Source organism: Actinoplanes sp. NPDC049599 (assembly GCF_044465625.1).
In the GTDB taxonomy this organism is placed as follows: domain Bacteria; phylum Actinomycetota; class Actinomycetes; order Mycobacteriales; family Micromonosporaceae; genus Actinoplanes.
Window position 1 is genome coordinate 218,191 of record NZ_JBITLX010000009.1, and the last position, 56,106, is coordinate 274,296.

Consider the following 56,106-nt stretch of genomic DNA (forward strand, 5'->3'; position numbering starts at 1 on the left):
GGGTGCGCGTCGGCTGCGCCGGAGGCTGGCTGCGCCGGGTGGGGGCCGGCCGTGTCGTGGTGGGCCGGCGGCTGCAGCGGGGCCGGGTCTGCGCCCGGCACGGGGTGCGCGTCGGCTGCGCCGGAGGCTGGCTGCGCCGGGTGGGGGCCGGCCGTGTCGTGGTGGGCCGGCGGCTGCAGCGGGGCCGGGTCTGCGCCGGCCGTGCCGTGGTGGGCCGGCGGCTGCAGTGGGCCCGGGCCGGCGCCGGGCGCTGGTGGTTGCGCCGGGTGGGTGGTGGCGGACTCCGGGCGTGGTCCGGGGTCCGGCTGGGGGTGGGTGGCAGTCACAGGCCCTCGGCCCGGTCCTCGCCGAGCGCCGTCAGCCTGTCCCGCAGCCGGGATGCCTCCTCCGGCGGGAGCCCGGGGATCTTGGCGTCGCTGGCCGCCGCGGCGGTGTGCAGCTGGACCGTGGCCAGGCGGAAGGCGCGTTCCAGCGGGCCCGCTGTCACGTCGACGAACTGCATGCGGGCGTACGGGACGATCGACAGGCGGCGGATCACCAGGCCGTGCCGGACCAGCAGGTCGTTGTCGCGTTCCGCGTACCCCCAGGCTTTGACGGCCCGGACCGTCACGAAGGAGCGCCAGATCGCCAGGAGCAGGACCGCCGCCATGCCGGCGCGCCAGCTCCAGTGGTCGGTCAGGACCGCGCCGACGGCGAGGCCGCCCAGCACGACCGCCACCCAGATCGTCCTGTTGATCAACTCCACTGTGATCAGGCTGCGGGAGACCGGCCGCCAGTCGACCGTGTCGGGCCACGGCTCGAGCGGGTCGGTCTGGGCGGGCGCCGGGGCGCTGGGCTCGGTCACGCTGAAAGCCTATGGGGTGCCGTCATGCTGCGGCGTCCGGAACGAGGTCACCTCGCGCAGGAATCCCCGGACCGTAAGAAATTCGGTGAGGTATTCACGGTGGTCGTCGCAGGCCAGCCAGGTCTTGCGGTACGCCGGCGCGTGCAGCTTGGGGTTGTTCCAGCGCAGTGACCATGCGCCGGGCGCACGACAGCCCTTGCGCGAACACTGCGGGGAAAGCATCTCAACCACGGCTGAACAGTAGCCGGTGGGAGGGGGTAGAGCGCCGGGCGACCACGGGGGAAGTCGCCCGGCGACGGGCTGAATGTTACACGCCCGGCCCCGTCCCTCGTCTACCCGCGGCGGGTGCCCGTTCGAGCGCATCGCGCAGAAAGATCGACATCTCCGGTGATCGTCACCGGCGCGTAATACGGCTCTGCCCGACAGCTCCGAGCACGGTCGTGTAAGTCTTGAGCGTCGGCACCCGTGCCGGCGCGACCCGGAAACGCAGAATCTCGATGGAGGACCGGTGGCCGAGCCGACCACGCCCGAGGGCACGACGAGCGCCGACCGCGTCAGCCCGGTGCCGCCCGCGCAGGACGCCACCCAGCTCGAACGCGCCATGTTCGAGGTGAAGCGGGTCATCGTCGGCCAGGACCGGATGGTCGAGCGGATGTTCGTCGCGCTGCTGGCCCGCGGCCACTGCCTGCTCGAGGGCGTGCCCGGTGTCGCCAAGACGCTGGCCGTCGAGACCCTGGCCCGGGTGGTCGGCGGCACCTTCTCGCGCATCCAGTTCACCCCCGACCTGGTGCCCGCCGACATCGTCGGCACCCGGATCTACCGCCAGTCCAGCGAGAAGTTCGACGTCGAGCTCGGCCCGGTCTTCGTCAACTTCCTGCTCGCCGACGAGATCAACCGGGCGCCGGCCAAGGTGCAGTCCGCGCTGCTCGAGGTCATGGCCGAGCACCAGGTGTCGATCGGCGGCGAGTCGCACCCGGTCCCCGACCCCTTCCTGGTCATGGCGACCCAGAACCCGATCGAGCAGGAGGGCGTCTACCCGCTGCCCGAGGCCCAGCGCGACCGGTTCCTGATGAAGATCCTGGTCGGCTATCCGACCGACGCCGAGGAGCGCGAGATCGTCTACCGGATGGGCGTCAGCCCGCCCGAGCCCAAGGCGATCTTCACCCCGGAGGATCTGCTCGCCCTGCAGCGCCGCGCCGACCAGGTGTTCGTGCACAACGCGCTGGTCGACTACACGGTCCGGCTGGTGCTGGCCACCCGCGCGCCGGCCCAGCACGGCATGCCGGACGTCGCCCAGCTGATCCAGTACGGCGCCAGCCCGCGCGCCTCGCTCGGCATCGTCCGCGCCACCCGGGCGCTGGCCCTGCTCCGCGGCCGCGACTACGCGCTGCCCCAGGACGTGCAGGACATCGCGCCGGACATCCTGCGGCACCGGCTGGTGCTCAGCTACGACGCACTGGCCGACGACATCCCGGCCGACCACATCGTGGCCCGGATCATGGCCAGCGTGCCGATGCCCTCGGTTGCGTCCCGCCAGGGCACTTCGCCGCACGGCCACCCGAACGGGCACCCGGTCTCCGGCGTGCCGGTCAGCGGGCCGGCCGTCGACCCGCTCCCGCACCAGCCGGCCTGGCCGGGACAGCAGTGACGGACCGCCCGTGACGACCGCCGATTCCCCGCCCACGGTGAGCGACGCGAGCACGGCCCGCGCGGAAGCCGTGCTGTCGCGGCTGCAACTGCTGGTCACCCGCAAGCTGGACGGCCTGTTGCAGGGCGACTACGTCGGGCTGCTGCCCGGCCCGGGCAGCGAGGCGGGGGAGAGCCGCGAATACCGGCCGGGCGACGACGTGCGCCGGATGGACTGGCCGGTCACCGCCCGGACCACCACCCCGCACGTGCGGCGCACGGTCGCCGACCGCGAGCTCGAGACGTGGATGGCGATCGACCTGTCCGCCAGCCTCGACTTCGGCACGGCGGCCATGCTCAAACGCGACCTGGTGCTGGCCGCCGCGACCGCGATGGCGCACCTGACCGTCCGCGGCGGCAACCGGATCGGCGCGGTCGTGGGCACCGGCTCCGGCCTGCCCGAACGGCAGCAGGGCGGGTTCAGCTGGCGCCGGCGGCGGGAGCCCGGGGCACCCGTGACGGCGGGGCCGCCGGTCGTCCGGATGCCGGCCCGCCCGGGGCGCAAGGAGGCGCAGGGGCTGTTGCGCGCGATCGCCCGTACCAGGATCAGGCCCGGCCGCGCCGACCTGGGTGAGCTGATCGACCTGCTGAACCGGCCACCCCGCCGCCGGGGTGTCGCCGTGGTCATCTCCGACTTCATGGCGCCGGTCGAGGGCTGGTCCCGGCCGATCCGCAAGCTCGGCGTGCGGCACGACGTGCTGGCGGTCGAGGTGGTCGATCCGCGCGAGCTGGAGCTGCCGGACGTCGGCGTGCTGACCCTGGCCGACCCGGAGACCGGCGTGCTGCACGAGGTGCAGACGGCCGACCCGGCGCTGCGGGCCCGTTACGCCGAGGCGGCCGGCAACCAGCGCGGCGAGATTGCCCGGGCGCTGCGGGCCGCCGGTGCCGCACACTTGAGGTTGCGCACCGATACCGACTGGCTGCTGGACGTCGTCCGTTTTGTGGCCGCTCAACGACACGCTCGCACCCGGGGGACCACGCGATGATCCGTTTCCTGCAGCCGTGGTGGCTGCTCGCCGTCCTGTCCGTCCTGCTGGTCGCGGGTGCCTACGTGTACCGGCAGTTCCGCCGCCGCACGTACGCGATGAAGTTCACCAACGTCGAGCTGTTGCGCAGCCTCGCGCCCAAGGGCCTGGGCTGGCGCCGGCACGTGGCCGCCGGCGCCTTCCTGCTGAGCCTGCTGTCGCTGGCGTTCGCGATGGCCCGCCCGTCGATCGACCGCGAGGAGCCGCTGGAACGGGCGACCGTGATGCTGGCCATCGACGTGTCGCTGTCGATGGAGGCCGACGACGTCCAGCCGAACCGGATCGAGGCGGCCCAGGAAGCGGCGAAGGCGTTCGTGCAGGAGCTGCCGCCGACGTACAACCTGGGGCTGGTCTCGTTCGCCAAGTCGGCGAACGTGCTGGTCTCGCCGACCAAGGACCGGGCCGCGGTGATCTCCGGCATCGACGGGCTGACCCTGGCCGAGGCGACGGCCACCGGCGAGGCGGTCTTCACGTCGCTGGACGCGATCCGCACGGTCCCGGCGGACGGCGCCGAGGGTGCGCCGCCGGCCCGCATCGTGCTGCTCTCGGACGGCTACCGCACCTCGGGCCGCTCGGTCGAGGACGCTGCCGCGGCCGCCGAGGCGGCCAACGTGCCGGTGTCGACGATCGCCTTCGGCACCGACACCGGCGTGGTCGACATCCGCGGGCAGCTGCAGCGGGTGCCGGTGGACCGGCTGTCGCTGCAGCAGCTGGCGGACAAGACCAAGGGCTACTTCTACGAGGCGGCCTCGGTCTCCGAGCTGAAGCAGGTCTACGAGGACATGGGCAGCTCGATCGGCCACCGCGTCGAGCCCCGCGAGGTCACCCAGTGGTATGCCGGGGTGGCCCTGCTGCTCGGACTCGTCGCCGGGGCGATGAGTCTGCTGTGGACGTCACGACTGCCCTGAGGCCGCCGGTCAGGGTGCGCTGTGCACCAGCACGAAGAGGACCACGACCCAGGCCGCGGCGATGGTGAAGGTGAGCGGGGCGACGAACTTGCTCATGGCAGTGACTTTCCGTGGGTGACCGACGGGGAAAGTTGCGCACGGGGTCGTCGCGGCCGGCATCCAGCTCCGTCGTGGCGCGGCACGACGCTGCCGGGCTCCGGCAGACAGCGGGAGCCGCGGAACGGCAGGTGGAGCGGGACTGGTGTGGGTCAGCGGGTCGTACTCGGGCACACGGCCGGGGGCACGTGGCGGTCGAGGTCAGAGCGGCTGACGAACGGCCCGGCCACGACTGGGAGGATCGCTATCTCGCACAGCGATCACCTCCATAAGTAGTCCGGGCTCAGGAACCGTCGAAGAGCGTACCTCTTAAGCGGCACCTAAGGTAATCGGGCTCGCCGTACGAACCGGGGTGGGCTTCGTGCTACCGGCAGGTAACGCCTAGTCTGCGAGCGATCTGTTTCCTAGCGAAGGAGTACGCGTGGCCCGCACCGTCTTGGTGACCGGAGGTAACCGCGGCATCGGCCTGGCCATCGCTCAGGCGTTCGCCAAGCAGGGGGACCGGGTCGCCGTCACGCACCGGGGCAGCGGCCCGCCCGCCGGCCTGTTCGGCGTCGAGTGCGACATCACCGACTCCGCCGCGGTCGACGCCGCGTTCACGACCGTGGAGCAGGAGCTGGGTCCGGTCGAGGTGCTCGTCGCCAACGCCGGCATCACCGACGACACGCTGCTGCTGCGCATGTCGGAGGAGCAGTTCACCCGGGTGCTGGACACCAACCTGACCGGCTCGTTCCGGGTCGCCAAGCGGGCCAGCGGCAAGATGCTGCGCGCCAAGTGGGGCCGGATCATCTTCATCTCCTCGGTGGTCGGCCTGTACGGCGGGCCGGGCCAGGTGAACTACGCGGCGAGCAAGGCCGGGCTGGTCGGCATGGCCCGCTCGATCACCCGTGAGCTGGGCAGCCGTAACATCACGGCGAACGTGGTCGCGCCGGGCTTCATCACCACCGAGATGACCGACGGGCTGCCGGAGGCCCGCAAGGCGGAGGTGCTCAAGGCGATCCCGGCCGGCCGGCTCGCCGCCCCGGACGAGGTCGCGCAGGCGGTGACGTTCCTGGCCGGGGACGGCGCGGCATACATCTCGGGTGCGGTCATCCCGGTCGACGGCGGCCTCGGCATGGGTCACTGACCCCGCTCTGCGAAACGGAGAAACCCAAAGTGTCTGGACTGCTCGCCGGTAAGCGGCTGCTCATCACCGGCATCATCACCGACGCGTCGATCGCGTTCTCGGTGGCCAAGCTCGCCCAGGAGAACGGCGCCACGGTGGTGCTGACCGGCTACGGCCGGATGTCGCTGGTCGAGCGGATCGCCAAGCGGCTGCCCACCCCGGCGCCGGTCATCGAGCTGGACGCCACCGACCCGGAGCATCTGGCGGCCCTCGCCGGCAACGTCCGCGAGCACGTCGACGGCCTCGACGGCGTGGTGCACTCGATCGCGTTCGGGCCGCAGAGCGTGCTCGGCGGGGAGTTCCTCAACGCGCAGTGGGACGACGTCGCCACGGCGCTGAAGGTGTCGACGTACTCGTACAAGTCGCTGGCGACCGCCTGCCTGCCGCTGATGGGCCAGGGCGGCAGCATCGTCGGCCTGACCTTCGACGCCACCAAGGCATGGCCGGTCTACGACTGGATGGGCGTCGCCAAGGCGGGCCTGGAGTCGGCGTCCCGCTATCTCGCGCTGCACCTGGGCAAGCAGGGCATCCGCAGCAACCTGGTCTCGGCCGGCCCGCTGCGCACGATGGCCGCCAAGTCGATCCCGGGCTTCGAGCAGTTCGAGCAGGCGTGGGCCACCCGGGCCCCGCTGGGCTGGGACCTGACCGACCAGGAGCCGGCCGCGCGGGCGGTCTGCGCCCTGCTCTCCGACTGGTTCCCGGCCACCACGGGCGAGATCGTGCACGTCGACGGCGGGTACCACGCGCTGGGCGCCTGACACCGGGCGGACGCGGGGCGGGGCGGGGTGCTTGTACGCCGCCCCGCCCGGCGAGGGAGGATGGCCAGGTGGCCCATGACGCTTTCCTGCTCCTGTCCTTCGGCGGCCCCGAGCACCGCGACGACGTGATGCCGTTCCTGCGCAACGTGACGCGCGGCCGGGGCATCCCCGAGGAGCGGCTGGCCGAGGTCGCCGAGCACTACTACCACTTCGACGGCGTCTCGCCGATCAACCAGCAGTGCCGGGACCTGCTCGCGGCGGTCACGGCCGAGCTCCGCGCGCACGGGAGCACGCTGCCGACGTACTGGGGCAACCGGAACTGGCAGCCGATGCTCGCCGACACCCTGGCGCAGATGCGCGACGACGGCGTCACCTCGGCGCTCGGCTTCGCCACCAGCGCGTACGGCGGCTACTCCTCCTGCAAGCAGTACTGGGAGGACATCGCCCAGGCCCGCGCCAAGGTCGGCCCCGGCGCGCCGGCCGTGGCCAAGCTGCGTCAGTTCCACGACCACCCGGGCTTCGTGCGCCCGCACGCCGACGCGGTCACGGCCGCGCTGGCCACGCTGGACCCGGCCCGCCGGGCGACCACCCGGCTCGTCTTCACCGCGCACTCGATCCCGGTGTCGATGGCCCGCACGGCCGGCCCGGACGGCGGCCGCTACGAGGCCCAGCTGCACGAGACCGCCGCGCTGGTGCACGCCGCCGCCGCGCCCGACCTGCCCTGGGACCTGGTCTGGCAGAGCCGGTCCGGCCCGCCGCAGGTCCCGTGGCTGGAGCCGGACATCAACGACCACCTGACCGCGCTGGCCGACAAGGACGTCACCGACGTGGTGGTGAGCCCGATCGGCTTCGTCTCCGACCACCTCGAGGTGCTCTGGGATCTGGACAACGAGGCCCTCGAGACGGCTGCCGGGCTCGGCCTGGGCTACGCCCGCGCGGCGACCCCCGGCACCGACCCGCGGTTCGTCACGATGGTGCGCGAGCTGGTCGAGGAGCGCACGAACGGCACGGCCCGCGAGCGGCTCGGTACGCTGCCGGTCTGGGACCAGTGCCCCGCCAACTGCTGCCCGCCCCCGCAACGCCGAGGAGCGTCATGACCGACTGCACCGAACCACGCCGAGCGGGCGTCATCGACGGCCGTGCCCGTGCGGGCCACAAGGGCATGACAAGGGGGAGCACGGCATGACCGAGCGCAAGGCTGTCGAGAGCTGGCTCACCGACATGGACGGGGTCCTCGTCCACGAGGGCGAACCGGTCCCCGGTGCCCCCGAGTTCGTCAACCGGATGAAGCAGTCCGGCAAGCCGTTCCTCATCCTGACCAACAACTCCATCTACACGCCGCGCGACCTTCAGGCCCGGCTCGCCCGGATGGGCTTCGACGTGCCGGAGCAGTCGATCTGGACGGCGGCCCTGGCGACCGCGCAGTTCCTGGCCGACCAGCGCCCCGGCGGCACGGCGTACGTGATCGGCGAGGCCGGCCTGACCACGGCGATGCACGCGGTCGGCTACGTGCTGACCGACTACGCGCCGGACTACGTGGTGCTCGGCGAGACCCGCACGTACAGCTTCGAGGCGATCACCAAGGCGGTCCGCCTGATCAACGACGGCGCCCGGTTCATCTGCACCAACCCGGACCCGACCGGCCCGTCCAACGAGGGCGCGCTGCCGGCGGCCGGCTCGGTGGCGGCGATGATCTCCAAGGCGACCGGCGTCGACCCGTACTTCGTGGGCAAGCCGAACCCGATGATGATGCGCTCGGCGCTCAACGTGATCGGCGGGCACAGCGAGAGCACGGCGATGATCGGGGACCGGATGGACACCGACGTGCTGTGCGGGCTGGAGGCGGGGCTGGAGACGATCCTGGTGCTGACCGGGATCAGCACGCGGGCGGAGAGCGAGCGGTACCCGTACCGGCCGTCACGCATCGTGGACAGCGTCGCGGATCTGATCAGGGAGATCTGACCGGACGCCGATGGATGGCCCGGCGCGACGGGTACCACGTGTCGCCGACGGGCTCGCCGGCCAGGTTCCAGCTCCACGAGACCTCCGGCGTGATCCGCAGGTAGACGCCGGGCCCCACCATGCCGGTCCGCTCGACGGGACCGTCGGCGTACCCGTAGACGCGGATGCCCCGCGCAACGAACGGGTCCAGCGAGACCAGGTCGTCGATCACCAGGGCGACCCGGCGGCGCCCGGCTTCGACGTTCCTGATCTTCCGGGTACGGCGGACCGACCCGCCCGAGCCGCCGACCCAGAAATGGGTCCCGTCGAACTCGAAGGCGAGCGGGACGACGTCGGGCTGCGCCTCGGCCCCGACGGAGGCAAGGCGGGCGAGCGGCTGGGACCGCAGATAGGCGATCTCCTCGTCGGTGAAGGACATGGCGACTCCTTACGCGATCGGCAGGTCCTCAGTCTCCCCCGCAGGCGCGCCTCAGGGGAGCACCGCGAAGGTCACCTGTTTGCGGCCCGGGCCGGAGCCCAGCGGATTCGCCTTGTCGATGGACGCCCGCAGGGTGTAGTCGCCGGCGTTCAGCGGGCTGAAGCTCAGCATCAGGAATGCGTGCAGATCCGGGTTGCCCAGCACCGGGCCGATCTCGGTCGATCGCTGCATCACCAGCTTGCCCAGCGGGTTCCCGTTGCCGGTGTGGACGAACCAGGTGATCCGGGCGTCGGGCGGGGAGTCCTGCTTGCCGGAGTTCTTGACGGTGAAGAGGATGTCGAACGGCTGCCCCGCCCGGACCGACTTGTCGCGGGTTTCGAAGATGACCGAGTCCACGGACAGGAGCCAATTCGCCTTGATGATCGCCTGCATGGCGGGCGTGGTCAGGTCTAGGCACGGCGGGTTGGGCGGGGTGAACGAGCCGCACCACGTCTGCTCCTGCTCGACGACGCCCAGGAACTCGCGGTTGTCGTAGGGCACGATCGTGAAGTCCGGCGGGCCGACGTATTTCCAGTGCCGGTTGATGGTCTGCGCCAGGCCGGCGACGTTCTCCGCCGTCGCGGTGACGTCCACCGTGAACAGCTTCAGGGTCTGCTCGGTGGTGCAGCCCGGGCCGACGGCATCGGCCGACACCGTCGAGTTGGCGACGAGCAGGCTGGTGTCGCCCGGCGCGGTCGCGGAAACCGGGCCGACGACCTTGGTCCCCGCGGTGCCGTTGACGCACTGCCACCGGACTGTGGCGGTTACCGAGACGACCGACATCCCGCCGCCGTCGGACGCGCTCGCCGACATGGTGAGGGTGGGGTTCACCGGCAGCGGGTCGGGGTGGTCCGGGCTGTTGCCGTCCTGCAGCGTCACCGCGCCGCTACCCGGGTTCGCGACCAGGCGCAGGTCGGGCGGGGTGGTGTCGGCCGCGTCCGGTGTGGTCTGACACGCGGTCAGCCCCGCGACCGACAGCACCGTGGCGAGCAGGAACCGTGCGGAACGGACGGACATGGTCGAGACTCCTCGATGTGAGGGTCTCCTCAGCATCGCGCCGGGGAGCCGCGCCGGGCCACCTCGGGTCACGTCGGATGCGCGACAGGGTCACCCCGGGGTCGGCGAGGTGAAGAAGTTGACCAGGTTGCCGTCCGGGTCGCGGAACAGCAGGGACCGGTTGCCCCACGGCATGGTCGTCGGCTCGGTCACGAAGTCCACCACCACGCTCCTCAGCTCCTGATAGCGCGCATCCACGTCGTCCACCCGGAACTCGATGATCGCGGTGTGGTTGTCGGCCGGCCGGGCCGAACCGGGCGCGAACAGCGGGACCGTCCGCGTGCTGCCGATCGCCAGCGTGCCGTGCGTCGTGCGCACCTCGGCGAAGTCCTGGTTGCCCCAGACCGCCGGCACCCCCGTGACCTTCTCGTAGAAGCCGACCAGCCGGTTGATGTCGGCGGTGATGATCCGGGTCGAAACGAAATCCGTCATTCCCCCACGCTACGAGGAATACTGGACAGAATTGGTCCAGTATTCTCGGGGCATGCCGCGACCCACCGCTCAGGTGCTCACGCTGCTGGAGCTGCTCCAGTCCGGCGGCATCCGGACGATGGCCGAGCTCGCCGACCGCCTTGATGTCGAGCCGCGCACAGTCCGGCGCTACGTGGGCCACCTGATCGACCTCGACGTGCCGGTCGAGTCGGTGCGGGGTCGCTACGGCGGCTACCGGCTCGCCGCCGGCTACCGCCTGCCGCCGCTCATGCTCACCGACGACGAAGCCCTGGCCGTCCTGCTCGGCCTGGTTGCCGCGCGGCGCGCCGGGTTCGCGACGACCACGGGTACGGCGAGCGAGACGGCCGCCGCGAAGATCCGTCGGGTCCTGCCCGTACGGATCGCGGACCGGCTGGCCGCCGTCCTGGCCTCGCTCACCTTCACCACCGAGCCTGCCGACCTCCCGGCGCCACAGACCGGCATCCTGCTCACCGTCGCCGACGCGGTACGCCAGCACCGGCCGCTGGCGATCCAGTACACCGCCGGCGACGCCCGCACGCTGCACCCGTCCGGGCTGATCAACCACGCGGGCCGGTGGTACGTCACCGGCATCGTCCCGGCGACGGGCGAGGAACGCACGTTCCGGCTCGACCGGATCACGGACGCGCGGACGCTGCCCGGCTCGTTCGTGCCACCCGCCGGGCCCGGGCCCGCGGAGCGCCTGCTCACCTCGATGGCCCGGGCGCCCTACCGGCACGCGGTGACGCTGCGGATCCGGGGGACGCCGGAGCAGATCCGTCAGCGGCTGCCGGCCAGCGTCGCCGAGGTGCGAGCGGGCGCGGACGAGGGCTGGCAGTCCGTGGAGCTCAGGGCAGAGAGTCTCGACTGGCTGCCCGGGGTGCTCGCCGCGCTCGACCTGCCGTTCGTGATCGAACGCCCGGACGAACTGCGCGACCGCGTGCTGGCGCTGGCAGACCGGCTGGCGGCCTCGGCCCGGTCGCCGCGATGATGCTGCCTTGACCGACGACGAGGACGGGCCGGCCGAACGGCGTCTCCAGGACGCCGTGGCCCGGCCTACCGAGCCGCAGGAACTCAGCGGCGCCACACATCGGCTCGGTCATCGGGCCGGGCCGTTCGCGAGGTCAGGTCTGCCAGCCGGTGGGCCAGGAAGTCGCGCTCCGCTTCGTTGCTCGTCAGTTCCAGGGCCGCCCGATAGGCGACCGCCGCCTCCGCGTACCGGTCGAGCCGCCGCAGCAGGTCGGCGCGGACCGCCGGCAGGTACTGATAGCCCGCCAGCCGGTCGTCCCGGTCCAGCGCCTCGAGCTCCGCCAGAGCCGCCTCCGGGCCGGCCACCTCGGCGAGCGCCACCGTACGGTTCAGCGCCACCACCGGCGACGGCCACACCGCCAGCAGGGCGTCGTACAGGGTCACGATCTGCGCCCAGTCCGTCTGCTCGTACGTGGGCGCCTGGGCGTACAGCCCGGCGATGGCGGCCTGGAGCACGTACCGTCCGGGGCGGCCGCCGCGCAGGCCGGCCACGATCAGATGGTGGGCCTCGCTGATCGCCTCCCGGTTCCAGCGGGAGCGGTCCTGGTCCGCCAGCCGCAGCAGCCTGCCGTCGGCGTCGGTGCGGGTGTCGCGCCGGGCGTCGGTGATCAGCAGCAGCGCCAGCAGCCCGCGCACCTCCGGCTCGTCGGGCATCAGCTCGCGCAGCATCCGGGCCAGGTGCAGCGCCTGGTCGGTGAGGTCGGTCCGGATCAGCGCCGGGCCGGACGGCGCGGTGTGCCCGGTGGTGAACAGCAGGTGGATCACGCCGAGCACCCCGTGCAGCCGGTCGGGCAGCTCGGCCGCCCCGGGCACCCGGAACGGGATCCGGGCCACCGAGATCTTCTTCTTGGCCCGGGTCAGCCGGGCGGCCATGGTCGGCTCCGGCACCAGGAACGCGCGCGCGATCTCGGCCGTCGAGACGCCGCACACCAGCCGCAGCGTCAGGGCCGGCTGGGTGTCCCGGGCCAGCGCCGGATGGCAGCACATGAAGACCAGCCGCAGCCGCTCGTCGGGTACGACCTCCACCGGCTCGTCGTCTGCCATCTCCTCGTCCACGGTCCCCTCGGGCTCGATGAGCAGCGGGAGCTTGGCGCGGAAGGTCTGCTCCCGCCGGATCGTGTCCACCGCCCGGCGGCGGGCGATGGTGGTCAGCCAGGCAGCCGGGTTGGCCGGGACCCCGGTCCGGGGCCACGCCGACAGCGCCGCCGCGTACGCCTCCTGCACGCTCTCCTCGGCCAGGTCGAGGTCGCGGGCGACGCGGGCGGTGGCGGCGAGCACCAGCGCCCACTCCCGCCGGTGGGCCTCCGCCACCGCCCGTTCGGCCTCCGTCATGCCCCGGCCGGTGGCCGGACGAAGCCGCCCGCGACGGGCCGCACCTCGACCCCGCCGCCCTGCTGGGTGGCCGGATTGCGCCGGGCGATCGCCAGGGCGGCGTCCAGGTCGGGCGCGTCGATCACGTAGAAGCCCGCGATGACCTCCTTGGCGTCCACGAACGGCCCGTCGGTCACCACGTCGCCGCGGATCGAGGTCGCCGTGACGATCGGCTGCAGGGCGTACGCCGCCGCCATGCAGCCGGACTCCGTCAGCTCCTGGGCGTACCGGTCGTGGACGGCCAGGTCTCCCGGGGTGGCGTCCGGGGTGTGCGCCGAGTCGTTCGCGTAGATCAGGACCGCGTACTGAGCCATGGTGGTGTTCTCCTCCGGGTGACGATGATCGTCCTACACCCCTGCGTCGAACGGCAGACCCGGATTCGACAACACCGGGCGGACGGCCTTGTCCTGGGACGGGTCCCTGACCGGCCTCGCGGCGTTCGAGACCGCGGGCACCTTCACCCTGGAGTGACAGCGGGTGTTCGCGCGGTTCGAGACAAAGGGCACATTTTCGCTGGATTGACCGGGCCGGCCGATAGGTAGGACAGCTGCCCACTGGAGGATCCATGTTCGCGCTGCTCGACCGGCTGCCGCCGAAGGCCCGTACCGGCATTGCCCTGCTCTGTTTTGTCGGCGGGATGATCGGCCTCGGCCTGTTCGCCCACTCGGTGGCGGGTTCCGCCGCCGCCGGGCTGCCGGCCGGCTCGGCCGCCCGCGCGGACCTCGAGCGGCTCGCCACCGTGGGGCTCTGGGCGCCGCTGCTCGTGGCGCCGATCGGCATGCTCATGCAGATGTCGGTCTGGAGCAGCATCGTCCGGGTGCTGCGGCTCGACGCCGGCGTGATCAAATCCGCCGCCGCGGGCGACCTCAGCCCGCGGATGCCGGTGGTCGGCAAGGACGAGCTGGGCCAGATGGCCGTGGCCTACAACACCATGATGGACCGTTTCCAGGAGACCGTGGCCGGCATCCGCCGCGCGGTCGACGAGGTCACCGCCTCGGCCGGCAGCCTCCAGCAGGCCAGCAGCACGATGACCACCGCGGCCGACGCCACCGCCGCGGAGCTGGAGACCGTGGCCCGCTCGGCGGCCCGGACCAGCGACGAGGTCGGCGCCATCGCCGAGGGCACCCAGCAGATGCGCCAGGCGATCGCGGAGATCAGCACGAACACCACCGACGTGTCCCGGATGACCGACGAGGCGGTGACCGGGGTGACCCGGGCCACCGGCAACGTGACCCGGCTCCAGGGCTCCAGCCAGGAGATCAACGACGTGCTGCGCACGATCAACGCGATCGCGGCGCAGACCAACCTGCTGGCGCTGAACGCGACGATCGAGGCGGCCCGGGCGGGCGAGGCCGGCCGCGGCTTCGCGATCGTGGCCGGCGAGGTCAAGGAGCTGGCCCAGGCGACCGCGGCGGCGACCGAGGAGATCGCCCGCCGGATCGAGGGCATCCAGCACGACACCGGCGAGGCGGTCGACGCGGTGAGCGGCTTCTCCGCCATCATCAGCGCGATCGCCGAGCACCAGGTGACGATCGCCGCGGCGGTGGAGGAGCAGACCGCCACCACCGGCACCATGGTCGAGGGCGCCGGCCTGGTCAGCGGCGGCGCGGAGCAGATCAGCGTGGCCATCGGCGCGGTCAGCTCGGCCGCGGCCGAGGTGCGCGGCGCGGCGGAGGAGACCCATCGCGCGGTCGGCGACCTCACCGGCACGGCCCAGCGCCTGCACAGCCTCGCGGCGGTCTTCCACTCTTGAGCGGCCAGGGGCTCAGTTCCACCCGGCGGTGGCCGAACTCACCTTTGTGATCTTTCGCCGTGCCGCTGCCTGCCTCGCCGTTGCTGTCGTGGTCGCCGCCACGCCCGTGCTCGTCACCGCCGCCCCGGCGGCGGCCGTGCCCGTGGCGTGCACGTCCGCGGGCCTGACCGTGACCGCCCTGCACGGGCCGAACTTCTACGTCGACACCTCGTCCTCCCCGGTGCTGCGGGGCGCCTACGCCGGGTACCGGGTCACCGACACGACCGGCAACCCCCGCACCGACCTCTGGGTGGAGCTGGGCGACTTCACCGGCGGCTCGGTGACCCTGGGTTCCGGGCAGCCGGCCGCCCAGCAGGTCGCCACGCTGGCCGGCTCGGCGTCGGCGTCCCGGTTCTTCTACCTGACCGCGCTGGCCGAGAGCGCCACCGCGCAGCGGCACAGCGTCGCCGTCTGGCGCGGCCGGCCGGATCTGCCCGGCTCGGCGCAGCTCTGCGCCGACAGCGGCGGCTTCACCGCGGTCGAGGGCACCATCAAGGCGGCGGCCAACAAGCTGACCAGCGTCACGGTCTCGACCGGCACCCCCAAGATCGGCGGTACGTTCACCGTGACCGTCGCCGGGGACACCGGCACCATCGGCGCCGGCTCCTCGAACGACCCGTCGTCGTTCTGGATGAGCCCGGCCGCCTCGGGCTCGTGGCCCGCGGGCGCGTACCGGCTGGTGGGCACGAGCCTGTCCTTCAGCGACGGTGCCGGCTACACCGACACCCTGCGGGTCAGCGGGCTCAGCTCGGCGTCGAAGGCGTACACCGCCGTCTACACGTTCCGCGCGGTCGGGTTCACCAGCTCGCCGACCAGCGTGCTGCCGGTGCAGCAGATCGCCTCGGGCACCCAGATCAAGCACACCGACCTGGGCAGCGTCGCCACGTTGCCGGCGATCGCCCCGTCCAGCAACGACATGACCGTCGCGCTGACCGCCGACGCGCAGCAGCTGCCGCACACCGGCGGTACGGTCACCTACCAGGCCACGATGAGCGGCTCGGCCGGCGCCGTGCTGGACGCCTTCGCCGCCACCGTCCCGGCCGGCGCGACGCTGGTGCCCGGCTCGGTCACGTGGCGCGGCGCCCCGGCCCCGGACGGCGTCGGCAGCGGCACGATCGTGCTCCAGGGCCCGTTCACCATCACCGGCTCCGGCGACGTGCTGACCTTCACCCTGGCGCTGCCCGCCACCTCCGGCGACCGGGTCACGAGCGTGGTGGCGACCGTCGGCTCCGCCACCATCGACACCACCCTCGCGCTGACCGACAACGCCCCGGCCACCCGCACGGTCAACGTCAACACCTTCCCGGCCGCCGCCGGTGACGCGGTCGTCGTCTCCGACAACCAGACCTCCACCCTCACGCTGACCGGCAACGACACCGACGCGGACGGCGACACCCTGGCCGTCACCGCGGTCGGCACGGCCGGCTACGGCACCGCCGCGCTGGTCAGCGGTGCGGTCAGCTACACCCCGGACGGCGGCTACACCGGTGCCGACACGTTCACCTACACCGTCTCCGACGGCCGCGGCGGCACCGACACCGCCACGGTCACCGTCACCGTGGTCACGCCCTCCGGCCCGCCGCCGCAGGCCACCGCCGACCCGGCGACCGCGACCGCCGGCACCCCGGCCCCGATCGACGTGCTCGGCAACGACACCGGCCAGGAGCTGACCGTCACCGCGGTCAGCACCCCGGGCCACGGCACCGCGGAGGTCACCGGGGGCGGCACCGGGGTGGCGTACACCGCCGCCGTCGGGTACACGGGCACCGACACGTTCACCTACACCGTGCGGGACCTCGGCGGCGTGACCGCCGTCGCCACCGTCACGGTCACCGTCAGCGCGCCCGCCCCGGTGGCGCCGCCGGCGGCGCTCGTCGCCACCGCCGACCAGGCCGACACCGACGCCGGTACGAGCGTCACGCTCACCCCGCTCGACAACGACACCGGCGACGGGCCGCTGGGCGTGCAGTCCGTCGGAATCGCCGGGCACGGCACCGTCAGCGTCACCGGCGACGCCGTCACCTACGTCCCCGCGGCCGACTTCTGGGGCACCGACTCGTTCACCTACACCGTTGCCGACGTGCACGCCGCGGTCGCGACCGGCGCCGTGACCGTGACCGTGGCGGCCGGCCCGGCACCGGCCGACGACAGCGCCACGATCGGCTTCGACGCCGCCACCGACGTCGACGTGCTGGCCAACGACCCGTCCGGCGCGGTGCTCGCCGAGGTCGTCACCGGACCCGCGCACGGCACCGCCACCGTCGACGGGACCGTCATCCGGTACACCCCGGCCGAGGGCCACAGCGGGTCCGACGTGTTCACGTACCGGCTCGTCGGCGCGCCGGACGCCGCCACCGTGCAGCTCACCGTCATCGCACCGACGCCCACGTCCACACCCCCGACCACGTCTCCGACCACGGCCGCGCCGCCGGTGCTGCCGCCCGCCCGGCCGCCGCGCCGGACGTCGCCAGCACCCTGCGCGGGCGTGCCGTCCGCATCGACGTGCTGGCCAACGACACCGGCACCGGCCTGACGGTCGGCCAGGTGGGCGGCGCGGCGCACGGCACCGCGGAGCTGCGTGCCGGCGGCGTCTGGTACACCCCGCAGGCCACCTTCCGGGGCACCGACACCTTCACCTACACCGCGTACGACCATTTCGGCCGCGCCGTGGTCGGCACCGTGCGGGTGACCGTGCCCAACGCCGCCCCGGCCATCACCGCGGTGTCGTCGCGCACCGTCACCGCCGGCGAGACGCTTGTGGTGCCGTTCGCCCTCGCCGACGGCAACGACGACCCGCTCACGCTCGCCCCCGGCACCCCGTCCGGGGCCCCCGGGGCCGCGGCCAGGATCAATGCCGCCGTCACGGGCAGCCGGCTCACCCTCGCCGTGGACGTCCGGCTCAGCGGCCACGTCACCATCCCGGTCACGGTCAGCGACGGCATCGACAGCGCCGGCACCGAGCTCCGGGTCACCGTCCTGCCCGCGCCGGCCCGCGCCGCCACCGGCCGGGTCATCGCCAACCCGCAGGCCCGGGCCCAGCTGGCCGACCCCACCTTCGCCGGCGGGCGGCCGGTCTCGCGCAGCCTGTCCACCTTCGTCGACTCGCTGGTGACCTGGCGGGTCTCGCCGACGGCCGCGCTGCTCGGCTACCGGGTGACGCTCAACGGCGTGCGCATCTGCACCGTCCGGGCGGTGACCGGCGCCACCACCCAGTCCTGCCGGGTCCGCGCCGCCGTCGACACCGGCGACGCGCTGCGGGTCACCGCCGTCGGGATCGACGGCACCCTGTCCGCCTCGATCGGCGCGGCGATCACCCCGGCGTCGGCCACCAACCGGCTGCTCGCGGTCATCTACTTCCCGACCGGTGAGTTCTCCCTCGACGCCACCGCCCGCGGAGTGCTGGCCACTGTGTCCCTGCAGGCCCGCCGGTACGGCTTCGGCACCGCCCTGATGGTCGGGCACACCGACGCCGACGGCACGGCCGCGGCCAACGCCACCCTGTCCCGGCGCCGCGCCGACCAGGTCGCCGAGTACTTCCACCGGGTCTATCCCGCGCTGCGCGCCGACCACACCGGCCGGGGCGAGACCGACCCCGCCCGGCCCAACGTCAGCGACCGCGACAAGGCCGCCAACCGGCGCGTGGAGGTCTACGTCGGCTGACGGCCGGCGGCCATCTCGGCGAAGTACCGGCTTGCCACCCGGGTGTGCAGGTCGAAGCCGAGGGGCGCGGGCGCCGGCAGCACTTCCCAGCCGAGCGCCTCGTCGTTCGGCACCACCGGCGGCAGGTCGTCCGCCGTGGACAGCGCCGGGAACAGGCCGAAGATCAACAGGGTGCCGTCCGGTGCGCTGATCGCGTCGTACAGGCGTACCGTCGCGGGGTCGGTCGTCAGGCCGACCTCCTCACCCAGCTCGCGCGACGCCGCCTGCTCCCAGGTCTCGCCCACCTCGACGAAGCCGCCGGGCAGCGCCAGGGTGTCCCGCGCCGGCGGGATGCCGCGGCGCACCACCAGCAGCCCGGCGCCGACCGGCTGCACCGCGACGGCGACCGGCTTGGGGTTCAGATAGCTGGTCTCCCCGCACGCGCCGCAGCGTCGCGGCCAGGGCTGCTGGGGCACGAAGCGGGCACCGCAGAAGGTGCAGTGCGCATATCTGTCAGGCATGCAGCGGAGCGTTGCACGCGGCGACCAGCGCCTGCCGGCAGGCCGTGGTCAACGGGCGCAGGGCCGCGTCGCGCTGCTGGGCCTCGTAGCCGTTCACCGCGCCGCCCGGGGCGTTGTGCTCGGCCAGCACCAGCACCTGGTCCAGCACGCTGGCCCGGGCGAACAGCCGGCGCGAGCGCGGGTCGAAGCCCGGTGGCAGCGTCGCGGTGCTCTCCGGCCGGCGCAGGGCCTGCAGCGCGCCGGCCAGCTCCGGCCGCCAGTGCGCGACGTCCAGCCGGGTCAGCTGGGTGGTCGCCTCGGTCAGCGCCGCGGTCAGCTCGGCCTCCGCCTCGGCGGAACCCATCTGGAACGTGGGCCTGAACGCCGGCACCGGATAGAACCGCCACAGCACGGTCTCGAACGTCACGCCCGAGCCGGAGGTGTGCCGGCGCAGCTCGGGGACCACCCCGAAGGACGGCGTCACCACGGCCTCGCCGACCAGCAGCGCCGCGCCGGTCAGCTCACCCGGGCCGGGCAGCCCGCGCGGGTCGCCGGGCGCGGGCAGCGCCAGCCGGATGTCGTCGGGGTGCAGCTTGGCGAACGCGGGCAGCGCGCTGCCGAGCGGCACGTCGGTCCACGTGCCGGGGGCATCGGCGACGAGGTGCTCCTCGTCGCCGGCGATCTCGTCGGCCAGCTCGTCGAACGGGACGAGGCCGGCCCGCCAGGCGCGTACCCACGCCACGAACCGGGTCGACCGGCGCGCCGTGAGTGTCGCCGCATCTGCTGCGGGGGACATGCGAGCAAGGGTACGTGCCGTCCGGTGAGCTTGTCTCGGCCGGAGCGTCGGAACCGGCGTGTCCGGGCGGACAAGTTAACGTGCGGGACATGTATGGGGAGGACGTGCTGGCGGGGAACTGGCGGCGCCGCAAGGTGGTGCCCGAGGTGGACGCCGAGCGGGACATGGTGGTCGAGGACGTCGATTCGGGGTTCTGCGGCGCGGTCGTCGGCTTCGAGCTGGGCGCCGTGGTGCTGGAGGACCGGCGCGGCAAGCGCCGCAACTTCCCGCTGGAGCCGGCGGCGTTCCTGCTGGAGGGCCAGGTCGTGACGCTGCGCCGGCCGGCCGCGAAGCCGGCGGCCGCGGCCCGGCAGCGCACCGCCTCCGGTTCGGTCGCGGTCGCCGGGGTACGCGCCCAGGTCGCCAAGGCCAGCCGGATCTGGGTCGAGGGTGTGCACGACGCCGCCCTGGTCGAGCGGATCTGGGGTGACGACCTGCGCATCGAGGGCGTGGTGGTGGAGCCGCTGGACGGCATCGACGACCTGGCCGGCGCGGTCCGCGAGTTCCGGCCGGCCCGCCACCGCCGGGTCGGTGTGCTGGTCGACCACCTCGTCGCCGGGTCCAAGGAGAGCCGCATCGTGGCCGCGGTCCAGGACCCGGACGTGCTGATCACCGGGCATCCGTACGTCGACGTGTGGCAGGCGGTGAAGCCGGCGCGGGTCGGGCTGCGGGCCTGGCCGGTGATCCCGCCGGGGCAGCCGTGGAAGGAGGGCGTCTGCCGGGCCGTCGGCATCGCCGAGCCGTACGAGATGTGGCGGCGCATCCTCGGCAGCGTCAACAGCTACCAGGACGTCGAGACGCCGCTGATCAACGCGATGGAGCGGCTCATCGACTTCGTCACCGAGCCGAGCTGAGCAGCGCCTCGGCCAGCGCCGTCCGCACGTTGAGCACGCTGCGGCCGTGCCGGTGCGCGGTCACCAGCCCGGCCGCCCGCAGCACGGTCAGATGCTGGGAGACCCCGCCGGCGGTCATCCCGGCACGCCGCGCCAGCTCCGTCGTGGAGCTGGGCGCGTCCAGCTCCAGCAGCAGCCGGGTTCGACCCCGGCCGAGCACCGCGCCGAGGGCGCCGGAGCTCTCCGGCCGCGGCTCCCAGAGCGTGCCGACACCGCGCGCCGGATAGGCCAGCTGCGGCACGTCGCCGGCGAAGATGCCCAGCACCGACGGCCACACGAACGCCGACGGCACCAGCACCAGCCCGGTGCCGTCGCGCACGTCGGCGGCGGTGCACGACCGCTTGTCGACCGTCAGCGTGCCGGCCTCCCAGCGGACCTGCTCGTGCAGGTCGTTGAGCAGGGCGGCGGCGCCGTCGGCGGCCAGGCGGCGGGCGCGGGCGAAGATCTCGGCGTCCAGCAGCAACTGGATCCGGGGCCAGTCCGGTGCCAGCGCGGAGTGCCAGAAGGCGCTGATCTCGGTGCCGAGGCGGGCCAGTCCGGTGGCGGGGTCGGCGGCCAGCTCGCGCAGGACCGGCGTGCGGTGGGCGTACCGGTCGAGGTCCCGGCGGACCACCGCGGCGGGCGTCGCCCGCAGCCGGGCCAGCTCCGCGCCCAGGTCGGGGGTCAGTCCCGGCGGCGGCGGGGTCAGAAAATCCGGCAGGTACGCCGGCTCGCCCGGCACCAGCGCCCAGAGCAGCGTGTCGCGTGGCACCGACACCCGGCGCGCCCAGGGCAGATGGACGGCGTGCCGGCCCGGGTCGCGCAGCACCCGGATCGCGGCGACGACCTCCCACAGGCAGGAGACGGCGAAGCGGATGTGCGCCACCGCACCGGCCGACAACCCGATCGCGACCATCCGGACCCCCGACGTTTCAGCGGTGACTGAATCATTATCCGGTGCGCGCCGCCCGGCCGACACTGGCGCCATGACCGACTTCCGTGACCTGCACGTGCCCGGCAAGCCCCTGATCCTCGTGAACGCCTGGGACGCCGCGAGCGCCCGCCTGGTCGAGGCCGCCGGTGCGGCCGCCGTCGCCACCACCAGCGCCGGGGTGGCCTGGAGCCTGGGCGCGCCGGACGGCGACGCGCTGGCGCTGCCGGCCGCGGTCGCGGCGGTCGAGCGGATCACCGCGGTGGTCTCGGTGCCGGTGACGGCCGACGTCGAGCGGGGGTACGGCGACGTGGCCGAGACGGTACGGCGGGTGAGCGCGGCCGGCGCGGCGGGCGTGAACATCGAGGACGGCGCCACCGCCCGGCCCGACCGCATCGCCGCGGCCCGGGCCGCCGCACCCGGGTTGTTCCTCAACGCCCGCATCGACACCTATCTGGCCGGGGCCGGCGGGCTCGACGAGACCGTCGAGCGGGCCATCGCGTACCTGGCGGCGGGCGCCGACGGCATCTTCGTGCCGGGCGTGACCGATCCGGCCACCGTCGCCGCCCTGGTCGACCGGATCGACGCGCCGGTCAACGTGCTGGCCGGGCCGGGCGCGCCGGGCATCGCCGAGCTGGCCGCGCTGGGCGTGGCCCGGATCAGCCTCGGCTCGGTGGTCGCGCAGGCCGCGTACGGGCTGGTCAGCCGGGTGGCCGAGGCCGCGTTCGGCGCCGGCGGCTACGCCGGGCTGACCGGCGCGGCCGACTACGGCACGCTCAACGCCCTGTTCACGCCAGGTGCGCCGGGTCGCGGCTGAAGACGAACGTGGCGATGTCGAGCTGGGTGACCCGGCCGCCCGGGTCGCGCAGCACCTGCAGCACCTCGCCGGTGTTCATGCCCGCGGTGCCCCGCCAGCGGTCCCGGTCCTCGCGGACGAACCGCCACGGCGGCCGCGCGGACAGCCCGACCGGCCGCATGACCAGGTCCGGGCCGTCGGTGGCCAGCGCGAACTCGCCGCCCATCCACCACCAGCGGCCGCACAGCTCGGCGGCCTCGCCGGACGGCGGCGGGGCCGGGCGCCACGGCCGGGGCGGCTCCGGCTCGGCGTCCAGCACCGCGGTCAGCACCTGCAGGCTCAGCGCCCGGATGCTGGTGCCGCGCAGCCCGTACGAGTTGGCGAAGGCGATCACGCCGGTCCGGCTGGGGCGGTGCACGACCAGGTGGGAGCAGTAGCCGGGCATCGAGCCGCCGTGGCCGGCGTACACCCGCTCGCCGACCCGCATCAGCTCCGGGCCCAGGCCGTGGCCGGCGGTCCAGGCCTCGTCCTGGATGACCACCGGCGTGCACATCTCGTCGACCGTCCCGCGGCTGAGCACGGTCGGCGCCGGGTCGGTGAGGAACGCCGCCCACTTCGCCATGTCGGTCACCGTCGACCAGAGCTGGCCGGCCGGGGCCATCGCGCCGCTGTCCAGCCGGGGCTCCTCGTGCAGGCTGTCGTCCAGCGAGTGCACGACGTACCCGCGGGCGTACGGCTCCACGGGGGAGTACGTCGTCCGTTTCATCCCCAGCGGGTCCAGCACCCGCTTGCCGACCAGATCGGCCCAGGACTCCCCGGTGGCCCGCTGGAGCACCGCCCCGAGCAACCCGTACGCCAGGTTCGAGTAGTGATACGTCCGGTACGGCGGCCCGGCGATCTTGTCGAAGGCCAGCTCGGTCAGGAGCTGGTCCAGGTCGCGGCCGGGGTGGCGTTCCCACCACGGGCCGTCCGGCTCGCGTTGCAGCCCGGACACGTGCCCGAGCAGCTGGCGCAGCGTGACGCCGCCGACCGGGGTGCCCGGCAGGTGCCGGTAGAGCATGTCGTCGAGGGCGAAGAAGCCCTCGTCGCGCAGCTGCATCACCATGGTCGCGGTCAGCGTCTTGGTGATCGAGCCGAGCCGGTACTGGGTCTTGGGATCCGGCGGCGGGGTCTCCCCGGCGCCGGTGAAGTGCAGCAGCGAGCGGTCGCGGACGACCGCCAGGGCCAGCGACGGCGCGCGGCCCGCGGACTGCGCGCGGGCGGCTAGTTCGGTGACGCGTCGACCGGTTTCCGGCAGCAGGGACACGGTGAGCCTCTCGGTCGGGGGACGGTCCAAGGTTTAACTGAACGGCGCCGATATGGCTACGCGGCAAATCGGTGTCCCGCGCCGTCGCAGTGCGAGCGCGGACGTGTCACGATCAGGGGGTGGAAAGCGTCCTCTGGATCGTGCTCGCTATCGCCCTCGCGATCGGTGAGGCCTTCACCGCGTCTTTCCTGATCATCTTCTTCGCCGTGGGCGCCCTGGCGGCGGCCGGCGCGGCGGCGCTCGGCGCCCCCGTGCTGCTGCAGGCCATCGTCTTCGCCATCGTCTCCGGCCTCTCCGTCGCCGCGCTGCGGCCCATCATCATGCGCAGCCAGCGGCCGGCGTCCGAGACGGGCGGGACGGCCTTCGGCATCGAGGCCATCGAGGGCTCGCAGGCGACGGTGCTCGAGGAGGTCACCGCCGACCACGGCCTCGTGAAGATCGACGGGGAAGTCTGGACGGCGCGCTCCTTCGACGGCGACGAGACGTACGCGCCGGGCGACCGGGTCCGGGTCATCAAGGTCAAGGGCGCCACGGCGATCGTCTGGCGCGACGAGCACCCCAATCTCTGAGCAACCGTCCTACATAAGAGAAAAGAGGACGCCATGGAAGTTGTTATCGGTGTACTCATCTTCGTGATCGCCCTGTTCGCGGTCATCACGCTGGTCCGGTCGGTGCGGATCGTCCCGCAGCAGCGGCACGACGTGGTGGAGCGGCTCGGCAAGTACAAGCGCACCCTGTCGCCGGGGCTCAACCTGCTGGTGCCGTTCATCGACACGGTACGCACCAAGGTGGACATGCGGGAGAACGTGGTCAGCTTCCCGCCGCAGCCCGTCATCACCTCCGACAACCTCGTGGTCTCGATCGACACGGTGCTCTACTTCAAGGTGGTCGACCCGGTACGCGCCACGTACGAGATCGCGAACTTCCTCCAGGCGATCGAGCAGCTGACCGTCACCACGCTGCGCAACGTCATCGGCTCGCTCGACCTGGAGCGCGCCCTGACCAGCCGCGAGGAGATCAACCGGCACCTGTCCGGGGTGCTCGACGAGACCACCGGCCGGTGGGGCGTCAAGGTCACCCGGGTCGAGATCAAGGCGATCGAGCCGCCGCCGAGCATCCGCGACTCGATGGAGAAGCAGATGCGCGCCGAGCGGGACCGCCGCGCCGCGATCCTGACCGCCGAGGGTGTCAAGCAGTCGCAGATCCTGACCGCCGAGGGTGACAAGCAGTCCGCGGTGCTGCGCGCCGACGGTGACCGCCAGGCCCGGATCCTCACCGCCGAGGGCCAGGCCAAGGCGATCCGCACCGTCTTCAACGCGATCCACGAGGCCAACCCGAGCCAGAAGGTGCTGGCCTACCAATACCTCCAGGCGCTGCCGCAGATCGCCAACGGCTCGGCCAACAAGGTGTGGATCGTGCCGACCGAGCTGACCCGCGCCCTGGAAGGTATGGGTGGCGCGCTCGGGGGACTGGCCAACATGGTCGGCGACCTGCCGCACGCGTCGGTCGACACCGCCGCGGTCGAGCGTGAGGCCGCCGAAGCGGCCGAGGCCGCCGCCAAGGAGGCCGCCGCCGTCAACGCCCAGGTCCGGGCCGCCGAGGCGCAGGTGTCCGGCGACGGCCGGCCGAAGAGCCTGCCGGCCCCGGAGGCCGTGCCGCCGTCCGCAGCGCTGGGCGGCGCCGACTACAACGGCGTGGGGGAGCCCGACCGCGCCTGACCTCCTCCGCAGTGGTGCAAAATCGGAGTGAATACCGCAAAACCCCGCGTTCTGCGCGGGGTTTTGCCATGCTCACCGGGAATCCCTCATCCCACTCAGCGCCCGACGAATGGCCTCGCCGGAGCTTCAGCGGAGGCGATGGCATGAGCATGAGGCAGCACCAGACGGCGAGCGGACGCCCGTTGCGGGTGGCACCGGCCTGGGTCGGCGGCGCGGGCGCGAGCACCGCGGGCGAGCACCTGCTGCCGGTCCACGAGGCCGTGTGGATCTGGTCGGTCCGCCGCTACGCCCGGGTGTCGCTCTGGGCGCTGCCGGCCGGCGCCGCCCTGTACGGCTGGTCCACCCTCGGCGTCGCCACCCCGCCCGGCCCGCTGCTGCTCGAACTCGCCGCCGGCTGGTTCTGCGCGATCGCGATGATCGGCCTCGCCGGGCTGCTGGCCGGCGCCCGCACCCGCCGGTCGGCGCTCGCCGGCCTGCTCGTCGGGCTGGCCGGGCTGGGTCTGCTGATGCCGCTGTCGGCGCTGCCGGCCGGCACCGGCCCGGACGGCGTCGGGCTCAGCGCCGCCCAGGTGCAGACCGCCTCGCAGGTGGCGGCGGCCGTGCTCGGCGCCGGCCTGCTGCTGCTGGGCTGGGCGGTGTTCCGGTCCAAGCTGGTCAACCCGGCCGACGGTGTGCTGCTGATGCTCGCGGCCGTGTCGATCGGCGCCGGCTCGTACGCGGTCCGCCCGCTGCCCACCGTCGGCGCGCTGCTGCTGCTCGCCGCCGGCATGGGCCTGGCCTGGACCGGCTCCCGGCTCATCCCCCCGGCCTGACCGTCGTACCCGGGTGGCATGCTCGGCTCATCAGCACTGCGAGCCGGAGGTGCGCATGGGCAAGGTGGCCGCGGACATCTCGGTGTCCCTCGACGGGTTCGTCACCGGGCCCGACCCCGATCAGGAGCACGGCCTGGGCCACGGCGGCGAGGGCCTGCACACCTGGGCCTTCAGCACAGACCCGGTCGACCGGGAGGTGCTGGCCTCGGCCACCGGCGGGACCGGCGCGGTCGTCATGGGCCGCCGCCTGTTCGACATCGTCGACGGCCCGCACGGCTGGAGCGAAGAGGTCGGCTACGGCGCCGGCCTCGCGGCCGAGCCACCGGTGCTGGTGGTCACCCGCAACCCACCCGCCACGGTCCGGCTCGCCGACCGGTTCACCTTCGTGGTCGACGGCGTGCGCAGCGCCGTCGACAAGGCCAGGTCGATGGCCGAGGACCGCGACGTGGTGGTGATGGGCGGCGCGCAGATCATCCGCGGCGCGCTCGAGGCCGGCCTGGTCGACGAGCTGCGCCTGCACCTGTCACCCGTGCTGCTCGGCGGCGGCACGCCCCTGTTCGCCGGCGGCGTCACCCCGCGCACGCTGCGCCAGCTGCACGTCCGGGTGTCCGCGCACGCCACCCACCTCACCTACCGGGTCGACTGACCGCGGCGCGGCTCAGCTCCCAGAAGGCGATGGCCGCCGCGGTGGCGACGTTCAGCGAGTCCACGTTGTTGTGCATGGGGATGGCCACCCGCACGTCACTGGCCCGCAGCGCCTCCGGGGTGAGGCCCGGGCCCTCGGCGCCGAGCAGCAGGGCGGGGCGCTCGCGCTGGGCGGCGGTCAGGTGCTGCAGGGCGACGGCGTCGGGCGCCGGGGTCATCGCGAGCAGCGTGAAGCCGGCGGCGCGGATCGCGGCCAGGGTCTGCGGCCAGTCCTCGGTCTTGGCGTACGGGATGGCGAAGACCTCACCCATGCTGACCCGCACGGCCCGGCGGTAGAGCGGGTCCGCGCAGGTGGGGGAGAGGACAACGGCGTCGATGCCGAGCGCGGCAGCGCTCCGGAACAGCGCGCCGAGGTTGGTGTGCGTGTTCAGTCCCTCTAGGACGGCCAGCCGGCGGGCGCCGGCGAGGAGCTCGTCCAGCGGCGTCAGCGGGCGCCGATGGAACGACGCGAGGATGCCCCGGTGGACGTGGAAGCCGGTGATCGACTCCAGCACGGGCGGCGTCGCGGTGTACAGCGGCGTGTCGGCGGGCAGGCCGCTGAGCTGGTCGACGCGCTTCTCGTCGACCAGGGCGGAGCGCAGCCGGTAGCCGGCCCGCAGGGCGCGGTGGATGACGAGCTCACCCTCGGCGATGAAGAGCCCGTTGGGCGGCTCCCACTTGGTCCGCAGCTCAAGGTCGGTGAGCGCGCGGTAGTCGGCGATCCGCGGGTCGTGGGCGTCGGTGATGCTCAGTGCTGGCACAAGGGGCATTCTGCCTACCGGCCACCCGGTGTGAAACTCTGTGGTGGATATGACGACTGCCGAGTTGCGTACCGACCGGCTGCTGCTGCGGCAGTGGCGCGACGACGACATCATGCCGTGGGCCACGATGAACGCCGATCCGGCGGTCCGCGAGTTCTTCCCGCAGATCATGACGTACGAGCAGAGCGCCGGCTCGGTCGCGGCGTTCCGCACCGAGCTGGCCGCCCGCGGCTGGGGCTGGTGGGCGCTCGAGGTGGCCGCGACCGGCGAGTTCGTCGGCTTCGCCGGCCTCGACCCGGTCGACGAGGAGATGCCGTTCGGCGGCGTCGAGGTGGGCTGGCGGCTGGCCCGCCCGGCGTGGGGCCACGGGTACGCCACCGAGGCCGGGCACGCCTGCCTCGACTTCGGCTTCGACGTGCTGGGCCTGGGCGAGATCGTGGCGATCACGGCGGCGGGCAACGACCGGTCCCGGGCGGTGATGCACCGGCTGGGCATGACGTACGACCCGGCCGACGACTTCGAGGACCCGACGATCGAGGGCCCGCTGCGCCACTCGGTGCTGTACCGCAGCAGGCCGTCTCCGACGGCGTGAGGATGGGTTGATGTTCACCGATTCGCTGGAGACCCTCCGCCGGCGCCGCAGCGCGAAGTGGCGCACGTACCCCGCCGACGTCCTGCCGATGGGCGTCGCCGAGATGGACTGCTCCCTGGCCCCGCCGATCACGGCCGCCCTGCGGGCGGCAGTCGACGCCGCCGACACCGGCTATTCCGCGGCGCAGCCGGATCTGGGCGAGGCGTTCGCCGGGTTCGCGGCCCGGCGCTGGGGATGGCCGGTGGACCCGGCCGCGGTCACCGCGGTCACCGACGTCGGCGTCGGCGTGGTCGAGCTGCTGCGGATGCTCACCCGCCCGGGGGACGCCGTGATGATCAGCCCGCCGGTCTACCCGCCGTTCTTCGACTGGGCTCCGGAGGCCGGCGCCCAGCTCCGCGAGGTGCCGCTCACCGCCGAGCACCGCCTGGACCTGCCCGCCCTGGAGGCGGCCTTCGCCGCCCGGCCCGCGGTCTACGTGCTCTGCAACCCGCAGAACCCGGTCGGCCGCGTGCACACCCACGACGAGCTGGCGGCGCTGGTCCGGCTGGCCCACCTGTACGGCGTGACGATCGTCAGCGACGAGATCCACGCCCCGCTGGTCCTGCCCGGCGCCCGGTTCACGCCGCTGCTGTCGGTGCCCGGCGCGGCCCGGGTCGCGGTGAGCGTGGTCTCGGCCAGCAAGGCCTTCAACCTGGCCGGCCTCAAGTGCGCGGCGATCGTGACCGCCGACCCCCGGATGGCCGCGCTGGTCGACCGCTTCCCCCGCGACGTCCGCTGGCGCACCGGCCACCTCGGCGTGCTGGCTACGGTGGCGGCGTACACCGAGGGCGACGACTGGCTGGACGCCCTGCTCACCGAGCTGGCGGTCCGCCGCGCCGAGCTGGGCGAGCAGCTGCGCACCCGCCTGCCCAAGCTCGGCTGGCAGCCGCCGGAGGCGACGTACCTGGCCTGGCTGGACTGCCGGGCGCTGGGCGAGGACAACGAACCCCGCGAGCTGTTCCTGTCCCAGGCCCGGGTGGGACTGGAACCGGGCACCCGCTTCGGCGCACGCGGCGCGGGCTACGTTCGCCTGAACTTCGGCACCAGCGCGGATATCCTCAACGAGGCGACCGCCCGGATGGCGAGCGCCACCGGCAGGTAGCGGCGGCGGCCCGCACGCGGCGGCAGTACGGTTGTACTGTTCGCGTCGTCCTGCCGTCGGGGGTGCACAGGTGTCGTCCGGTCCCGGTTCCGACCCCCACATGCTGGCCCTGCTGCGAGCGATCAGGCTCCGGCTGGCGGCCCCGGAAGCGGCTGCGGCGGGCGAGGCCGACACGGCAGCCGCGCTGGGCGGCCCGGCGGCGGAGGAAAAGACGTCACGGAAGCCGGCAGGTGAACCGGTCCACCCCGACTGGATGATGCATCCGGAGTGGCCGGCGGCGGGGGCGAGGCCGCAGAACGGCGCCCCGGCTACCGACCGGCTGGCACCGGACAGCCCACCGCCGACGGCCGCCCGCCCGCCGTTCGCGGATCGGCAGGCCGAGCTGCCCTCAAGCGCCGAATTCTCGTCTTCGGCGGAGCTGTCATCGAGCGCCGAGTTCTCGTCTTCGGCGGAGGTGTCATCGAGCGCCGAGTTCTCGTCTTCGGCGGACCGGTCCGCAGGCGCCGAGTTCTCGTCTTCGGCGGACCTGTCCGCAGGCGCCGAGTTCTTGTCGTCGGCGGAGCTGTCATCGAGTGCGGAGTTCTCGTCTTCGGCGGAGTCGTCTCTGGCTGCCGGGTTCTCCCCGGCGGCAGAGCTGTCCTCGAGTGCCGGGTTCTTCCCGGCCGCGGAACTGGCCTCGGCTGCCGGGTTCTCTTCGGCTGCTGGGGCGCCGTTGCCGCCGGGTGCGCATCCGTCCGGCAACGATCTCGCGGGTGGGCCGCCGCGAGCCGATCGCCAGGCTGCGGACGCCGAGGCCAGGAACGACGGCCGGACCCTCCGCGCGGGTGTCGGGCCGGTGCCGGGGGGATCTCGACCCCCTTACCAACCGCCCTCTTCGCCCCGGAATGTCCCCTCGCCGCCGGCGTCCGTGCCCGACGCTGCTCCCGGCTCCCCGCCCGGCTCGGGCTCGGTGCCGAGCGGAGCGCCCCTTCCCGGTTCCGCTCCGGGCGCCGCGCCCCTTCCCGGTTCCGGGTCCGCTCCGGGCGCCGCGCCCCTTCCGGGCCCCGGCCCGGTTCCCGGCACCGGAGCCCAGCCGGGTTCGGTTCCCGGCGTCGCGCCTGTGCCGGGTTCGGTTCCCGGCGTCGCGCCTGTGCCGGGTTCGGTTCCCGGCGCTGCGCCTCTGCCAGGTTCGGTTCCTGGCACCCCGCCCCCTCCGGGCCCCGGCCCGGTTCCGGGCACCGTGCCCGCTCCGGGCCCCGGCCCGGTTCCGGGCACCGTGCCCGCTCCGGGCCCCGGCCCGGTTCCGGGCACCGTGCCCGCTCCGGGCCCCGGCCCGGTTCCCAGCGCCGTCCCCGGCACCGGAACCCTGCCGGGGTCGCTTCCCGGCGTCGCGCCTGTGCCGGGTCCGGTTCCCGGCGCCGCGTCTCTTCCAGGTTCGGCTCCCGGTGGCGCGCCGCGCCCCGGCTCTGGCCTGATTCCCGGCGGCACCGCCCCCGCCGGCCTGGTGCCCGGAGGCACAGCCCCAGGAGCGCTCGTCCCCGCCGAACCCGGCAACACGCCGATCCCGCCCGGCCCGCAAGGACCACCGACCGGCCAGGGACCGACCGGCCAGCCCTCCACCGGCCAGGGACCGACCGGCCAGCCCTCCACCGGCCAGGGACCGACCGGCCATGCACCCGGCACGTCGCTCGTTCCCGCGTCCCCGCCCGGCACGCTCGTCGCCCGCCCCGGCGGCGTGGTTCCCCGGCCCGGTGCCACTCCCGCCTACCCGCCCGGCGCCGGTCCCTGGGCCGGTGGCGTGCCCATGCCCCCGGTTTTCGGCTCCTCCACCGAGCCGATCAGCGGCATCCCCGGCCTCGGTGGCCCCCGTCCGCCCGGCCCGCAATGGCCCGGCGACCCGGTGCAGGCTCCCAATCCCTTTGCCGCCGTGCGGATGCCCGGGCTGGTTCCGCCCGTCAGCGCCCGTCCCGTTCAGCCCGCCGACGGGATGGATCCCGCTGACGAGGTTGCCCTGCGTGATCTGGTTCGGCTGATCGGTAGCAGTCTGTCGCTGGCCGGTGGTCCGGCGGAGGTCGCCGGGCGGTTGCGGGCCGCGCTTGCGCAGGCTCAGCCCGCCCTGTTCGCTCAGTTGCCCGGCAGTCCCGCCGTTCAGGCCGATCAGCTCGCCGAGGCGCTGACCTGGCTGGTGCAGCACCTGGACCAGCCGCCCGCGCTGGTCACCGCCTGTGGGCGGCTCGGTGCCGCGCTTGCCGAGTGTGGGGTGCTGCCGCAGCAGCTTCAGCTTGCCGGGGCCGCGCTTGCCGAGGCGATGCGGGCCGGGATGGCCGCCAACGGGTGGCGGCAGGATTTTGATCAGGCTTGGCGGTCGACGTGGCAGCACGCGTACGAGTGGATCGTGCACGGGATGACCACCGCCGCGTATCAGCCGGTGTTCTGGACCGCGGTGGTGGTCGGGCACGAGCGGCGTCGGGATGATCTTGCGGTGTTGTGGCTGCGTCCGTATTTGCCCATGCCTTTCCGGCCCGGGCAGTTTGCTCGGATCGAGGTGGACGAGCAGCCGGGGGTGTGGCGGCCGTACTCGTTGACGGGGGCGCCGTGGCGGGACAACGTCGTCGAGCTGCATGTGCGGGCCAAGAGTCACAGCGGGGTCAGCGGCACGCTGGTCTATCAGACCGCCGTCGGTGACCGGGTGCGGATCGCGCGCGCCGAGGGGGAGATGGGCCTGCCCGAGTCCGGGCGGGACCTGCTGATGATCGCCGGGGACACCGGTGTCGTGCCGCTCAAGGCGCTGCTGACCGAGCTGGCGGCGACCGGGGATCCGCGCTCGGCGGTGCTCTTCTGGGGCGTCCGCAACCTCAGCGAGCTGTACGACATCGACGCCATCACCGAGATCGCCCACGCCTGCCGCCGGGCCACGGTGGTCCCGGTGATCTCCGAGGGCGAGGCCGGCCCGTACGCCTCGGGCCTGGTCACCGATGCCGTCGCCGCGTACGGGGAATGGTCCGGCCATGAGGTCTACCTGGCCGGACCGCCGCTGATGCTGGCCGCCACGAGCCTCGCGCTCCAGGAGCTCGGGGTCGCAGCGGAGCGCATCCACCACGACCCGCCGGGCTGAGACCTCAGGCGAGCGCGGCCGCGAGGATCTTGGCGTAGGCCGGCGGCACGAAGGTCGGCCCGCCCGGGGTCAGCACCTCGTCCCGCGACGCCGCCGCCCAGGCCGAGGCCGGTACGGCCGCCCGCAACGCCGCCACCACCGGCGCGTCCCGCCACTGCGGGTCGTCGCCCAGCAGCGTCAAGGCGACCAGCGACTCCTCGACCTCGCCCACGCACTCGAACGGCTTGTGCGCGTCGATCCCCAGCAGCTCCAGGTAGCCCGGCACCTGCGCGGGGTCGGCGAACAGGTCGCGCCCGAAGATCCGGGTCAGCCGGGCGCGGGACATCGACGGCGCCATGGCCAGCGCCACGAACCGGCACTTCGGGCAGTCGCCGCACCAGCGCGCCGTCGGGTCGTGCAGCTTGAACGCCTTGTTGCAGCTCGTCACCACGTCGTCGTACGCGTCGTACCGGGCGAACAGCTGCGCGATGTGCAGCTCCGACAGCGACCGCAGCAGCGAGAAGTACGGCTCGGTCAGCCCGGTGTGCGCGGTGACCGCGGCCCGCAGCAGCCCCTCCGCGGCCACCCCCTTGGACCACTGGTGGTTGATCTCGTGACCGTTCCAGATCAGATTGGGGTCGGACGCCGAGCGTTCGTTCGACATCACCACCGGGCCCAGGTCGTGCAGCGCCGCCGTCGCGATCGCGATCAGTGAGTTGATCGCCGTCACCGGGATGTGGCCGTTGAGTGCGCCGGCCTTGTTCAGCGCGAACAGGCGCGGGTCCAGCTTGCGGCGGGCGGCCAGGGCGGGCAGCCCGGACGCGGTGTTGACGTTGACGATCACCGGGTTGGGGTTGACCGAGAACGGCACCGGGTCGAGCCCGGCGGCCCGGAGGATCTCCAGCGTGACGATGGAGTCCTTGCCGCCGCCGACAGCCGACAACGGCCGCCTGTCCGAATTGTCCACAGGGGAAGCTGGGGAGACAGCGGAAGCCGGCGAGGAGACCGACAGGGCGAGCACGTGCGGCAGCTTGTTGATGTACGCGTACTCCCCGAGGCCGTGGGTGTAGACCGCGGTGAAGAAAGAAGCGACCGCAGCCGGCACCGCGACCGGCGCCTCGATCCGCGGCGGCGCGCCGACCTTGTAGTAGCTCACGCCGGCGACGACGTGCAGCAGCTCGAGCACCTTGAAGAAGTGCGCGGGCGGCGCGGACGGGCCGAGCGGGAAGGTGATGGTCTCGGTGAACTCCAGCGGTGCCGGGCCGTCGAGCAGGTAGTCGAACTCCGCGACCCCCGTCGCCGGATCGAACCTGTATGCGGGGAACCGCATGACCTCGTACTGCGCACGCACCCGGAAGCTCCCGTCGTAGGACCAGCGAGCCATACTAGTGCGACTCGACCGAGGGAGACGATTGTGCGCCTGGCAGACCTGCGCGGACGTTCCGTAGCCGTCTGGGGGACCGGCCGCGAGGGCCGGGCCGCCGTCACCGCCGTCGCCGCGCACGGTCCCTCGCGCCTGATCGCGGTGGACGACAGCGCCAACTTCCTGTCCGTGCCCTGGGAGGGTGAGCTGGCCGCGCTGGCGCCGCTGGCCGGCGGCGACCACGCCCAGGCCGCGCTGGTGGCCGCCGACGTGGTGGTGCGCTCGCCGGGCGTGCCGCAGACCCACCCGTGGATGGCCGGCCTGCGCGCCCGCGGGGTCATCGTGACCGGCGGCAGCGCGCTCTGGATGGCCGATCACGCCGCCCGCACCATCGGGGTCACCGGCAGCAAGGGCAAGAGCACCACGTCCGCGCTGATCAGCCACCTGCTGGCCGCGGTGGGCCGGCCCAACGTCTTCGGCGGCAACATCGGGGTGCCGCTGCTCGACCTGCCGCCGGCCGAGCAGTACGTCCTCGAGCTCTCCAGCTACCAGTGCAGCGACCTGACCGACTCGCCCCGGGTCGCGGTCGTGACCTCGCTGTTCCCCGAGCACCTGGACGCGCACGGCGGCGAGCGGGAGTACTACCGCGACAAGCTCAACCTGCTGGCGCACGGCCCCGAGCTGATCGTGATCAACGGCGCCGACGACCGGCTGGTCAGCGAGACCGTGACGGTCAAGGACGCGAACGGCTTCGCCGCGATCCCGGCGGCCGGCGGCGACTCGCGGTTCCGGATCGAGGACGACGGGCAGGTGTACTGCAGCGACGAGGCCCTGTTCCCGCGGGACACGCTGCGGCTGCGCGGCCGGCACAACGGGCGCAACCTCTGCGTCGCCCTGGCGGTGCTCGACGGCATGGGCATCGACGTCGTGGGCCAGCGGGAGGTGCTGCGGGCGGCTGCGGCGTCCTTCGAGGGGCTGCCGCACCGGCTGGCCGAGATCGAGGACCCGTCCGGCCTGACGTTCGTCGACGACACGCTGTCGACCAGCCCGTACTCGGCGATGCACGCGATCGACGCGTACGAGGGAAGGCCCTTGACCGTGCTGGTCGGCGGCACCGACCGGGGGTTGGACTACGCCCCGCTGCGCGAGCACCTGCGGGACAAGGAGATCACCGTGATTGGCCTGCCGGACAGCGGGCCGCGCATTCTCGCGGAGCTGGCCGGCCTGAGCGGCGTGCGCACGGAGGCGGCGGAAGATCTTCCTTCGGCGGTACGCCTGGCGCGCAAGCTCACGCCGCCCGGGGGAGTGGTGCTGCTGTCCCCGGCGGCGCCCAGTTACGGCCGGTTCCGCAACTTCGAGCACCGCTCCGAGGTCTTCGCCGAGGCGGTGCGCGCCACCGCTTAACCGGTTCTGGGCAGAATTATTGCCAGAGCCCTCCCCGTTACGAAACGCCCTCGTGGATCACGAGGGCGTTTCGCGTTCCCCCGATCGGGTGCCCGTTAGTGACCCAAAAAGACGATGAGCAAAACGGTCTAAACGGGTGCATGTGATGGCTGTCACGTCGTAACGGCTATTTGGGTATTGACGGACGTCGACCGACCCGTACGCAAGGTAACGGTTTGAAAACTTCACCCACGGTCTTGACATGGGGGGTCAGAAAGTAAGAACTTTTACCGCGACAGTTAACACTCCTTCCTGAGAGGGCGGCCCATGGTCGAGCCAGACGTAGACGGCACCGCAGCGACCGCGGTCGTCGACTCGCTGGTGCGCGATCACACCCCGCCGCCGTCCATGAGCAACAACTCGGACGGGGTGCTGGTGCGGGTGCGCACCCTGCTCCCCGAGTTCACCGGCGCCCTGCAGCGGGTGGCCGAGCAGGTCCTCACCGACCCGGCCGCGGCCTCCCGGGCCACCATCGTCGAGCTGGCCGAGCGCAGCGGCACCTCGCCGGCCACCGTCACCCGGTTCTGCCGGGCGCTCGGCTTCGACGGCTACGCCGACCTGCGGCTGGGCATCGCGGCGGAGACCGGCCGGGCCCGCGCGTCCGGCTGGACCGTGGACATCGGCCGCGAGATCCAGCCCAGCGACCCGCTGGAGCGGGTGCTCGGCCAGATCATGGCCGCCGACACCCGGGCCATGCACGACACCGCCTCGCTGCTGGACCTGGCCGAGGTGGAGCGGGCCGCGGTGGCCATCGCCGCCGCGCCGCGGGTCAACATCTTCGGCGCCAGCGGCAGCGCGCTGGTCGGCGAGGAGATGCAGTTCAGCCTGCACCGCATCGGGGTGGCCGCCTGGGCCTGGACCGACGTGCACAACGGGCTGGCCAGCGCGGCGCTCTCCCGGGCCGGCGACGTCGCCCTCGGCATCTCGCACAGCGGCGAGACCGGCGAGACCATAGAGCTGCTCGCCGAGGCCAGCAGCCGGGGCGCCACCACCATCGCGCTGACCAGCTTCCCGCGCTCGCCGCTGGCGGAGCTGGCCGACATCGTGCTGCTCACCGCCACCCAGGCCACGACCTTCCGGCCGGACGCGCTCTCCGCGCGGCACCCGCAGCTGGTCGTCCTCGATCTGCTCTACGTAGCCGTCGCCCAGCGGACCCACGAACGTTCGCACGCGGCATTCCAACGCACCGCCCAAGCCGTCCACGGTCACAAAGCCGTCAAGGACGGGAGCTCGGCCCCATGAACAAGAGATCCCCTCTCGCCACATATCTCGTCTCGTCCCGGAGGAATAGCGTGAAGCGCAAAATCGCGGTAGCGGCGTCCCTCGCCGCGACCCTGCTGGCAGCCGCCGCGTGCGGCTCCAGCAGTGACAGCAGCGACACCCCCAATGCCGCCGCATCCGTCAACGGCGCCGGCAAGACCATCAAGGTCTGGCTGATGGTCGACGCCCAGTCCGGCTGGCCGGAGGTCGTCAAGCAGGCCAACGACCGCTTCACCGCGGCGACCGGCGCCCAGGTGCAGGTCGACTACCAGCAGTGGACCGACCACCTGGCCAAGCTGGACACCACGCTGGCCGGCAACGACGTGCCCGACGTGGTCGAGCTGGGCAACACCGAGATGCCGAAGTACGTCTTCGCCGGCGCCTTCGCCCCGCTCGACAAGGGCCAGTTCGAGAACTCGGCGCAGTGGCTGACCGGCCTCTCCGCCCCGTGTGAGCTCGACGGCAAGACCTACTGCGTGCCGTACTACGCCGGTGCCCGGGTGCTGATCTACCGCACCGACCTGTTCAAGGCGGCCGGCCTGGAAGCGCCGAAGAGCTACGACGAGCTGATCAGCGCGGCCAAGACGCTGAAGGAGAAGAACGGCAAGGACAAGCAGTTCTCCGCCTTCTACATGCCGGGCAAGTACTGGTACGCCGCGATGGCGTGGGTCAAGGGCAACGGCGGCGAGATCGCCAAGAAGGACGGCGACAAGTGGGTCGGCGCGCTCTCCGAGCCGGGCGCCCAGGCCGGCCTGACCAAGTGGGCCGAGCTGGCCAAGACCTACTCCAGCGGTGACCCGACCAAGGACGAGAACGACCAGGACGCGGTCTACGCGCAGGGCAAGTCCGCCATGCTCTACGGCAACGGCTGGGAGGCCGGCGCGGTCCAGGAGCAGCCGAAGGACCCCAACAACCCCGCCTCGGCGAAGGTCAAGACCAAGGTGAACGGCAAGGTCGCCACCGCGCCGCTGCCCGAGATCCCGTCCTTCCTGGGCGGTTCGGACGTCGCCGTGACGGCGAAGAGCCCGAACGCCGACCTGGCCGCCAAGTGGGCGCAGATCTTCACCGACGCCAAGTCGCAGGAGGGCCTGATCGCCAAGGGCGTGCTGCCCAACGCGACCTCCCTGCTGGACAAGGCCGCCGCGGTCAAGGGCAACGAGGCGACCGCGCAGGCCGCCAAGGAGACCTGGTTCGTGCCGATGGCGCCGAAGTGGTCCGACGTCGAGTCGGCCAACGTGCTGCAGAACATGCTGGCCAGCATCGCCACCGGTAAGGCCACCGTGCCGGACGCGGCGAAGGAAGCCGACGCGAAGATCAACGAGATCCTCAACGCCAGCTGACGGTGATCGTGCCGCCCGCTGAAGGGCGGGCGGCACGACCCCCGGCACCGCACTCCTGAAGCAGAGAGGTAAGGGACCGATGTCCGTCGTCGACTCCCCGTCCGCCCCGCCGGCCCAGCAGCCGCCGGCACCGGCTGAGCCGGCCGGGCGCGTCCGGAGCAAACGTCGTTCGGCCACGAGTGGCGGCTTCGCCCCCCTCGCGCTCACGCTGCCCGCGCTGCTGCTGCTCGCCGGCCTGCTCGGCTATCCGCTGGTACGGATGGTCGTGCTGTCGTTCCAGAGCCTCGGGCTGCGCCAGCTGTTCGGCAATCTGGCGCCGGACAACGTCGGGTTCGCCAACTACGTCAAGATCTTCACGGACTCGACCTTCTACCAGGTCGTCGCCCGTACGGTCGGTTTCACCGTGGTCTCCGTGCTGCTGACCGTGGCGCTCGGGCTGGCGGTCGCGCTGCTGATGCGCCGGGTCGCGCCCAGCGTCCGGATCGCGATGATCATCGCGATGATGTTCGTCTGGGCGATGCCGCAGCTGGTCGCCACCCAGACGTTCCGGTGGCTGGTCGACTCCGACTTCGGTGTCCTCAACTACCTCATCGATCTGCTGCCCGGCGTCGACTTCGCCAACCACAGCTGGTTCGCCGACCCGATCCAGGGCTGGACCGTGATCACCGCGATCGTGGTCTGGGCCGGCATCCCGTTCATCGCGATCACCCTGAACGCGGGGCTGACCCAGGTGCCCAAGGAACTGCTGGAGGCGGCCACCGTCGACGGCGCGAACGGCTGGCAGACCCTGCGCAAGGTCACCCTGCCGATCCTCAAGCCGCTGCTGGTCATCGTCACCACGCTCTCGGTGATCTGGAACTTCGGCCTGTTCACCCAGGTCTACGTGGTCCGCAACGGCCGGCCCGAGGACGACTACCAGGTGCTCGCGACCTGGGCGTACAGCACGGCGTTCAAGAACAACAACTACGGGCTGGGCTCGGCCATCGCGGTGGTCACCGTGATCCTGCTGCTCGGCGTGATGGCGTTCTACATGCGGCAGATGTTCAAGATCGGAGACGTGGACTGATGGTCGCCACCGCACCGCAGACCGCCGTACGCAAGCGGCGCCGCAAGCCCGTCGAGTCGGACACGCCCACGGTCGGCCGCAGCACCGCCGGCACGATCGCCGCCAACACCGTCGGCGTGCTGTTCGCGATCGTGATGTTCTTCCCGGTCTACTGGATCATCAACACCGCGTTCAAGCCGGCCCCGGAGATCCTGCAGTTCAAGCCGACGTTCTTCCCAGACAGCTTCACGTTGGACAACTTCAAGTCGGCCTTCAACGCGCCGTTCTTCCAGCAGAACCTGCTCAACGGCGTGCTCATCACCTGCGGCGCCGTGGTCGGTGCGCTGCTGGTGGGCTTCCTGGCCGCGCTGGCCATCGCCCGGTTCCAGTTCTACGGCCGCAAGGCGATCATCCTCGTCGTCCTGTCGGTGCAGATGGTGCCGTTCGTGGCGATCCTGATCCCGCTCTTCCTGATGCTGCAGAAGGTCGATCTGACCAACAGCCTGCTGGGCATCACGCTGGTCTACATCGTGCTGATCCTGCCGTACACGGTCTGGACCCTGCGCGGCTTCATCCAGGCGATCCCGCGTGAACTCGACGAGGCCGCCTCGATCGACGGGGCCAGCCGGTTCCAGGTCTTCTGGAAGATCATTCTGCCGCTGACCGGCCCCGGCCTGGTGGCCACCTCGGTGTACGGCTTCATCCAGGCCTGGAACGAGTTCATCATCATCAACACGCTGAACGACCAGGCGAATCAGAACCTGATGGCCTGGCTGTTGCAGAACCAGACGAGCCGCGGGACCTTCTGGGGCCCGCTCATGGCAGGGTCGATCCTGACCGCCCTCCCGGTGGTCATCTTCTTCCTGATCATCCAGCGCAACATCGCAACCGGCCTGACGGCTGGCGCCGTCAAGGGCTGACCCGGCACCGCATCAACATCTGAGGAGAAAGTGCATGTCTGAGATTTTCAAGCCCGAGGTCGACCGCCGGACGCTGCTGCGCCGCGCGGCCGCCGTCGGCCTGCTGGCCACCCCCGCCGTCACGATGCTGAGCGCCTGCGTGGGCAGCGGCGGCGACGACAAGGACGCCGCCGCGGACAAGCCCGCCGGCACCGTCTCGGCGACCAACCCGCTGGGCATCAAGGAGGACGAGCCGCTGGAGATCATCATCTTCAACGGTGGCCTCGGCACCAAGTACGCGACCGACGTGCACGTCCCGTCGTACAACAAGCTGTTCCCGAACTCCAAGGTCACCTTCAGTCAGGCCGAGGAGATCGCGACCGTGGTGCAGCCGCGGTTCACCGGGGGCACCCCGCCGGACATGATCAACAACTCCGGCTCGAAGCTGATGGACCAGGGCGCCCTCGTCCAGGCCGGCCAGGTCCAGGACCTGACCGAGCTGTTCGCGGCCCCGTCGCTGGACATCGCCGGCAAGACGGTCAAGGACACCCTGATCCCCGGCACGGTCGAGCAGGGCACGTTCAACGGCAAGCCGTACGTGCTGAACTACGCGTTCACCGTGTTCGGCCTCTGGTACTCGGGCAAGCTGTTCAAGGACAACGGCTGGACCGCGCCGACCACCTGGGCGGACTTCACCGCGCTGCTCGACAAGATGAAGGCCAAGGGCATCACGCCGTTCGGCTACGCGGGTGCGAACGCGCCGTACTACATGTACACCGCGCTGCTCACCAGCGCCGCCAAGATCGGTGGCGCCGACATCCTCAAGAACATCGACAACCTCGAGGACGGCGCCTGGACCACCGACGCCGTCAAGCAGGCCGCCACCGCGTGGGCCGAGGTCGGCGCCAAGTACTCCAACAAGGCGTTCCTGGGTCTCAAGCACACCGAGATCCAGCTCCAGCACGACCAGTACAAGGTCGGCGTCTACCCGTGCGGCTCCTGGCTGGAGAACGAGCAGGCCAAGGACACCCCGGCCGGCTTCGACTACCAGATCATGCCGATCCCGAGCGTCACCGCCGCCGACAAGCTGCCCGTCACCGCGCTCTACGCCGCGGCCGGCGAGCAGTACTTCGTCGCCAGCAAGGGCAAGAACCCCAAGGGCGGCATGGAGTACCTGCGGCACATGCTGAGCAAGGCCGGCGCGATCGGCTTCACCCAGCTCACCAAGACGCTGACCGTGGTCGCGGGCGCGACCGACGGCATGGAGATCAGCGCCGGCCTGACCTCGGGCAACAAGGCGCTGGGCGCGGCGGGCGCGGACACCTTCAGCTTCCGCTTCGACACCTGGTACAAGAAGCTGGACGACGAGCTGCGCGCCGCCACCAACGAGCTGATGTACCAGGGTGGCACCCCCGACAAGTTCGTCACCCGGATGCAGAAGGCCGCCGACGCGATCAAGAAGGACTCCTCGATCGAGAAGTTCACCCGCTGATCATTCGCTGACGAGTATCCGCGACCACGAACGGAGCAAGAGAACCATGAAGCACGGCAGGTACCCGTTCATCATTGGCTTCCTGATCGTGCCGGTGGCCATCTACGGCACGTTCGTGGTTGCGGCATACCTCCAGGCGTTCCAGCTGTCCTTCACCAACTGGCGGGGCTTCTCGCCGGACGTGGAGTACATCGGCTTCGACAACTTCGTGAAGCTGTTCCACGACACCACCTTCTGGAAGGCGATCCAGCACCACGCCCTGCTGCTGGTCTTCCTGCCGCTGTTCACGATCATCCTGGCGCTGTTCTTCGCGTTCCTGCTGAACGTCGGCGGGGGCAGCAAGGGCGGCCGTACCCGGGGGGTCTGGGGTTCGAAGTTCTACCGGGTGGTCTTCTTCTTCCCGCAGCTGCTGGCCCTGGCGCTGGTGGCGGTCATCTTCGCCCGGGTCTACTCACCCGACGACAGCGGCCTGATCAACGGCCTGCTGAACCAGCTCGGCAGCGGCCCGGTGCTGTTCCTGGCCGACAAGAACCTCGCGCTCTGGTCGATCCTGGCCGTGCTGGTCTGGCAGGCCGTCGGCTTCTACGTCGTGCTCTTCTCGGCCGGCATGGGCTCCATCCCGACGGAGATCTACGAGGCCGCGGCGCTGGACGGCGCCACCCGCGGCACCCTGTTCTTCAAGGTGACGCTGCCGCTGCTGTGGAACACCCTGCAGGTCGCCTGGGTCTACCTCGGCATCGCCGCCTTCGACGCGTTCGCCCTGGTCAACGTCATGTCGGTGGACCGCGGCGGCCCAGACGGCGCGACCACGGTGCTGGGCCTGGAGATCTTCCGCAACATGCAGGACTACGCACAGTTCGGCTATGCCTCGGCCATGGGCGTCGTGCTGTTCTTCCTGACCATCACCTTCGCCGCGCTGACCCTGCGGGTCACCCGGCGCGACGTGATCGAGCTGTGAGCCGGACCGGGAGCCTACGATGACAAACCTGATGCGTTCCGACAGCCCGACCACCCCGCCCGGCTCGGCGCGGTACCCCGGCTCACGCCACTCCCCGGCCGCAGGCCGGGACAAGCGCGAGATCAAGCTGTTCAGCAGCTTCGCGCACGTCGCCCTGGCGGTCTGGGGCCTGCTGGTCATCGCCCCGCTGATCTGGGTGGTGCTGGCCTCGTTCAAGAGCAACACCGAGATCTTCACGGCCGCGCCGTTCAGCCTGCCCAGCCAGATCTCCTTCGAGTCCTACAAGACCGCGTGGTCCGAGGCGCACATCGGGCGCTACTTCCTCAACAGCGTCTTCGTGGTCGCCGTCAGCACCACCGGCACCATGGTCTTCGGCTCGATGGCGGCCTACGTGCTGGCCCGGTACAAGTTCGTCGGCAACCGCTTCATCTACTACCTGTTCGTGTCGGGTCTGGCATTCCCGGTCTTCATGGCGATCGTCCCGCTGTTCCTGATCCTGCAGAACCTCAACCTGCTGAACACCTACACCGGCCTGATCCTGGTCTACATCGCCTACTCGCTGCCGTTCACGGTCTTCTTCATGACGGCGTTCTTCAAGACCCTGCCGAACCAGATCGCCGAGGCCGCGATCGTCGACGGCGCCTCGCACACCCGGCTGTTCTTCCAGGTCATGCTGCCGATGGCGCGGTCCGGCCTGGTCAGCATCACGATCTTCAACATCGTCGGCCAGTGGAACCAGTACCTGCTGCCGGTGGCGATCATGCAGGGCCAGGGCGCGGACCAGAAGTGGGTGCTCACCCAGGGCATCGCGAACATCTCGGTCTCGGCGGGCTACCAGGCCAACTGGGCCGCGCTGTTCGCGGCCCTCACGCTCTCGATCCTCCCGATGATCATCGTGTACGCGTTCTTCCAGCGCCAGATCCAGTCGGGCCTGACCGCAGGCGCCACCAAGTAACTCCGCACGAACACCGGGCGGCGCCGTTCCACGGGGGAGCGGCGCCGCCCGGGCGTTCGCGCCGCTCAGCCCCGCCGCCCGAGGAGTTGAGTCTCCTGCACGGCTGGTTCGCCGCAGCCAGGCCGGGCAACGGCCGCAGCCGGGCAACCCGTCGTTCCGCAGACGCATCGACGGACAGGCCCCTGCCGCGGATCGGGGTGGACCAGGCTCCTGTCCCGTGGGCGCAGGCGACGGACAACTCCCTGCGCCGCCGCGGCCGAGCCGCCGGTCAGGACCTGCCAGCCCGGTATGCGGACCGCCAGCGCGCCGATCATTGCGTGGGCGTTGCGGGGTGCCTTCCTCACCGCTTGCGACGGTTCTTGCCTGCTCGCCTTTCCGCGCCGCCGGCGGCGGTTGCCTGCTGCAATCGGCGATCATGTAGCAATGTGGTGAGCTCCGAGTCTTTTGCACGGCTGGTGTGATGATCGATCGCCATCCCCCGGACGGGCGACACGCTTCTGCCGCGCCGAAACGGCCGCGCCAAGCATTGCCGTAGGTCCAGGGTCAGGTTGGCGACGTCCTCGCCGATCGCGCCTGCCACCGCCGAACCCGCAGCACTGGCCCACATATTGAGCAGGATTCTCACATCGCAGGAATCCTAAGGGAACAAAGGGCGTAAAAGTCACGAAGCGGGCAGCGAATTGTCGATCTTGTGGACTTGAGGTTCGGAGCTCACACCAATTCAACAAGATCGAAATCTTGCGCGTCGGTGGCGGTCGGCGCGCGGCCCACGTCACTCCGGCGGGCTATTGCCATCGCCCGATACACCAACCACGCAAAAGACTCCACCCACACCACCCCGCCACAAGATCGCCGCAAACGTGCGCCGCGGTGGCTTTTGGGGTGGTTTGGGGCAGGAGGTGTTCAGTGGGTGGGACGGTTGACCGGTATCCGGGACTGGTGCCCGCGTCCAGCATCCGGGAGCGCACCCCCGCAGCCGCGAGCGCACCGGCGCTCCACTCAGGTCCAAGCCTGGACTGGGCGGACGTCGCTGAGCCGAATCAGACGGCAGCTTCGGGGACGGCGAGGTCGTGTTTCGTATCCGGAGCGCGGTTGAGCAGCACCCGGCCCAGCACCAGCGTCCCCACCCCGGCGACCACCACGCTCAGCAGCCCCAACCGCAGGCTGGTCAGGTCGGCGACCAGGCCCACCAGCGGCGGCGACAGCAGAAAGCCGACCCGCAGCAGCCAGCTCACGATGGTCAGGCCCGCGCCGTGCGGCAGCCCCGGCAGTTCGTCCGCGGTGTGCATCGCCGCCGGCACCAGGGTCGCCGTGCCGAGGCCGGCCAGCGCGAAGCCGGCCAGCGCGGTGCCGACCGACGGCCAGGTCAGGGCCAGGCCCATGCCGGCGGCCGCGAGCGCGCCGCCGGCCCGGGTCACCGTGCGCTGGCCGAACCGGTCGACCACCCGGTCGCCCAGCAGGCGGCCCACCGTCATGGCGACCTGGAGGGCGACGAACGCCAGGCCGGCGGTGGCGGCCCCGGCGCTGAGGTAGTCGGTGAGGAAGAGCGCGCCCCACGAGGCGCCGGCGTCCTCGACCAGCGCCCCGAAGGCCGCGAGGGCGCCGAGCGCGGCGAGCATCCGTACCGCCGGCCAGGTGAAGGATCGCCGGGCCGGGACCGGCCCGGTCTCCGTCGGCGCGGCGCGCTCGGCGTCCTCCGCGCCCGGCAGCATGAACCGGTACGCGATCAGCGCGACCGCGCTGAACACCGCCCCGGCCACCGCCAGGTGCACGCCCAGCGACACCCGCAGGCCCGCCGCGGCCGAGCCCATCAGGCCGCCGAGCACCGCGCCGACGCTCCACAGGCCGTGGAACGAGTTGACGATCGAGCGGCCGTAGAGGCGTTGGACCCGCAGTCCGTGTGCGTTCTGCGCGACGTCGACGATGGCGTCCGCGCCGCCGGCCACCAGCAGCACCAGGGCCAGCAGCCACCAGTTCGGCACCGCCGCGACCAGCAGGAACGCGGCCGCGATCAGCGCGATGCCGATGGCGCCGGTGCGTGACGAGCGGAACCGGCGGATCGCCGCGGAGGCGAACAGCCCGCCGGTCAGCGCGCCCAGCGGTCCCGCGGCCACGGCTGTGCCGAACAGGGTGTTGCTGAGGTCCAGGGCCTCCTTGATCTCCGGATAGCGGGGGACCACGTTCGAGAAGAGCGCGCCGTTGGTGAGGAACAGGGCGGCGACCGCGACCCGGGCCCGGCGGGCCTGTTCGGTGGGCCCGGCGTCGACGGCCGCGGTCACCGGGCGGCGGAGAAGCGCTGCACCGCGGCTTCGACGTCGGGCTCGGTGACCGGGAAGCCGGGGAAGCGGGACAGCCGGACCAGCGGGATCGCGCGCATCATCTGGCCGTTGGTCGGGTCGGACAGCATGGCGGTGAACATGCCCTCGCCCAGCTGCTCGCGCAGCCAGGGGCCGGCGTCCGGGTGCGCCAGCCAGGCGTCGACGTCCGACTCGGCGGTCAGCGGCGTCAGGTAGCCCTGGCCGGCCAGCGTGATCGTGCCGGTGAGCCGGATGTCTCGGGAGGACGCGCCGACCCGCAGCCCGAACTCGCCGCCCTCGACGACCCAGCCCCGGGCGGTGGTGTGCCAGAACGCGAAGGCCCGGGCGTCCAGGGTCAGCGTCACCGAGCCGCTCTCGCCCGGCGCGAGCGTGACCTGCCCGAACGCGCGCAGCTCCTGCTCGGGCCGGTAGACGGTGGCCTGCGGGTCGGTGACGTAGAGCTGGACCGTCTCGCGGCCGGCGCGGGTGCCGGTGTTGACGACCGTGACGGTGACGTCGACCAGCGGCTGGTCGCCGTCGGCGCGGATCGCGGTGGTCAGGTCGGTGTAGTCGAAGGTGGTGTAGGACAGGCCGTGGCCGAACGGGTACGCCACGTCGAGGCGGTGCGCGTCGTACCAGCGGTAGCCGATCAGCAGGCCCTCGCCGTACCGGACGTGGCCGAGCTCGCCGGGGAACGCGCCGATCGCCGGGTTGTCCGCGAAGCGGACCGGGACGGTCTCGGCGAGCCGGCCCACCGGGTCGGCGGCGCCGAGCAGCAGGTCGGCGGTCGCGGCGCCGCCGGCCTGGCCGAGCAGCCAGCCCTCCAGCACCGCCTGCGCCCGGTCCTGCCAGGGCGCGACCGTGACGACCGAGCCGTTGGAGAGCACGACCACGACGCGCGGGTTGACGTCCGCGACGGCGTGCAGCAGCTCGATCTGGTGTGCCGGCAGGTCCATGTGCGCGCGGTCGTAGCCCTCCGACTCGTACGACGGCGGCAGGCCCAGGAAGACCACGGCGACCTCGGCGTCCGTGGCGGTCCGGACCGCCTCGGCGACCAGCTCCGGGTCGGCGGCGGCGGATTCGATCACGAAGCCGGGCGCGAAGGTGACCTCGCGCCGGCCGTCCAGCGCCGTCCGCAGGGCGTCCAGCGCGGACTCCACCCGGGTCGGGTTGACCTGCGAGGAGCCGGCGCCCTGGAAGCGTGGCGAGCGGGCGAACTCACCGATCACCGCGACCGGGCCACCGGCCTGGGGGTCCAGCGGAAGGATGCCGCCGTCGTTCTTGAGCAGGACGGCGCTGGCGGTGGCGGCCTCGCGGGCCAGCGCGTGGTGCGCGTCGGCGTCGAAGGTCTGCCCGGGCGCGAGCGCCGGCTGGGCCCGGTCGACCAGCGTCAGCACCCGGGTCACCGCCCGGTCCACGTCGGCCTCGCTGAGCGTGCCGGCCTTGACCGCGTCCAGGATGACCCGGGTGCCGGCGCCGCCGGAGGAGGGCATCTCCAGGTCCAGGCCTGCCGCCACCCCGGCGTCGCGGCGGTTGACCGCACCCCAGTCGGAGACGACCAGGCCGGTGAAGCCCCATTCGTCGCGCAGCACCTGGGTGAGCAGCCAGGGGTCCTCGCTCGCGTAGACACCGTTGATCTTGTTGTACGCGCACATCACCGTCCACGGCTGGGCCCCGGTGACGACCCGCTCGAAGGCCGGCAGGTAGATCTCCCGCAGGGTCCGCTCGTCGACGTCGGCGGAGACCGTCATCCGCTCGGTCTCCTGGTTGTTGGCGGCGAAGTGCTTGAGCGAGGCGCCCACCCCGGTGCTCTGGATCCCGTTGACCAGCGCCACCCCCAGCTCGCCGGCGAGCAGCGGGTCCTCGGAGAAGTACTCGAAGTTGCGCCCGCACAGCGGCGAGCGCTTCATGTTGACGCCCGGGCCGAGCAGCACGGCGACCTCCTCGGCGCGGCACTCGAGGCCGAGCGCCTCGCCGATCCGGCCCAGTAGGCCCGGGTCCCAGGTGGAGGCGAGACCGGCGGCGGGCGGGAAGCAAGTGGCCGGGACGCTGTCGTTGAGCCCGACGTGGTCCGACTCGCCGGCCTGCTTGCGCAGGCCGTGCGGCCCGTCGGTGACCATGATGCCGGGGATGCCGAGGCGCTCGACCGGCTGCGTACGCCAGAAGTCGGCACCGTCCAGGAGCGCGGCCTTCTCCTCGAGGGTGAGGGCGGCGAGCAGCGCGGGAATGTCGAGTCTCATCACACGACCGTAACAATGAAAACCTCCGCACGGAAGTTTTTGTGGCCTACGATGGCCGGATGGACGAGGCCCCCACCATCGCCCGGCGCGGCGCGTACGGCAAAGGCGTCCGGCGGCGCCGGGAGATCCTCGACCGGGCCATCGAGGTCTTTGCCGAACGCGGCGCCGAGGGCACCTCGCTGCGGGCCATCGGCGAGGCGATCGGGGTGTCGCACGCCGCGCTCAAGCACTACTTCGCCTCCCGCGAGGAGCTGCTGATCGAGGTCTACCGGGCCGCCGAGGAACGCTCGATCGTCGAGGACCCGGTGCCGCCGGACGTCTCCGTGGTCGGGCTGATGACCCATGCGGCCCGCCGCAACCACGGCGTCCCCGGCCTGGTCCAGCTCTACTCCACGCTGGTGGCGGGCGCGCTGGAGGAGGGCCACGAGCCGTCCCGGGAGTTCTTCGGGCAGCGCTTCGCCCACCTCCGGCGGTTCCTCACCGAGCTGATCGAGACGGAGCAGCGGGCCGGCCGGATCCGCCCGGACATCACCCCCGGGGCCGCCGCCGCCCTGATCATCGCCGCCTCCGACGGGCTGCAGACGCAGTGGCTGCTGGACCCGGCCGTCGACATCGAAAAGTCACTGGAGCTGCTCGAAGGCCTGCTCGGCACCTGAAAGTGTCGTACCCGGACGGCAGAATGACCCCGTGCTGGTAGCGGTGGTCTCCGACGACGGAAGCTGGCACGGCTCCGGCCGCTGGCAGGACGTGCACCCCGACGGCCGGCCCGCGGGAGCGCCGGTCCGGCTCGCCGACCTGCCCGCCGCGATCACCGCCCGCGAGGCCGCCGAGCATCCCCGCTGGCTCTGGGCGGCGACCACCGAGGGCTATCCCGCGCTGCTGCGCGCCGGCGTCCGGGTGCGCCGCTGCCACGACGTCGAGCTGACCGAGGCCCTGGTGCTGGGCCACGCGGGCCGCTGGGGCGAGCCCCGGGCGCTGGCCGCGGCCTGGGCCCGGCTGACCGGCGCCCCGGTGCCCGCCGACCCGCCGCCGCGGCTGCCCCAACCGCCGGGCTTCGCCCAGGGCGCGCTCTTTGATGCCCTGTCCGGGCCGCCGGCCGCCGCCGGCTCCGTCGCCCTCGAGGCCCTGACCAGGGTGTACGCGGACCAGCACGGCAAGATCGCGGCCACCGGGCAGCCCGGGCGCTTCGGCCTGCTGGTGGCCGCCGAGTCCGCCGGGGCCCTGGTCGGCGCCGAGATGGGCCACGCCGGCCTGCCGTGGCGCGCCGACATCCACGACCAGCTGCTGCGTGACCTGCTCGGCCCGCCTCAGCCGGTCGGCCCGCCCCGCCGGCTGGCCGAGCTGGCCGCCGAGGTCAACGCGGCGTTCGGCGTGCACGGCCTGCACCCGGATTCCCCGGCCGAGGTGTTGCGCGCGTTCTCCCGGGCCGGCATCGAGGTGCCCAACACCCGGGCCTGGGTGCTGCGCCAGGTCGAGCACCCGGCGGTGAAACCCCTGCTCGAATACAAGGAGCTCTACCGGATCTGGACGGCACACGGCTGGGCCTGGCGCGACGCCTGGGTCAGCGAGGGCCGCTTCCGCCCGGAATACGTCCCGGGCGGCGTGGTCTCCGGCCGTTGGGCGACCCGCGGCGGTGGCGCCCTGCAGGTGCCCAAGGTGGTCCGTCGGGCGGTGGTCGCCGACCCGGGCTGGCGCTTCGTGGTGGCCGACGCGGGCCAGCTGGAGCCACGCGTGCTGGCGGCGGTCTCCGGCGACGCCCGGCTGGCCCGGGCCGGCGCGGCGGGCGACCTCTACGCGGCGCTGGCCGCGGACTCGTTCGGCGGCGACCGCCCCAAAGCCAAGATCGCCCTGCTCGGCGCCATGTACGGCCAGACCGGCGGAGCGGCGATCCCGGCCCTGGCGGTGCTGCGGCAGAGCTACCCGACGGCCTTCGAATACGTGGAGGCTGCCGCCCGCACCGGCGAGGCGGGCGGCCTGGTCCGCTCCTGGCTGGGCCGCACCTGCCCGCCGGCGTCCACGGCCTGGCGCGAAGCGGGCCTGGAGCCCCCGGAGGAGGCGGGCTCGGCCGAGCCCCAGGGCGGCGCTTCGGGCCGGGCGCGCGGCCGCTTCACCCGCAACTTCGTCATCCAGGCGACGGCGGCCGAGTGGGCGCTGGTGCTGCTGGCGACGCTGCGGACGGCACTGGAGGGCACCCGCGCCGAGCTGGTCCTGTTCGTGCACGACGAGGTGGGCGTGCACTGCCCGGCGGAGGAGGCGGAACGGGTCGCGGAGGCGGTCCGCGCCAGCGCGACCAAGGCCGGCGAGCTGCTGTTCGGCGAAACGGCGGTCCGCTTCCCCCTCGACGTGTCGATCGTGGAGTGCTACGCCGACGCCGCCTGAGCACTCGTGTCAACCAAGGTTGACAGCCGCCGGACCTGTCAACTACGGTTGACAGCATGACGACGTTGACAGCCGTGGCGGCCGCCACCCCTGAGCGGCCACCGTCCCGCCGCCCCAGCCGGCTGCTCCTCGCCGGCCTGCTCGCCGGCCCGCTCTTCACGGCGGTCCACGTCGTGGCGGGTGTGGTGAAGGGCCACGGGTATTCGCCGCTCCGCCATCCGGTCAGCTCCTTGGCGCTCGGGCCGCAGGGCTGGGCCCAGATCGCGAACTTCGTGGTCTGCGGCGTGCTGGTGGTGCTGTTCGCGGCAGGGCTGCGGCGGGCCCTGCGCCCCGGCCCGGGTGCCCTGGCCGTGCCGCTGCTGGTGACGATCTGGGGCGTGGGCCTGATCGGCGCGGGCATGTTCCTGACCGACCCGGTGGCCGGCTACCCGACGGCGGCGACCCCGCTCACCTGGCACGGCCGGCTGCACGACCTGGCCTTCTCACTCCCGGGCTTCGCGGCGCTGACCCTGGCGATGCTGACGGCCGGCGTGGCGTTCGGACGGCGCGGTGCGGGCTGGTTCGCGGGGTATTCGGTGCTGAGCGGGGTGGCCTTCGGGGTGCTGTTCGTCTTGGCGACGATGGGCTTCAGCGGGGTGGAGCCGTGGGCGTCAGCGGCGGGGATGTGGCAGCGGGTGTGCGTGTCCGTGAGCTGGCTGTGGCTGGTCCTGCTGGCGGTGAAACTCCGCCGGGCGACCCCGCCGAACCGCGATCACTCGGGTTGACCGCGTCCGGCCGCGCGCCGGTGCCGAGCGCGGATCGTGACGCCGGCGAGCAGGCCGACAGCAGCGCGCTCTTCCGCCGGCCGTGGTCCTCGTTGTCTGTCGCACCAGGCGGACGGGCGGCCGGGAGAGGAACGTCTCAGGGAGCACCGCCAGCGATCCTCTGGCCCGTTCCCCGTCGACCATGTGCAGCAGCACGCGGCACTCCCACAGACCCCGCTCGGCCCCGTGCCCGGGGAACAGTTGGTGCCGGGCCTCCGGGTCCGGATGCGCCCGGAACCCGGTGCGCCGCTCCGCATCCTCGTACAGCTGGCAGAGCTCGTCCCGGCTCAGGGCCTTCAGGACGGCGGGCCGCGGCCCGGGCGGAACGGCCGGCGCCCGGAGCCGCCGCCGCACCGTCCGGTCGGCCGCGTTCTTGCGGGGCACCGGCAGTGGGGGCGGCGGCGTCCACCGGAAGCCCGCGTCGCTGATGTGCCGCAGCATCCAGGCCCGGCCCTCCTCGCCCGCGGTGCGCCAGGTCAACGTCATCGGCCGGGACCGGATCGCCTGCTCGCGGCGGGTGGCGGAACGACCCGGCCCCGGCCGGTGGTGTCAGCCTTTCACCGAGATGGTCAGGCCGGCGTGGTATCCGGTGGTCACGTTGCCGGTGACCGTGGCCATCTCACGGGCCGCCAGGTCGTCGCGGAAGACGTTGTCGGTGGCGAGGGTGATCCGGCTGAGGTTGGTCACGCTCTGGCTGTAGCCGACGGTCGCGTACACCGCCGACGAGGTCGCCTTGGGCAGGGCGATCTGCGAGGTCTTGACGATCGGGCCGCGGCCGCTGGTCGCGTCCGCCAGCGAGGCGTAGACCTCGAAGTGGATGTGCGGCCACCGCCCGGCGTAGCAGCCGGGGTAGACGCTGGAGAACGTGACCGTGCCGGTGGAGTCCGTGGCCTGGATGCCGCGCAGATAGTTCTGGTTCGTGACGCCGCTGGAGTACAGCGAGTACCGGCCCTCGCGGTCGCAGTGCCACGCGTACACCGCCGCGCCGACCAGCGGGGCGCAGCTCAGCTTGAGGACGGTCAGCGAGAAGGTGAGGCCGATGCCGCCCGCGACGCCGGTGGCGCCGCCGAACGACGAGCGGATGTCGCTGCGCACGACGCCGGAGACCGTACGGATCTCGACGCCGTTGCTGCCGTCGGCCGGGTAGGGGCCGGCGGTCTCGGACTCGACCTCGGCCACGCAGGCCGCCGCGGCGGGGGTCTGGTCGGTGAGCAGCCGGCCGCCGACGGCTGTCAGCACGCCGGCGCCGCCGAGTGCGGTCAGCATCCGTCGCCGCGACATCGTCCGGAGATCAAATCGCAGGCCCTTGTCGTGCACCTCCCGCACGTACGCGTCGTTGTCGGCGGGGATCTCGTCGGGCTGTCCTGTCATGGGATTCCTCCTCGTGGGAGCCGGGGTCGGTCCGGAATTTGCATTGAAGCATGTAAATCTATGAATAGCCTTTGAATCGCGGCCCCGCCCGGACGTGGACTCGATAGGGTCGAAGAATGACGTTCGACGATCGCCTCACGACGCTCGACGCGCTCTGGTCAGCCTGGGCGGAGTGCGGCCGGACGACGGCGGAGGAGCAGTGGAAGCTGCCGACCCGGCTCGGCGACTGGGACCTCCGCAGCCTGTACGCGCACGCCGCCTCGTGGCCGTTCACCTTCCCGCGCCTGGTCGACCGGGTGAGTGAAGCGGAGCCCACCCACGCCACGGCCGCCGAGCTCCTGCGGGACTTCAACGCCCCGGGTGGAGCCGCGCACCGCCTCCGGGACTGGAACGCGGCCGGCGCCCGCGAGGACGCGGTCACGTACAGCATCGCGCAGCTGATCGACCGGTTCGCCGGCGCCGGTCCGGATGCGATCGCGGCCGCGCGCCGGCGCGGCCCCGTCCCGGTGGACTATCACGGGCTGGCGGTCCTGCGTCTCGACGAGGTTGTCAGCATCGGCATCCTGGAAGCGACCGTGCACCTGCTCGACGTCCAGCGCGCCCTCGACCTGCCGCCGCACGTGCCGGCCGACGGCCTGGCGCACACGGCGGCCCTGCTCGCCGCGATGGCGCCGCCGGTCGACTTCATCGAGGCCGCGACCGGCCGGAGCGCGGCCCAGCCGTTCCCGGTGCTCACCTGAGCGGCGCAGCCCGGCCGGCGGCCGCTCCAGCACGTCGAACTCCGGCAGCGAGCCCGCCCGGCCCCGGCCCTGGGCTCAGGCCCCGACCCAGGCCCCGGCCCCGGCCCCGGCCTCGGCCTCGGCCTCGGCCTCGGCCTCGACCCCGGCCCCAGCCCCTGGGCTCAGGCTCCGGCCCGGCCCCGGGCCGGGCTCAGCCGTCGGCCCAGGCGTCCAGGTCCAGGCGCTGCAACAGGTGCGGGGCGAACATGCCGAACATCGACAGCAGCGCGATCAGCGTGAACAGGGTGCGCAGCACCAGCACCTCGCTGCGGCTGCCGGCGCTGATGGCGATCCCCTTCGGCAAGCCGATCATCCGCCACATCCGGCGGCCGGTCGGGATCGGCCAGAGGATCGGTACGCCGCTCTTGGTGATCATGTCGCCCAGCAGGTGCACCACGCACCCCACCCCGACCGCGAAGCCCAGCATCGGATAGCCGCGGTCGCCCGGCAGGCTCGCCGCGGTGAACCAGGCGATCACGCCCGCGGCCAGCGTGACGATCAACCAGCCGGCCCGCTCGGCCCACTGGTCGAACAGCCCGCGCAGGGCCAGGCCGGCCATGAAGAACACCACGGCCACCACCGCCCACTTGCCGTAGCCGGCGCAGAGTGCCGTCGTACCCCAGCCGACCAGCCCGGCGAACGGCAGCGTGTGGGTGAACGTGCGGTGCCCGTTGTTGCGGCGCGGGTCCCGGCTCAGCTTGGTCGCGGTGTAGACGCCGAGCGAGATCTTCTCGATGACCTCGGCGATGAACAGCGAGAACACCCCGAACGTCCGGGCGACGGTCGCGCCGCCCTGGTTCCTGGTGACCTTGCCGGACAGGTCCAGGTCGGGCAGCAGGGCGCCGCCCGAGCAGACGGCCGTACCCACCGCGATCGCGAGCGGTGACTGGGCGTAGCCGGCGAAGTGGTCCAGGGCATAACTGCCGGCCAGCCAGACAGCCGCGCCCGACAGTGCGTGCGACGGACCCATCATGGTGGTGCCCACCCCTCCCCGTGGCCCCCGGCGCGGGGGCGGCCGGGGGTAAACCGCGTAACTGTCGCAGAGCGGGAGGGGGTGGGCAACGACCGCCACGTCTACTGTGGAGTGTTCTGGATCACCTGTGGCTCGGTGCGTTCCACGGCGCGACGTGGTGCCGGTAGCTGTACTCGGGGCGGTAGCGGCCGTACCGGGCGTGCCGCATCAGGCCCATGACCAGGAAGACCAGCGGAATCGCGGGCCAGAAGAAGTGCGCGCCGGACAGCGCCCAGAGCCCGGTCAGGGCGACCGCGATCAGCGCCACGAAGCCGGCGTGCCGACGCACGTCCCGGCGTGTCGCGGCGCGCGCCTGCGGGGTCTCGGCCAGGGCGCGGCGGCCCTGGTCGGGCAGGTCGGCGGTGAGCGGGGCGAGCTCGTCGCGGAACTTGGCGGCGTACACCTGGCCGAGCCGTTCCTCACCCTCCTCGAGGGTGAGCCGGCCTTCGGCCATCGCGGCCCGCAGCAGCTCGGCGACCTGCTCGCGCTCGGTGTCGGAGGTCCGGAGCCGATGCTGGCCGGACCGGGTGGGATCGCTGGGATACACGCTGACCTCCTGGGACGTGGCGGGACTGACTCCAGGTTCGCCGATCCGGCGCCGGGCCGCGTCGCCCCGGCGGAGCATCCGGTACGCGGTGAGCCGTACCTCCGGTGGGGTAGACGCCGCCCGGGGTACTCCCTGGGGCGTAACGAGGTGTCGCTCTCCGACGGATGCCCGGGTGAGCTGGGGTGCCGTAGGTTCGATCCGTGCGAGACCGGGGGCCACAACACCCGCCGGCCGGCCCTGCGGAGTCCGGCGGCGATGGTTGGTCGCCGGGTCGGGAGAGTGCGGCTGCCGTCCGGCGCAAACGGGGGCGGGCAGGTGGCCGGCTGGGCGGCGGTGTCCGGACTGGCTCTGCCGGGCGGCTGGGTGGCGGTGTCCGGACTGGCTCCGTCGGGCGGCTGGGCGGCGGTGTCCGGCCGGGCGCCGCTGGCCGGCGGTTGCGGCAGCGGCACTGGCCCGGCGCGATCATCGCCGCCCTCAGCTTCCACGTCTTCGGCAACTGGAGCGAGGCCGCCCACCTCGCCCATCCGCGCGACCTCATCGCGTGCACGCTGCTGCTGGTCGGCCCGCTGGCCCTGGCCTGGCGCAGCCGCGCCCCGATCGCGGTGCTGGCGGTCGCCGGCGCCGCCACCGTCGGCTACGCGACCCTGTCCACCCCGACCTGGACCTACGCGGTCGCCCCGGTCATCGCGCTGTTCACCGCGGTGCGCGACGGCCGGCGCCGCGCCGCCCTGATCGTGACAGCCGTCGGCTACCTCGCGTACCTGTTGATCTTCTGGTTCGCCGCCGACCCGCTGGGCCTGCCGGCGGCGGCCCGCCCGACCGTGCGCGACGCGGTGCTGACCGTCCTGGGCCTGGCCCTGACCACCTTCATCGGCGGCGCCGCCCGCGCCCGCGGCACCTACCTCGCCGAGATGGCCAAGGCCCAAGCCGAACGCGCCCGCGCCCAGGAGGAACAAGAACGCCGCCAGGCCGCCGACGAACGCCTCCGCATCGCCCGCGAGCTGCACGACGTGCTCGGCCACCACCTGTCGCTGATCAACGTGCAGGCCGGCGTCGGCCTGCACCTGATGGACAACCGCCCGGAACAAGCCCGCGAGGCGCTGGCTGCGATCAAGACCGCCAGCTCCGAGGCGCTGCGAGAGGTCCGGGCAGTGCTCGGCGTCCTGCGCCCGGAGGAGGAGGCGGCGCCCCGCCAGCCCGCGCTGGGCCTGGACCGCCTCACAGATCTCACGGCCGACGCGGGCCTGCCGGTGACCACGGAAACCGTGGGCGAGCGCCGCGCCCTGCCGGCAGAGGTGGACCGCGCAGCCTACCGAATAGTCCAGGAAGCCCTGACCAACGTCCGCCGACACGCATCCACAGGCGCGGCAGCCACGGTCGCGGTCGAGTACGCACCGAACGAGCTCCGGCTGGCAATCCGCAACGAAGGCCCAGGCCCACCCCCGAAACCGAACCCGGACGACGAAGCGGCGGCAAGCGACGCCGGCAGCGGCATCGCGGGGATGCGAGCCCGGGCAGCGAGCCTGGGCGGCGCCCTGTCGGCGGGGCCGTTACCGGACGGCGGCTACCTGGTCTCGGTCACCCTGCCCACAACACCGGCAACCACGAGATGACGCCGATCCGGGCAGGCGATCGGGCCCGCACAGCCGCGGTTCCGCGTTGGT

52 protein-coding genes and 1 pseudogene are annotated in these 56,106 nt (G+C 72.5%); 33 read left to right on the forward strand and 20 right to left on the reverse strand.

What is annotated here, in order from left to right; all coding sequences use genetic code 11:
* From ACIBQZ_RS19135 to ACIBQZ_RS19145, 3 genes and pseudogenes are all read right to left on the reverse strand, one after another.
* Window positions 1-326 (reverse strand): annotated as a pseudogene (locus ACIBQZ_RS19135) (hypothetical protein); the annotation flags it as partial.
* A complete protein-coding gene (locus tag ACIBQZ_RS19140) occupies window positions 323-844 on the reverse strand; it encodes a PH domain-containing protein (protein ID WP_396090033.1) in 522 nt (173 codons plus the stop codon). The pseudogene ACIBQZ_RS19135 and the gene ACIBQZ_RS19140, both read right to left, overlap by 4 nt.
* 9 nt (window positions 845-853) lie before the next feature.
* Entirely contained in the window at window positions 854-1,066 is a 213-nt protein-coding gene (locus tag ACIBQZ_RS19145) for a hypothetical protein (RefSeq protein ID WP_396090100.1), read from the reverse strand.
* 286 nt (window positions 1,067-1,352) lie between these two features.
* Here ACIBQZ_RS19145 and ACIBQZ_RS19150 point away from each other — a divergent pair, with 286 nt between their 5' ends.
* From ACIBQZ_RS19150 to ACIBQZ_RS19180, 7 genes are all read left to right on the forward strand, one after another.
* Window positions 1,353-2,492 (forward strand): AAA family ATPase, encoded by a 1,140-nt coding sequence (locus tag ACIBQZ_RS19150; RefSeq protein WP_396090034.1) that lies wholly within the window; start codon window positions 1,353-1,355, stop codon window positions 2,490-2,492.
* A gap of 10 nt (window positions 2,493-2,502) precedes the next feature.
* Window positions 2,503-3,516, forward strand: coding sequence for a DUF58 domain-containing protein (locus ACIBQZ_RS19155; RefSeq protein WP_396090035.1), 1,014 nt, complete (start codon window positions 2,503-2,505; stop codon window positions 3,514-3,516).
* Entirely contained in the window at window positions 3,513-4,463 is a 951-nt protein-coding gene (locus ACIBQZ_RS19160) for a VWA domain-containing protein (RefSeq protein ID WP_396090036.1), read from the forward strand. Before ACIBQZ_RS19155 ends, ACIBQZ_RS19160 begins: the two co-directional genes overlap by 4 nt.
* 517 nt (window positions 4,464-4,980) lie before the next feature.
* Window positions 4,981-5,685, forward strand: coding sequence for a beta-ketoacyl-ACP reductase (locus ACIBQZ_RS19165; protein WP_396090037.1), 705 nt, complete (start codon window positions 4,981-4,983; stop codon window positions 5,683-5,685).
* A 29-nt stretch (window positions 5,686-5,714) separates the two neighbouring features.
* Window positions 5,715-6,482 (forward strand): enoyl-ACP reductase FabI, encoded by a 768-nt coding sequence (fabI, locus tag ACIBQZ_RS19170; protein ID WP_396090038.1) that lies wholly within the window; start codon window positions 5,715-5,717, stop codon window positions 6,480-6,482.
* 68 nt (window positions 6,483-6,550) lie between these two features.
* Window positions 6,551-7,579 (forward strand): ferrochelatase, encoded by a 1,029-nt coding sequence (locus ACIBQZ_RS19175; RefSeq protein WP_396090039.1) that lies wholly within the window; start codon window positions 6,551-6,553, stop codon window positions 7,577-7,579.
* 85 nt (window positions 7,580-7,664) lie between these two features.
* A complete protein-coding gene (locus ACIBQZ_RS19180; protein WP_396090040.1) occupies window positions 7,665-8,444 on the forward strand; it encodes an HAD-IIA family hydrolase in 780 nt (259 codons plus the stop codon).
* Here ACIBQZ_RS19180 and ACIBQZ_RS19185 read toward each other — a convergent pair.
* The 3 genes from ACIBQZ_RS19185 to ACIBQZ_RS19195 form a co-directional block, all read right to left on the reverse strand.
* The gene (locus ACIBQZ_RS19185) at window positions 8,431-8,862 is read right to left on the reverse strand and encodes a PPOX class F420-dependent oxidoreductase (RefSeq protein ID WP_396090041.1); all 432 of its coding nucleotides are present in this window, start codon (window positions 8,860-8,862) and stop codon (window positions 8,431-8,433) included. The genes ACIBQZ_RS19180 and ACIBQZ_RS19185 overlap by 14 nt on opposite strands.
* A 51-nt stretch (window positions 8,863-8,913) precedes the next feature.
* The gene (locus ACIBQZ_RS19190) at window positions 8,914-9,918 is read right to left on the reverse strand and encodes a hypothetical protein (RefSeq protein WP_396090042.1); all 1,005 of its coding nucleotides are present in this window, start codon (window positions 9,916-9,918) and stop codon (window positions 8,914-8,916) included.
* A 90-nt stretch (window positions 9,919-10,008) separates the two neighbouring features.
* Window positions 10,009-10,389: a VOC family protein gene (locus tag ACIBQZ_RS19195; protein ID WP_396090043.1), complete on the reverse strand. Its 381-nt coding sequence runs from the start codon at window positions 10,387-10,389 to the stop codon at window positions 10,009-10,011.
* Between the two features lie 52 nt (window positions 10,390-10,441).
* Between ACIBQZ_RS19195 and ACIBQZ_RS19200 the strand changes: the two genes are divergently transcribed.
* Window positions 10,442-11,398, forward strand: a complete 957-nt coding sequence (locus tag ACIBQZ_RS19200) for a helix-turn-helix transcriptional regulator (RefSeq protein WP_396090044.1) — start codon at window positions 10,442-10,444, stop codon at window positions 11,396-11,398.
* 83 nt (window positions 11,399-11,481) lie between these two features.
* On the opposite strand, the gene ACIBQZ_RS19205 is transcribed toward ACIBQZ_RS19200, so the two are convergent.
* Both ACIBQZ_RS19205 and ACIBQZ_RS19210 read right to left on the reverse strand, forming a co-directional pair.
* Complete coding sequence (locus ACIBQZ_RS19205) at window positions 11,482-12,768, reverse strand: RNA polymerase sigma factor (protein ID WP_396090045.1); 1,287 nt, start codon at window positions 12,766-12,768, stop codon at window positions 11,482-11,484.
* Window positions 12,765-13,121: a YciI family protein gene (locus ACIBQZ_RS19210; RefSeq protein ID WP_396090046.1), complete on the reverse strand. Its 357-nt coding sequence runs from the start codon at window positions 13,119-13,121 to the stop codon at window positions 12,765-12,767. Before ACIBQZ_RS19210 ends, ACIBQZ_RS19205 begins: the two co-directional genes overlap by 4 nt.
* 251 nt (window positions 13,122-13,372) lie before the next feature.
* Between ACIBQZ_RS19210 and ACIBQZ_RS19215 the strand changes: the two genes are divergently transcribed.
* From ACIBQZ_RS19215 to ACIBQZ_RS19225, 3 genes are read left to right on the forward strand one after another with little or no spacing between them, the layout of a single operon-like run.
* On the forward strand, window positions 13,373-14,560 hold the full coding sequence (locus ACIBQZ_RS19215; protein ID WP_396090047.1) for a methyl-accepting chemotaxis protein: 1,188 nt from the start codon (window positions 13,373-13,375) through the stop codon (window positions 14,558-14,560).
* A 46-nt stretch (window positions 14,561-14,606) separates the two neighbouring features.
* Complete coding sequence (locus tag ACIBQZ_RS19220) at window positions 14,607-17,132, forward strand: Ig-like domain-containing protein (protein WP_396090048.1); 2,526 nt, start codon at window positions 14,607-14,609, stop codon at window positions 17,130-17,132.
* Complete coding sequence (locus ACIBQZ_RS19225; protein ID WP_396090049.1) at window positions 17,102-18,259, forward strand: Ig-like domain-containing protein; 1,158 nt, start codon at window positions 17,102-17,104, stop codon at window positions 18,257-18,259. The genes ACIBQZ_RS19220 and ACIBQZ_RS19225 overlap by 31 nt, the downstream gene beginning before the upstream one ends.
* On the opposite strand, the gene ACIBQZ_RS19230 is transcribed toward ACIBQZ_RS19225, so the two are convergent.
* The gene (locus ACIBQZ_RS19230; RefSeq protein WP_396090050.1) at window positions 18,247-18,759 is read right to left on the reverse strand and encodes an NUDIX domain-containing protein; all 513 of its coding nucleotides are present in this window, start codon (window positions 18,757-18,759) and stop codon (window positions 18,247-18,249) included. The genes ACIBQZ_RS19225 and ACIBQZ_RS19230 overlap by 13 nt on opposite strands.
* Entirely contained in the window at window positions 18,752-19,534 is a 783-nt protein-coding gene (locus tag ACIBQZ_RS19235) for a hypothetical protein (protein WP_396090051.1), read from the reverse strand. The genes ACIBQZ_RS19230 and ACIBQZ_RS19235 overlap by 8 nt, the downstream gene beginning before the upstream one ends.
* Window positions 19,535-19,623: 89 nt before the next feature.
* On the opposite strand from ACIBQZ_RS19235, the gene ACIBQZ_RS19240 reads away from it, so the two are divergent.
* Entirely contained in the window at window positions 19,624-20,427 is an 804-nt protein-coding gene (locus tag ACIBQZ_RS19240; RefSeq protein WP_396090052.1) for a DUF3097 domain-containing protein, read from the forward strand.
* Here ACIBQZ_RS19240 and ACIBQZ_RS19245 read toward each other — a convergent pair.
* Entirely contained in the window at window positions 20,411-21,361 is a 951-nt protein-coding gene (locus ACIBQZ_RS19245; protein WP_396090053.1) for an ArsR/SmtB family transcription factor, read from the reverse strand. The two genes, ACIBQZ_RS19240 and ACIBQZ_RS19245, sit on opposite strands and share 17 nt — an antisense overlap.
* A 70-nt stretch (window positions 21,362-21,431) precedes the next feature.
* On the opposite strand from ACIBQZ_RS19245, the gene ACIBQZ_RS19250 reads away from it, so the two are divergent.
* Window positions 21,432-22,193 carry an isocitrate lyase/phosphoenolpyruvate mutase family protein gene (locus ACIBQZ_RS19250; protein WP_396090054.1) on the forward strand — a complete coding sequence of 254 codons (762 nt, stop codon included), beginning with the start codon at window positions 21,432-21,434 and terminating at the stop codon, window positions 22,191-22,193.
* On the opposite strand, the gene ACIBQZ_RS19255 is transcribed toward ACIBQZ_RS19250, so the two are convergent.
* Window positions 22,165-23,478: a serine hydrolase domain-containing protein gene (locus ACIBQZ_RS19255; protein ID WP_396090101.1), complete on the reverse strand. Its 1,314-nt coding sequence runs from the start codon at window positions 23,476-23,478 to the stop codon at window positions 22,165-22,167. The genes ACIBQZ_RS19250 and ACIBQZ_RS19255 overlap by 29 nt on opposite strands.
* A gap of 119 nt (window positions 23,479-23,597) precedes the next feature.
* Between ACIBQZ_RS19255 and ACIBQZ_RS19260 the strand changes: the two genes are divergently transcribed.
* From ACIBQZ_RS19260 to ACIBQZ_RS19275, 4 genes are all read left to right on the forward strand, one after another.
* A complete protein-coding gene (locus ACIBQZ_RS19260) occupies window positions 23,598-24,047 on the forward strand; it encodes an NfeD family protein (protein WP_396090055.1) in 450 nt (149 codons plus the stop codon).
* 33 nt (window positions 24,048-24,080) lie between these two features.
* Window positions 24,081-25,196 (forward strand): SPFH domain-containing protein, encoded by a 1,116-nt coding sequence (locus ACIBQZ_RS19265; RefSeq protein ID WP_396090056.1) that lies wholly within the window; start codon window positions 24,081-24,083, stop codon window positions 25,194-25,196.
* A 143-nt stretch (window positions 25,197-25,339) separates the two neighbouring features.
* Entirely contained in the window at window positions 25,340-26,008 is a 669-nt protein-coding gene (locus ACIBQZ_RS19270) for a hypothetical protein (RefSeq protein WP_396090057.1), read from the forward strand.
* 55 nt (window positions 26,009-26,063) lie between these two features.
* Complete coding sequence (locus tag ACIBQZ_RS19275) at window positions 26,064-26,654, forward strand: dihydrofolate reductase family protein (protein WP_396090058.1); 591 nt, start codon at window positions 26,064-26,066, stop codon at window positions 26,652-26,654.
* Here ACIBQZ_RS19275 and ACIBQZ_RS19280 read toward each other — a convergent pair.
* Window positions 26,635-27,453: a TrmH family RNA methyltransferase gene (locus tag ACIBQZ_RS19280; RefSeq protein WP_396090059.1), complete on the reverse strand. Its 819-nt coding sequence runs from the start codon at window positions 27,451-27,453 to the stop codon at window positions 26,635-26,637. The two genes, ACIBQZ_RS19275 and ACIBQZ_RS19280, sit on opposite strands and share 20 nt — an antisense overlap.
* Window positions 27,454-27,502: 49 nt before the next feature.
* On the opposite strand from ACIBQZ_RS19280, the gene ACIBQZ_RS19285 reads away from it, so the two are divergent.
* From ACIBQZ_RS19285 to ACIBQZ_RS19295, 3 genes are all read left to right on the forward strand, one after another.
* Entirely contained in the window at window positions 27,503-28,045 is a 543-nt protein-coding gene (locus ACIBQZ_RS19285; RefSeq protein ID WP_396090060.1) for a GNAT family N-acetyltransferase, read from the forward strand.
* Between the two features lie 10 nt (window positions 28,046-28,055).
* Window positions 28,056-29,186, forward strand: coding sequence for a MalY/PatB family protein (locus ACIBQZ_RS19290; protein WP_396090061.1), 1,131 nt, complete (start codon window positions 28,056-28,058; stop codon window positions 29,184-29,186).
* A 1,783-nt stretch (window positions 29,187-30,969) separates the two neighbouring features.
* Window positions 30,970-32,280 carry a globin gene (locus ACIBQZ_RS19295; RefSeq protein ID WP_396090062.1) on the forward strand — a complete coding sequence of 437 codons (1,311 nt, stop codon included), beginning with the start codon at window positions 30,970-30,972 and terminating at the stop codon, window positions 32,278-32,280.
* 4 nt (window positions 32,281-32,284) lie between these two features.
* On the opposite strand, the gene ACIBQZ_RS19300 is transcribed toward ACIBQZ_RS19295, so the two are convergent.
* A complete protein-coding gene (locus tag ACIBQZ_RS19300) occupies window positions 32,285-33,589 on the reverse strand; it encodes a hypothetical protein (RefSeq protein ID WP_396090102.1) in 1,305 nt (434 codons plus the stop codon).
* Window positions 33,590-33,673: 84 nt separating this feature from the next.
* Between ACIBQZ_RS19300 and murD the strand changes: the two genes are divergently transcribed.
* The 8 genes from murD to ACIBQZ_RS19340 all read left to right on the forward strand — a co-directional run bounded on the left by murD (window position 33,674) and on the right by ACIBQZ_RS19340 (window position 43,014).
* Window positions 33,674-35,026 carry a UDP-N-acetylmuramoyl-L-alanine--D-glutamate ligase gene (gene murD, locus ACIBQZ_RS19305; RefSeq protein WP_396090063.1) on the forward strand — a complete coding sequence of 451 codons (1,353 nt, stop codon included), beginning with the start codon at window positions 33,674-33,676 and terminating at the stop codon, window positions 35,024-35,026.
* 306 nt (window positions 35,027-35,332) lie between these two features.
* Window positions 35,333-36,307, forward strand: a complete 975-nt coding sequence (locus ACIBQZ_RS19310) for a MurR/RpiR family transcriptional regulator (protein WP_396090064.1) — start codon at window positions 35,333-35,335, stop codon at window positions 36,305-36,307.
* Between the two features lie 50 nt (window positions 36,308-36,357).
* Window positions 36,358-37,665 carry an extracellular solute-binding protein gene (locus ACIBQZ_RS19315; RefSeq protein ID WP_396090065.1) on the forward strand — a complete coding sequence of 436 codons (1,308 nt, stop codon included), beginning with the start codon at window positions 36,358-36,360 and terminating at the stop codon, window positions 37,663-37,665.
* 79 nt (window positions 37,666-37,744) lie between these two features.
* Complete coding sequence (locus tag ACIBQZ_RS19320; protein WP_396090066.1) at window positions 37,745-38,731, forward strand: carbohydrate ABC transporter permease; 987 nt, start codon at window positions 37,745-37,747, stop codon at window positions 38,729-38,731.
* Window positions 38,731-39,630, forward strand: a complete 900-nt coding sequence (locus tag ACIBQZ_RS19325; protein WP_396090067.1) for a carbohydrate ABC transporter permease — start codon at window positions 38,731-38,733, stop codon at window positions 39,628-39,630. The genes ACIBQZ_RS19320 and ACIBQZ_RS19325 overlap by 1 nt, the downstream gene beginning before the upstream one ends.
* A gap of 34 nt (window positions 39,631-39,664) precedes the next feature.
* Window positions 39,665-41,101, forward strand: coding sequence for an N-acetylglucosamine/diacetylchitobiose ABC transporter substrate-binding protein (gene ngcE / locus ACIBQZ_RS19330; protein WP_396090068.1), 1,437 nt, complete (start codon window positions 39,665-39,667; stop codon window positions 41,099-41,101).
* 46 nt (window positions 41,102-41,147) lie between these two features.
* Entirely contained in the window at window positions 41,148-42,059 is a 912-nt protein-coding gene (locus ACIBQZ_RS19335) for a carbohydrate ABC transporter permease (protein ID WP_396090069.1), read from the forward strand.
* A gap of 31 nt (window positions 42,060-42,090) precedes the next feature.
* On the forward strand, window positions 42,091-43,014 hold the full coding sequence (locus ACIBQZ_RS19340; RefSeq protein WP_396090070.1) for a carbohydrate ABC transporter permease: 924 nt from the start codon (window positions 42,091-42,093) through the stop codon (window positions 43,012-43,014).
* A 340-nt stretch (window positions 43,015-43,354) separates the two neighbouring features.
* On the opposite strand, the gene ACIBQZ_RS19345 is transcribed toward ACIBQZ_RS19340, so the two are convergent.
* The 3 genes from ACIBQZ_RS19345 to ACIBQZ_RS19355 all read right to left on the reverse strand — a co-directional run bounded on the left by ACIBQZ_RS19345 (window position 43,355) and on the right by ACIBQZ_RS19355 (window position 47,551).
* A complete protein-coding gene (locus tag ACIBQZ_RS19345) occupies window positions 43,355-43,639 on the reverse strand; it encodes a hypothetical protein (protein WP_396090071.1) in 285 nt (94 codons plus the stop codon).
* Window positions 43,640-44,054: 415 nt separating this feature from the next.
* Window positions 44,055-45,293 (reverse strand): MFS transporter, encoded by a 1,239-nt coding sequence (locus ACIBQZ_RS19350; protein ID WP_396090072.1) that lies wholly within the window; start codon window positions 45,291-45,293, stop codon window positions 44,055-44,057.
* Complete coding sequence (locus tag ACIBQZ_RS19355; RefSeq protein ID WP_396090073.1) at window positions 45,290-47,551, reverse strand: glycoside hydrolase family 3 C-terminal domain-containing protein; 2,262 nt, start codon at window positions 47,549-47,551, stop codon at window positions 45,290-45,292. Before ACIBQZ_RS19355 ends, ACIBQZ_RS19350 begins: the two co-directional genes overlap by 4 nt.
* Window positions 47,552-47,610: 59 nt before the next feature.
* On the opposite strand from ACIBQZ_RS19355, the gene ACIBQZ_RS19360 reads away from it, so the two are divergent.
* The 3 genes from ACIBQZ_RS19360 to ACIBQZ_RS19370 are packed head-to-tail and all read left to right on the forward strand — an operon-like array spanning window position 47,611 to window position 50,694.
* The gene (locus ACIBQZ_RS19360) at window positions 47,611-48,207 is read left to right on the forward strand and encodes a TetR/AcrR family transcriptional regulator (protein WP_396090074.1); all 597 of its coding nucleotides are present in this window, start codon (window positions 47,611-47,613) and stop codon (window positions 48,205-48,207) included.
* Between the two features lie 43 nt (window positions 48,208-48,250).
* A complete protein-coding gene (locus ACIBQZ_RS19365) occupies window positions 48,251-49,930 on the forward strand; it encodes a bifunctional 3'-5' exonuclease/DNA polymerase (RefSeq protein WP_396090103.1) in 1,680 nt (559 codons plus the stop codon).
* 56 nt (window positions 49,931-49,986) lie between these two features.
* On the forward strand, window positions 49,987-50,694 hold the full coding sequence (locus ACIBQZ_RS19370; protein WP_396090075.1) for a DUF998 domain-containing protein: 708 nt from the start codon (window positions 49,987-49,989) through the stop codon (window positions 50,692-50,694).
* 588 nt (window positions 50,695-51,282) lie between these two features.
* On the opposite strand, the gene ACIBQZ_RS19375 is transcribed toward ACIBQZ_RS19370, so the two are convergent.
* On the reverse strand, window positions 51,283-52,104 hold the full coding sequence (locus ACIBQZ_RS19375) for an intradiol ring-cleavage dioxygenase (protein ID WP_396090076.1): 822 nt from the start codon (window positions 52,102-52,104) through the stop codon (window positions 51,283-51,285).
* A gap of 116 nt (window positions 52,105-52,220) precedes the next feature.
* Here ACIBQZ_RS19375 and ACIBQZ_RS19380 point away from each other — a divergent pair, with 116 nt between their 5' ends.
* On the forward strand, window positions 52,221-52,844 hold the full coding sequence (locus ACIBQZ_RS19380) for a maleylpyruvate isomerase N-terminal domain-containing protein (RefSeq protein ID WP_396090077.1): 624 nt from the start codon (window positions 52,221-52,223) through the stop codon (window positions 52,842-52,844).
* A gap of 190 nt (window positions 52,845-53,034) precedes the next feature.
* On the opposite strand, the gene ACIBQZ_RS19385 is transcribed toward ACIBQZ_RS19380, so the two are convergent.
* Both ACIBQZ_RS19385 and ACIBQZ_RS19390 read right to left on the reverse strand, forming a co-directional pair.
* Window positions 53,035-53,856, reverse strand: a complete 822-nt coding sequence (locus ACIBQZ_RS19385; protein ID WP_396090104.1) for a metal-dependent hydrolase — start codon at window positions 53,854-53,856, stop codon at window positions 53,035-53,037.
* Window positions 53,857-53,977: 121 nt separating this feature from the next.
* Window positions 53,978-54,442 (reverse strand): DUF1707 domain-containing protein, encoded by a 465-nt coding sequence (locus ACIBQZ_RS19390; RefSeq protein WP_396090078.1) that lies wholly within the window; start codon window positions 54,440-54,442, stop codon window positions 53,978-53,980.
* 434 nt (window positions 54,443-54,876) lie between these two features.
* Between ACIBQZ_RS19390 and ACIBQZ_RS19395 the strand changes: the two genes are divergently transcribed.
* Window positions 54,877-56,055: a sensor histidine kinase gene (locus ACIBQZ_RS19395; protein WP_396090079.1), complete on the forward strand. Its 1,179-nt coding sequence runs from the start codon at window positions 54,877-54,879 to the stop codon at window positions 56,053-56,055.
* The last annotated feature ends 51 nt before the right edge of the window (window positions 56,056-56,106 follow it).

Coding starts and splice junctions, on each gene's coding strand:
- ACIBQZ_RS19145 (WP_396090100.1), bottom strand. CDS start 1,066: ATGCTTTCCCCGCAGTGTTCGCGCAAGGGCTGTCGTGCGCCCGGCGCA.
- ACIBQZ_RS19160 (WP_396090036.1), top strand. CDS start 3,513: ATGATCCGTTTCCTGCAGCCGTGGTGGCTGCTCGCCGTCCTGTCCGTC.
- ACIBQZ_RS19180 (WP_396090040.1), top strand. CDS start 7,665: ATGACCGAGCGCAAGGCTGTCGAGAGCTGGCTCACCGACATGGACGGG.
- ACIBQZ_RS19185 (WP_396090041.1), bottom strand. CDS start 8,862: ATGTCCTTCACCGACGAGGAGATCGCCTATCTGCGGTCCCAGCCGCTC.
- ACIBQZ_RS19190 (WP_396090042.1), bottom strand. CDS start 9,918: ATGTCCGTCCGTTCCGCACGGTTCCTGCTCGCCACGGTGCTGTCGGTC.
- ACIBQZ_RS19195 (WP_396090043.1), bottom strand. CDS start 10,389: ATGACGGATTTCGTTTCGACCCGGATCATCACCGCCGACATCAACCGG.
- ACIBQZ_RS19200 (WP_396090044.1), top strand. CDS start 10,442: ATGCCGCGACCCACCGCTCAGGTGCTCACGCTGCTGGAGCTGCTCCAG.
- ACIBQZ_RS19205 (WP_396090045.1), bottom strand. CDS start 12,768: ATGACGGAGGCCGAACGGGCGGTGGCGGAGGCCCACCGGCGGGAGTGG.
- ACIBQZ_RS19210 (WP_396090046.1), bottom strand. CDS start 13,121: ATGGCTCAGTACGCGGTCCTGATCTACGCGAACGACTCGGCGCACACC.
- ACIBQZ_RS19215 (WP_396090047.1), top strand. CDS start 13,373: ATGTTCGCGCTGCTCGACCGGCTGCCGCCGAAGGCCCGTACCGGCATT.
- ACIBQZ_RS19230 (WP_396090050.1), bottom strand. CDS start 18,759: ATGCCTGACAGATATGCGCACTGCACCTTCTGCGGTGCCCGCTTCGTG.
- ACIBQZ_RS19235 (WP_396090051.1), bottom strand. CDS start 19,534: ATGTCCCCCGCAGCAGATGCGGCGACACTCACGGCGCGCCGGTCGACC.
- ACIBQZ_RS19240 (WP_396090052.1), top strand. CDS start 19,624: ATGTATGGGGAGGACGTGCTGGCGGGGAACTGGCGGCGCCGCAAGGTG.
- ACIBQZ_RS19245 (WP_396090053.1), bottom strand. CDS start 21,361: ATGGTCGCGATCGGGTTGTCGGCCGGTGCGGTGGCGCACATCCGCTTC.
- ACIBQZ_RS19250 (WP_396090054.1), top strand. CDS start 21,432: ATGACCGACTTCCGTGACCTGCACGTGCCCGGCAAGCCCCTGATCCTC.
- ACIBQZ_RS19265 (WP_396090056.1), top strand. CDS start 24,081: ATGGAAGTTGTTATCGGTGTACTCATCTTCGTGATCGCCCTGTTCGCG.
- ACIBQZ_RS19270 (WP_396090057.1), top strand. CDS start 25,340: ATGAGCATGAGGCAGCACCAGACGGCGAGCGGACGCCCGTTGCGGGTG.
- ACIBQZ_RS19275 (WP_396090058.1), top strand. CDS start 26,064: ATGGGCAAGGTGGCCGCGGACATCTCGGTGTCCCTCGACGGGTTCGTC.
- ACIBQZ_RS19285 (WP_396090060.1), top strand. CDS start 27,503: ATGACGACTGCCGAGTTGCGTACCGACCGGCTGCTGCTGCGGCAGTGG.
- ACIBQZ_RS19290 (WP_396090061.1), top strand. CDS start 28,056: ATGTTCACCGATTCGCTGGAGACCCTCCGCCGGCGCCGCAGCGCGAAG.
- ACIBQZ_RS19295 (WP_396090062.1), top strand. CDS start 30,970: ATGCCCCCGGTTTTCGGCTCCTCCACCGAGCCGATCAGCGGCATCCCC.
- ACIBQZ_RS19300 (WP_396090102.1), bottom strand. CDS start 33,589: ATGCGGTTCCCCGCATACAGGTTCGATCCGGCGACGGGGGTCGCGGAG.
- ACIBQZ_RS19310 (WP_396090064.1), top strand. CDS start 35,333: ATGGTCGAGCCAGACGTAGACGGCACCGCAGCGACCGCGGTCGTCGAC.
- ACIBQZ_RS19320 (WP_396090066.1), top strand. CDS start 37,745: ATGTCCGTCGTCGACTCCCCGTCCGCCCCGCCGGCCCAGCAGCCGCCG.
- ACIBQZ_RS19325 (WP_396090067.1), top strand. CDS start 38,731: ATGGTCGCCACCGCACCGCAGACCGCCGTACGCAAGCGGCGCCGCAAG.
- ngcE (WP_396090068.1), top strand. CDS start 39,665: ATGTCTGAGATTTTCAAGCCCGAGGTCGACCGCCGGACGCTGCTGCGC.
- ACIBQZ_RS19335 (WP_396090069.1), top strand. CDS start 41,148: ATGAAGCACGGCAGGTACCCGTTCATCATTGGCTTCCTGATCGTGCCG.
- ACIBQZ_RS19340 (WP_396090070.1), top strand. CDS start 42,091: ATGCGTTCCGACAGCCCGACCACCCCGCCCGGCTCGGCGCGGTACCCC.
- ACIBQZ_RS19355 (WP_396090073.1), bottom strand. CDS start 47,551: ATGAGACTCGACATTCCCGCGCTGCTCGCCGCCCTCACCCTCGAGGAG.
- ACIBQZ_RS19360 (WP_396090074.1), top strand. CDS start 47,611: ATGGACGAGGCCCCCACCATCGCCCGGCGCGGCGCGTACGGCAAAGGC.
- ACIBQZ_RS19370 (WP_396090075.1), top strand. CDS start 49,987: ATGACGACGTTGACAGCCGTGGCGGCCGCCACCCCTGAGCGGCCACCG.
- ACIBQZ_RS19375 (WP_396090076.1), bottom strand. CDS start 52,104: ATGACAGGACAGCCCGACGAGATCCCCGCCGACAACGACGCGTACGTG.
- ACIBQZ_RS19380 (WP_396090077.1), top strand. CDS start 52,221: ATGACGTTCGACGATCGCCTCACGACGCTCGACGCGCTCTGGTCAGCC.
- ACIBQZ_RS19385 (WP_396090104.1), bottom strand. CDS start 53,856: ATGATGGGTCCGTCGCACGCACTGTCGGGCGCGGCTGTCTGGCTGGCC.